Annotated in this window: 53 protein-coding genes (2 of these 53 running past the window's edge); 13 read left to right on the top strand and 40 right to left on the bottom strand. The window is 71.3% G+C overall.

The features are described from left to right. From dnaE to AB1K56_RS06500, 20 genes are all read right to left on the bottom strand, one after another. A protein-coding gene (gene dnaE, locus AB1K56_RS06595; protein ID WP_371205066.1) for a DNA polymerase III subunit alpha crosses the window boundary here: on the bottom strand, positions 1–1,541 show its 5' end (the start). It extends 1,924 nt beyond the left edge of the window; the window shows 1,541 of its 3,465 coding nt (coding positions 1–1,541); its start codon is at positions 1,539–1,541; its stop codon lies beyond the left edge, outside the window. A gap of 188 nt (positions 1,542–1,729) precedes the next feature. Then, a complete protein-coding gene (locus AB1K56_RS06590) occupies positions 1,730–2,653 on the bottom strand; it encodes an RluA family pseudouridine synthase (protein ID WP_136587731.1) in 924 nt (307 codons plus the stop codon). Between the two features lies 1 nt (position 2,654). Then, entirely contained in the window at positions 2,655–3,308 is a 654-nt protein-coding gene (gene lspA, locus AB1K56_RS06585) for a signal peptidase II (protein WP_371204997.1), read from the bottom strand. Positions 3,309–3,321: 13 nt separating this feature from the next. Continuing rightward, complete coding sequence (locus AB1K56_RS06580; protein ID WP_371204996.1) at positions 3,322–3,939, bottom strand: DivIVA domain-containing protein; 618 nt, start codon at positions 3,937–3,939, stop codon at positions 3,322–3,324. Between the two features lie 132 nt (positions 3,940–4,071). Continuing rightward, positions 4,072–4,374, bottom strand: a complete 303-nt coding sequence (locus tag AB1K56_RS06575; RefSeq protein WP_136587734.1) for a YggT family protein — start codon at positions 4,372–4,374, stop codon at positions 4,072–4,074. 6 nt (positions 4,375–4,380) lie between these two features. Continuing rightward, the gene (locus AB1K56_RS06570) at positions 4,381–4,854 is read right to left on the bottom strand and encodes a cell division protein SepF (protein WP_136587735.1); all 474 of its coding nucleotides are present in this window, start codon (positions 4,852–4,854) and stop codon (positions 4,381–4,383) included. Between the two features lie 31 nt (positions 4,855–4,885). After that, positions 4,886–5,569: a YggS family pyridoxal phosphate-dependent enzyme gene (locus AB1K56_RS06565; protein ID WP_264630543.1), complete on the bottom strand. Its 684-nt coding sequence runs from the start codon at positions 5,567–5,569 to the stop codon at positions 4,886–4,888. Between the two features lie 66 nt (positions 5,570–5,635). Continuing rightward, on the bottom strand, positions 5,636–6,823 hold the full coding sequence (gene ftsZ / locus AB1K56_RS06560) for a cell division protein FtsZ (RefSeq protein ID WP_136587737.1): 1,188 nt from the start codon (positions 6,821–6,823) through the stop codon (positions 5,636–5,638). Positions 6,824–6,974: 151 nt separating this feature from the next. Then, positions 6,975–7,964, bottom strand: coding sequence for an FtsQ-type POTRA domain-containing protein (locus tag AB1K56_RS06555; protein ID WP_371204995.1), 990 nt, complete (start codon positions 7,962–7,964; stop codon positions 6,975–6,977). A gap of 2 nt (positions 7,965–7,966) precedes the next feature. Continuing rightward, complete coding sequence (gene murC / locus AB1K56_RS06550) at positions 7,967–9,379, bottom strand: UDP-N-acetylmuramate--L-alanine ligase (RefSeq protein WP_371204994.1); 1,413 nt, start codon at positions 9,377–9,379, stop codon at positions 7,967–7,969. Between the two features lie 88 nt (positions 9,380–9,467). Further along, entirely contained in the window at positions 9,468–10,541 is a 1,074-nt protein-coding gene (locus tag AB1K56_RS06545) for a glycosyltransferase (protein WP_136587740.1), read from the bottom strand. A gap of 31 nt (positions 10,542–10,572) precedes the next feature. Continuing rightward, positions 10,573–11,826, bottom strand: a complete 1,254-nt coding sequence (gene ftsW, locus AB1K56_RS06540) for a putative lipid II flippase FtsW (protein ID WP_371204993.1) — start codon at positions 11,824–11,826, stop codon at positions 10,573–10,575. 11 nt (positions 11,827–11,837) lie between these two features. Next, a complete protein-coding gene (gene murD / locus AB1K56_RS06535; protein ID WP_371204992.1) occupies positions 11,838–13,373 on the bottom strand; it encodes a UDP-N-acetylmuramoyl-L-alanine--D-glutamate ligase in 1,536 nt (511 codons plus the stop codon). After that, the gene (gene mraY / locus AB1K56_RS06530; RefSeq protein ID WP_371204991.1) at positions 13,355–14,461 is read right to left on the bottom strand and encodes a phospho-N-acetylmuramoyl-pentapeptide-transferase; all 1,107 of its coding nucleotides are present in this window, start codon (positions 14,459–14,461) and stop codon (positions 13,355–13,357) included. Before mraY ends, murD begins: the two co-directional genes overlap by 19 nt. Next, entirely contained in the window at positions 14,458–15,870 is a 1,413-nt protein-coding gene (murF, locus tag AB1K56_RS06525) for a UDP-N-acetylmuramoyl-tripeptide--D-alanyl-D-alanine ligase (RefSeq protein ID WP_371204990.1), read from the bottom strand. The genes mraY and murF overlap by 4 nt, the downstream gene beginning before the upstream one ends. A gap of 64 nt (positions 15,871–15,934) precedes the next feature. Next, positions 15,935–17,740, bottom strand: a complete 1,806-nt coding sequence (locus AB1K56_RS06520; protein ID WP_371204989.1) for a peptidoglycan D,D-transpeptidase FtsI family protein — start codon at positions 17,738–17,740, stop codon at positions 15,935–15,937. Positions 17,741–17,745: 5 nt separating this feature from the next. Further along, the gene (locus AB1K56_RS06515) at positions 17,746–18,363 is read right to left on the bottom strand and encodes a hypothetical protein (RefSeq protein WP_371204988.1); all 618 of its coding nucleotides are present in this window, start codon (positions 18,361–18,363) and stop codon (positions 17,746–17,748) included. Then, positions 18,360–19,313: a 16S rRNA (cytosine(1402)-N(4))-methyltransferase RsmH gene (rsmH, locus tag AB1K56_RS06510; RefSeq protein ID WP_371204987.1), complete on the bottom strand. Its 954-nt coding sequence runs from the start codon at positions 19,311–19,313 to the stop codon at positions 18,360–18,362. Before rsmH ends, AB1K56_RS06515 begins: the two co-directional genes overlap by 4 nt. Positions 19,314–19,412: 99 nt before the next feature. Next, positions 19,413–19,844, bottom strand: coding sequence for a division/cell wall cluster transcriptional repressor MraZ (gene mraZ, locus AB1K56_RS06505; protein ID WP_264630642.1), 432 nt, complete (start codon positions 19,842–19,844; stop codon positions 19,413–19,415). A gap of 424 nt (positions 19,845–20,268) precedes the next feature. Beyond that, a complete protein-coding gene (locus AB1K56_RS06500) occupies positions 20,269–20,649 on the bottom strand; it encodes a DUF3040 domain-containing protein (RefSeq protein WP_371204986.1) in 381 nt (126 codons plus the stop codon). A 64-nt stretch (positions 20,650–20,713) separates the two neighbouring features. On the opposite strand from AB1K56_RS06500, the gene AB1K56_RS06495 reads away from it, so the two are divergent. After that, a complete protein-coding gene (locus AB1K56_RS06495; RefSeq protein ID WP_371204985.1) occupies positions 20,714–21,793 on the top strand; it encodes a polyprenyl synthetase family protein in 1,080 nt (359 codons plus the stop codon). Positions 21,794–21,853: 60 nt separating this feature from the next. On the opposite strand, the gene AB1K56_RS06490 is transcribed toward AB1K56_RS06495, so the two are convergent. Continuing rightward, the gene (locus AB1K56_RS06490) at positions 21,854–22,198 is read right to left on the bottom strand and encodes an Rv2175c family DNA-binding protein (RefSeq protein WP_136587749.1); all 345 of its coding nucleotides are present in this window, start codon (positions 22,196–22,198) and stop codon (positions 21,854–21,856) included. A 158-nt stretch (positions 22,199–22,356) separates the two neighbouring features. On the opposite strand from AB1K56_RS06490, the gene AB1K56_RS06485 reads away from it, so the two are divergent. Both AB1K56_RS06485 and pknB read left to right on the top strand, forming a co-directional pair. Continuing rightward, complete coding sequence (locus AB1K56_RS06485) at positions 22,357–23,382, top strand: LysM peptidoglycan-binding domain-containing protein (protein ID WP_371204984.1); 1,026 nt, start codon at positions 22,357–22,359, stop codon at positions 23,380–23,382. Positions 23,383–23,442: 60 nt separating this feature from the next. Next, the gene (gene pknB, locus AB1K56_RS06480; protein ID WP_371204983.1) at positions 23,443–25,395 is read left to right on the top strand and encodes a Stk1 family PASTA domain-containing Ser/Thr kinase; all 1,953 of its coding nucleotides are present in this window, start codon (positions 23,443–23,445) and stop codon (positions 25,393–25,395) included. Between the two features lie 208 nt (positions 25,396–25,603). On the opposite strand, the gene AB1K56_RS06475 is transcribed toward pknB, so the two are convergent. Genes AB1K56_RS06475 through AB1K56_RS06465 form a run of 3 tightly spaced genes read right to left on the bottom strand, consistent with a single transcriptional unit; the run spans position 25,604 to position 28,602 of the window. Next, positions 25,604–26,941: a class II 3-deoxy-7-phosphoheptulonate synthase gene (locus tag AB1K56_RS06475; RefSeq protein ID WP_136587752.1), complete on the bottom strand. Its 1,338-nt coding sequence runs from the start codon at positions 26,939–26,941 to the stop codon at positions 25,604–25,606. A gap of 9 nt (positions 26,942–26,950) precedes the next feature. Beyond that, positions 26,951–27,664 (bottom strand): 1-acyl-sn-glycerol-3-phosphate acyltransferase, encoded by a 714-nt coding sequence (locus tag AB1K56_RS06470; RefSeq protein ID WP_136587753.1) that lies wholly within the window; start codon positions 27,662–27,664, stop codon positions 26,951–26,953. Positions 27,665–27,666: 2 nt separating this feature from the next. Then, positions 27,667–28,602: an ROK family glucokinase gene (locus tag AB1K56_RS06465; protein WP_264630641.1), complete on the bottom strand. Its 936-nt coding sequence runs from the start codon at positions 28,600–28,602 to the stop codon at positions 27,667–27,669. A 152-nt stretch (positions 28,603–28,754) separates the two neighbouring features. On the opposite strand from AB1K56_RS06465, the gene AB1K56_RS06460 reads away from it, so the two are divergent. Beyond that, positions 28,755–30,581: a long-chain fatty acid--CoA ligase gene (locus AB1K56_RS06460; RefSeq protein WP_371204982.1), complete on the top strand. Its 1,827-nt coding sequence runs from the start codon at positions 28,755–28,757 to the stop codon at positions 30,579–30,581. Between the two features lie 423 nt (positions 30,582–31,004). Here AB1K56_RS06460 and AB1K56_RS06455 read toward each other — a convergent pair whose 3' ends face one another. Genes AB1K56_RS06455 through AB1K56_RS06445 form a run of 3 tightly spaced genes read right to left on the bottom strand, consistent with a single transcriptional unit; the run spans position 31,005 to position 37,556 of the window. Then, complete coding sequence (locus AB1K56_RS06455) at positions 31,005–31,496, bottom strand: peptide deformylase (RefSeq protein WP_371204981.1); 492 nt, start codon at positions 31,494–31,496, stop codon at positions 31,005–31,007. Continuing rightward, complete coding sequence (locus tag AB1K56_RS06450) at positions 31,493–34,102, bottom strand: MinD/ParA family protein (protein WP_371204980.1); 2,610 nt, start codon at positions 34,100–34,102, stop codon at positions 31,493–31,495. Before AB1K56_RS06450 ends, AB1K56_RS06455 begins: the two co-directional genes overlap by 4 nt. 46 nt (positions 34,103–34,148) lie before the next feature. Then, complete coding sequence (locus AB1K56_RS06445; protein WP_371204979.1) at positions 34,149–37,556, bottom strand: pyruvate carboxylase; 3,408 nt, start codon at positions 37,554–37,556, stop codon at positions 34,149–34,151. A gap of 68 nt (positions 37,557–37,624) precedes the next feature. Between AB1K56_RS06445 and AB1K56_RS06440 the strand changes: the two genes are divergently transcribed. Then, a complete protein-coding gene (locus tag AB1K56_RS06440; RefSeq protein WP_136587757.1) occupies positions 37,625–38,437 on the top strand; it encodes a ParA family protein in 813 nt (270 codons plus the stop codon). Positions 38,438–38,638: 201 nt separating this feature from the next. On the opposite strand, the gene AB1K56_RS06435 is transcribed toward AB1K56_RS06440, so the two are convergent. The 3 genes from AB1K56_RS06435 to AB1K56_RS06425 all read right to left on the bottom strand — a co-directional run bounded on the left by AB1K56_RS06435 (position 38,639) and on the right by AB1K56_RS06425 (position 40,454). Beyond that, complete coding sequence (locus AB1K56_RS06435; RefSeq protein ID WP_136587758.1) at positions 38,639–39,184, bottom strand: MerR family transcriptional regulator; 546 nt, start codon at positions 39,182–39,184, stop codon at positions 38,639–38,641. A 95-nt stretch (positions 39,185–39,279) separates the two neighbouring features. Further along, positions 39,280–39,966, bottom strand: a complete 687-nt coding sequence (locus AB1K56_RS06430) for a MerR family transcriptional regulator (RefSeq protein WP_371204978.1) — start codon at positions 39,964–39,966, stop codon at positions 39,280–39,282. After that, positions 39,966–40,454 (bottom strand): FHA domain-containing protein, encoded by a 489-nt coding sequence (locus tag AB1K56_RS06425; protein WP_371204977.1) that lies wholly within the window; start codon positions 40,452–40,454, stop codon positions 39,966–39,968. The genes AB1K56_RS06430 and AB1K56_RS06425 overlap by 1 nt, the downstream gene beginning before the upstream one ends. Positions 40,455–40,758: 304 nt before the next feature. On the opposite strand from AB1K56_RS06425, the gene AB1K56_RS06420 reads away from it, so the two are divergent. Together AB1K56_RS06420 and lpdA are read left to right on the top strand one after the other, a co-directional pair. Next, positions 40,759–41,412: a copper resistance protein CopC gene (locus AB1K56_RS06420; protein ID WP_371204976.1), complete on the top strand. Its 654-nt coding sequence runs from the start codon at positions 40,759–40,761 to the stop codon at positions 41,410–41,412. A gap of 9 nt (positions 41,413–41,421) precedes the next feature. Beyond that, on the top strand, positions 41,422–42,819 hold the full coding sequence (gene lpdA / locus AB1K56_RS06415) for a dihydrolipoyl dehydrogenase (RefSeq protein WP_136587762.1): 1,398 nt from the start codon (positions 41,422–41,424) through the stop codon (positions 42,817–42,819). 94 nt (positions 42,820–42,913) lie between these two features. On the opposite strand, the gene AB1K56_RS06410 is transcribed toward lpdA, so the two are convergent. Then, a complete protein-coding gene (locus AB1K56_RS06410) occupies positions 42,914–43,558 on the bottom strand; it encodes a CYTH domain-containing protein (RefSeq protein WP_371204975.1) in 645 nt (214 codons plus the stop codon). Then, on the bottom strand, positions 43,555–43,782 hold the full coding sequence (locus tag AB1K56_RS06405) for a response regulator (RefSeq protein WP_136587764.1): 228 nt from the start codon (positions 43,780–43,782) through the stop codon (positions 43,555–43,557). The genes AB1K56_RS06410 and AB1K56_RS06405 overlap by 4 nt, the downstream gene beginning before the upstream one ends. Before the next feature lie 123 nt (positions 43,783–43,905). Between AB1K56_RS06405 and AB1K56_RS06400 the strand changes: the two genes are divergently transcribed. Next, positions 43,906–44,661 (top strand): glutamine amidotransferase, encoded by a 756-nt coding sequence (locus AB1K56_RS06400; RefSeq protein ID WP_371204974.1) that lies wholly within the window; start codon positions 43,906–43,908, stop codon positions 44,659–44,661. A gap of 113 nt (positions 44,662–44,774) precedes the next feature. On the opposite strand, the gene AB1K56_RS06395 is transcribed toward AB1K56_RS06400, so the two are convergent. From AB1K56_RS06395 to AB1K56_RS06370, 6 genes are all read right to left on the bottom strand, one after another. After that, the gene (locus tag AB1K56_RS06395; RefSeq protein WP_371204973.1) at positions 44,775–45,506 is read right to left on the bottom strand and encodes an NAD(P)H-hydrate epimerase; all 732 of its coding nucleotides are present in this window, start codon (positions 45,504–45,506) and stop codon (positions 44,775–44,777) included. Further along, a complete protein-coding gene (locus AB1K56_RS06390) occupies positions 45,499–46,560 on the bottom strand; it encodes a YihY/virulence factor BrkB family protein (RefSeq protein ID WP_371204972.1) in 1,062 nt (353 codons plus the stop codon). The genes AB1K56_RS06395 and AB1K56_RS06390 overlap by 8 nt, the downstream gene beginning before the upstream one ends. A 79-nt stretch (positions 46,561–46,639) precedes the next feature. Beyond that, complete coding sequence (locus AB1K56_RS06385; RefSeq protein ID WP_371204971.1) at positions 46,640–47,143, bottom strand: prepilin peptidase; 504 nt, start codon at positions 47,141–47,143, stop codon at positions 46,640–46,642. 16 nt (positions 47,144–47,159) lie between these two features. Continuing rightward, the gene (locus tag AB1K56_RS06380) at positions 47,160–47,456 is read right to left on the bottom strand and encodes a DUF1905 domain-containing protein (RefSeq protein ID WP_136587768.1); all 297 of its coding nucleotides are present in this window, start codon (positions 47,454–47,456) and stop codon (positions 47,160–47,162) included. A gap of 138 nt (positions 47,457–47,594) precedes the next feature. Beyond that, positions 47,595–47,990 carry a DUF2809 domain-containing protein gene (locus tag AB1K56_RS06375; RefSeq protein WP_371204970.1) on the bottom strand — a complete coding sequence of 132 codons (396 nt, stop codon included), beginning with the start codon at positions 47,988–47,990 and terminating at the stop codon, positions 47,595–47,597. After that, on the bottom strand, positions 47,987–48,553 hold the full coding sequence (locus tag AB1K56_RS06370) for a mismatch-specific DNA-glycosylase (RefSeq protein ID WP_371204969.1): 567 nt from the start codon (positions 48,551–48,553) through the stop codon (positions 47,987–47,989). Before AB1K56_RS06370 ends, AB1K56_RS06375 begins: the two co-directional genes overlap by 4 nt. Before the next feature lie 56 nt (positions 48,554–48,609). Here AB1K56_RS06370 and AB1K56_RS06365 point away from each other — a divergent pair, with 56 nt between their 5' ends. Next, positions 48,610–49,410, top strand: coding sequence for an alpha/beta fold hydrolase (locus AB1K56_RS06365; protein WP_136587771.1), 801 nt, complete (start codon positions 48,610–48,612; stop codon positions 49,408–49,410). Between the two features lie 244 nt (positions 49,411–49,654). On the opposite strand, the gene AB1K56_RS06360 is transcribed toward AB1K56_RS06365, so the two are convergent. Together AB1K56_RS06360 and AB1K56_RS06355 are read right to left on the bottom strand one after the other, a co-directional pair. Further along, positions 49,655–51,688, bottom strand: coding sequence for an ArnT family glycosyltransferase (locus AB1K56_RS06360; protein WP_371204968.1), 2,034 nt, complete (start codon positions 51,686–51,688; stop codon positions 49,655–49,657). Between the two features lie 100 nt (positions 51,689–51,788). Next, positions 51,789–53,480, bottom strand: coding sequence for a cellulase family glycosylhydrolase (locus tag AB1K56_RS06355; protein WP_371204967.1), 1,692 nt, complete (start codon positions 53,478–53,480; stop codon positions 51,789–51,791). A 169-nt stretch (positions 53,481–53,649) separates the two neighbouring features. Here AB1K56_RS06355 and AB1K56_RS06350 point away from each other — a divergent pair, with 169 nt between their 5' ends. From AB1K56_RS06350 to AB1K56_RS06335, 4 genes are all read left to right on the top strand, one after another. Further along, positions 53,650–54,120: an Lrp/AsnC family transcriptional regulator gene (locus AB1K56_RS06350; protein WP_076674833.1), complete on the top strand. Its 471-nt coding sequence runs from the start codon at positions 53,650–53,652 to the stop codon at positions 54,118–54,120. Next, positions 54,117–55,511 carry an aspartate aminotransferase family protein gene (locus AB1K56_RS06345; RefSeq protein WP_371204966.1) on the top strand — a complete coding sequence of 465 codons (1,395 nt, stop codon included), beginning with the start codon at positions 54,117–54,119 and terminating at the stop codon, positions 55,509–55,511. Before AB1K56_RS06350 ends, AB1K56_RS06345 begins: the two co-directional genes overlap by 4 nt. A gap of 205 nt (positions 55,512–55,716) precedes the next feature. Further along, positions 55,717–57,129, top strand: coding sequence for an APC family permease (locus AB1K56_RS06340; protein ID WP_371205065.1), 1,413 nt, complete (start codon positions 55,717–55,719; stop codon positions 57,127–57,129). A 182-nt stretch (positions 57,130–57,311) separates the two neighbouring features. Further along, a protein-coding gene (locus AB1K56_RS06335) for an ArnT family glycosyltransferase (protein WP_371204965.1) crosses the window boundary here: on the top strand, positions 57,312–57,445 show its 5' portion. Its footprint extends 1,852 nt past the window's final position; only the first 134 of its 1,986 coding nucleotides appear in the window; it begins with the start codon at positions 57,312–57,314; its stop codon lies beyond the right edge, outside the window.

Here is a 57,445-nt window from a genome sequence, read left to right as displayed (position 1 = left end):
TGGCGCTTGAGGTTCTCGAGCCCCAGAGCCGTGTCGAACACGGTCTTCGCCTCGGCGTCGGTCTCGATGAGCGTGCGGAACTCGCTCGCCTCTTTGTAGCGGGGGTGCTCGGGGTTGAACATGCCGTCGAGCGGCATGTCTTTCCCCATCACCGCCGGCGGCATGGCCTTGGTGAGCTTGTCGCCCATGCTGAAGGGGAAGCCCAGCACGCGCCCGGCGTCTTTGAGCGCCTGCTTCGCCTTGATGGTGCCGTAGGTGACGATCTGCGCCACGCGCTCGTCGCCGTACTTCTCGGTGACGTACTGGATGACCTCGCCGCGGCGCCGGTCGTCGAAGTCGACGTCGAAGTCGGGCATCGAGACGCGGTCGGGGTTGAGGAACCGCTCGAAGATGAGCCCGTGCTGGAGCGGATCGAGATCGGTGATCTTCATCGCGTACGCGACCATCGAACCTGCCCCCGAGCCACGGCCGGGACCGACACGGATGCCGTTGTTCTTGGCCCAGTTGATGAAGTCGGCGACCACGAGGAAGTACCCCGGGAAGCCCATCTGCAGGATGACGTCGGTCTCGTACTCGGCCTGTTTGCGGACCGCATCGGGGATGCCGCCGGGATAGCGGTCGTGGAGGCCGTTCTCGACCTCTTTGATCATCCAGCTGCCCTCGGTCTCGCCGTCGGGGACCGGGAAGCGCGGCATGTAGTTGGCCGAGGTGTCGAAGGCGACCTCGCACCGCTCGGCGATGAGCAGGGTGTTGTCGCACGCCTCGGGATTGTCGCGGAACACCTGGCGCATCTCGGCGGCCGACTTGACGTAGTACCCGTCGCCGTCGAACTTGAAGCGCTTGGGATCGTCGAGCGTCGAACCGGACTGCACGCACAGCAGCGCCGCGTGGCTCGTCGCATCGTGCTGGTGGGTGTAGTGCAGGTCGTTCGTACCCACCAGGGGGATGTCGAGCTCTTTGGCGATCTTGAGCAGGTCGCCCATGATGCGCCGCTCGATCGAGAGGCCGTGGTCCATGATCTCGGCGAAGTAGTTGTCTTTGCCGAAGATGTCCTGGAACTCCGCCGCCGCGGCCTTCGCCGCGTCGTACTGGCCCAGGCGCAGGCGCGTCTGCACCTCGCCAGAAGGGCAGCCGGTCGTGGCGATGAGTCCCTTGCTGTACGTCTGCAGGAGCTCGCGGTCCATGCGCGGCTTGAAGTAGTAGCCCTCCATGCTCGCGCGAGACGAGAGCCGGAAGAGGTTGTGCATGCCCTCGGTGGTCTCGGAGAGCAGCGTCATGTGCGTGTACGCACCCGAACCGGAGACGTCGTCGCTCTGCTGCTCGGGCGTGCCCCATCGCACGCGGGACTTGTCGGAGCGGTGGGTGCCGGGGGTGACGTAGGCCTCGATGCCGATGATCGGCTTGATGCCGGCATCTTTCGCGGTCTTGTAGAACTCGTACGCCGCGAAGGTGTTGCCGTGGTCGGTCACGGCGATCGCGGGCATGCCCTGTTTGACGGCCTCTTGGACCATCGGGCCGATGCGCGCCGCGCCGTCGAGCATCGAGTACTCGCTGTGCACGTGAAGGTGAACGAAGGAGTCTGCTGCCACGTGTCGAGTCTACGTTCGGCCTCCGACATCGGCCGTGGATGTTCGGGGCGGACGCCCAGCCGACCGCTCCCTCCCGGGCGCGTCACCGCGAGCGGGCGCAGCGGTCGTTGCGACCGACCGCGGCGCGGGCGGCGGCCGCGTCAGATGCCGTCGCCGAGGATCTCCAGCGCCCGCGCGAGATCGGCCGGATAGGGCGAGGCGAACTCCACCCACTCCCCCGTTCCGGGATGGGTGAACGCCAGACGATGAGCGTGCAGCCACTGCCGCGTGAGCCCCAGACGCGCCGAGAGCGTCGGATCGGCCCCGTAGAGCGGATCACCGGCGCACGGGTGGCGGTGGGCCGCCATGTGCACGCGGATCTGATGCGTGCGTCCGGTCTCGAGGTGGATCTCGAGCAGAGACGCCCGGGGGAAGGCCTCGAGGGTCTCGTAATGGGTGACCGAGTCCTTGCCGTCGGGGGTGACGGCGAACTTCCACGAGTGGTGCGGGTGACGGCCGATGGGCGCGTCGATGGTCCCCGCGAGCGGATCCGGGTGCCCTTGCACGACGGCGTGGTAGATCTTCTCGACCTCGCGCTCCTTGAACGCGCTCTTGAGCAGCGTGTAGGCCCGTTCGGTCTTCGCGACGACCATGAGCCCGCTCGTCCCGGCGTCGAGGCGGTGGACCACACCGCGCCGTTCGGCCGGACCGCTCGTGGAGATGCGGAACCCCGCGGCCGCGAGGGCCCCGAGCACGGTCGGCCCCTCCCATCCGAGCGAGGGGTGCGCGGCGACGCCCGCCGGCTTGTCGACGACGACGATGTCATCGTCGTCGTAGGCGATGCCGAGGTCGGGCACGGCGACGGGCACGATCTCGGGCTCGCGCTTGGGCTCCCACTCCACGCTGAGCCACGACCCCGCGCGGAGGCGGTCGGAGCGCCCGACCGTGCGACCGTCGACGCTCACTCCCCCGGCGTCGGCGACCTCGGCGGCGAAGGTGCGGGAGAACCCCAGCATCTTCGCCAGCGCCTGGTCGATGCGCGTTCCGTCGAGCCCGTCGGGGACGGGGAGACTGCGGGACTCCATGTCAGCGGACGCCCGGCTCGCCGGAGGGTTCGACACCGTCACCGGCGTCGCCCTCGGCGCGGACTCGGGTCGAGGCCTCGGCCGATGCCCCGCCGGACGCCTGCGCCTCGGCCGCCTGCGCGTCGGCCGCCCGGGACGCGCGCGTCTCCCGTGTGCCGTCGAGACGGAGCCCGAACAGCACCAGCAGGGCGACGGAGATCATCATCGAGACGATGAAGACGTCGGCCACGTTGTAGATCGCCGGCATCATCCACGGCGTCGAGATGAAGTCGACGACGTGGCCCACCGGGAAGCCCGGCTCGCGCAGGAGACGGTCGGTGAGGTTGCCGAGCACGCCCCCCAGCAGCAGGCCCAGGACGACGGCCCACAGCCGCGAACGCACGCGGCGCACGGCGAGGAAGACGATGACGACCGCGACGACCGCCAGAGCGATCGTGAACAGCCACGTGACCCCTTCGCCGAGCGAGAACGCGGCGCCGGGGTTACGGACGAGATAGAACTGCAGGACGTCGCCGAAGACCGGGACCACGCGCTCCGGGGGGAGGGCGTCGATGGCTGCGGTCTTCGCCAACTGGTCGGCGGCCAGCACCAGCACCGCGAGGATCGCGATGACGATGCCGGCCGCCGCCGGTCGCAGAGGATTTCGACTGCGCAAAGAGTCTGTCGACTTACAGACCGATCGCCGACACGGGCGTGGAGCCCGACGACGACGCAGTGGTGTCGAGGTCGCGGAGCTGACCCTCGATGTACGAACGCAGCTGCGAGCGGTAGTCGCGCTCGAAGTTGCGCAGCTCGGTGATGCGGCCCTCGAGGGTGACGCGCTCCTTCTCGAGGCGGGCGCGCTCTTCGCGGCCCTTCTGCTCGGCCTCGGCGACGATGGATGCCGCCTGCGCCTGCGCCTCGCCGATGAGCTGGTCGCGCTGGGCCTTGCCCTCGGCGACGTGCTCGTCGTGCAGACGCTGGGCGAGCTCGATGATGCCGGCGCTCTGGGCGGCGGGCTCGGCGTCGGTCGACACCGCGGCGGGAGCCGGAGCGGGGGTCTCGACGGGAGCGGGCTCTTCGGCCTTGGGCTCTTCGGCGACGGGCGCCGCGACCGTGGCGGGAGCCGCCTCGCCGGACTCGAACGCGGCGAGCTTGGACTTCAGCTCCTCGTTCTCGGCGATGGTCTTGCGCCACTCGACGACGATCTCGTCGAGGAAGTCGTCGACCTCGTCGGGGTCGAAGCCCTCCTTGAAGCGCACGTGCTGGAACTGCTTGGTGACGACGTCATCGGGGGTCAGTGCCATGGTGTTTCCTCTTTCGAGAGCTCTGATTCGGAACTGTTGGGGGTGTCGCACCGGGGCGTACCGCTTCGGAACAGCATAGCCGCCGCCCTCCGTCAGTGTCGAAGGGCACTGTCAGGGGGCGGCGGCGGGAGGTCACGCGGCCGCGAGGGACCGCGTCACGCTCAGCAGCAGGAAGCAGACGAACATGACGATCGCGAATCCGAAATCGATCGCGATCCCCCCGATGCGCAGGGGAGGGATGATGCGGCGGACCAGCTTGATGGGCGGGTCCGTCACGGTGTAGACGATCTCAGCCAGCACGAGAGTGGCACCGCGGGGGCGCCATTCGCGGTTGAACATCGGGATGTACTCGAGCACGAGGCGCGCGAGCAGCAGCACGATGTAGATGAACAGCAGCGCGCTGAGGATGGAGCCGACCAGGCTCAGGACGGCCACGATCGCTTACTGGGCGGCGAACGGGGCAGCCTCGGGGTCGGCCTGCGCGATCGCACCGTCGCCGGACACGGCGATGTTCTCGGGCGAGAGCAGGAAGACCTTGCTCGTCACCCGCTCGATGCGGCCGTACAGCCCGAGCGAGAGTCCGCTCGCGAAGTCGATCAGGCGACGCGCGTCGGCGTCGCTCATCTGCGACAGGTTGATGATGACCGGGATTCCCTCGCGGAAGTTCTCCGCGATCGTCTGGGCGTCGCGGTACTGCTTGGGGTGCACCGTGAGGATCTCGCTCACCGGGCCGGCCGAGGGCTGACGCACCACGGCGGGACGGTGCAGCGGGGTCACCGGTGCGGCCTTCTCGACGGGAGCAGCGGCAGGTGCCGTCTGCTTGCGCGCGATGGGCTGCGGCGCCGTCTCCTCATAGGTCTCCTCCTCGTCGGCGAGGCCCAGGTACACCATCGTCTTCTTCAGGGGGTTCGACATCGCATCCTCCGTTCGCTCGTCTGGTCCGAGGCTAGTCGCGCGGGGGCCTCGGGCCCGTGATTGCGGAGCCGATCCGCAGGTGTGTCGCGCCCATCGCGATCGCTTCGGGGAAGTCGCCCGTCATGCCGGCCGAGATCCACTCGGCGTCGGCGACGACGGTGCGCACCGCGTCGGCCGACCGGCGCAGCCTCTCGAACGCGCGGGCGGGCTCCTCGTCGAGCGGGGCGACGGCCATGACCCCGCGCAGCCGCAGGGTCCGAAGCCCCGCCACATGCGTCGCCAGGGCCTCCACGCCGTCGGGCTCGACGCCGCCGCGACCGGTGTCGTCGGTGAGGTTCACCTGCAGCAGGACGTCGAGCGGCGTGTCGCCGCCGGCCGCGTCGAGGGCGTCGGCGATCCTCTCGCGATCGACCGAGTGCACGGCATCCGCCGCCGCCCGCACGGCGCGGGCCTTGTTGGTCTGCGCCTGCCCGATGAAGTGCCAGCGCAGATCGGGGATGCCGCCGAGTTCGGCCCGCTTGGCGGTGAGCTCCTGCTGGCGGTTCTCCCCCACGTCGCGCACGCCCAGGGCGTGCAGGTCGACGACCAGGGAGGCCGGGTGGAATTTCGTGACCACGATGCGCGTGATGCCGGCGGGATCGCGATGCGCGGCGCGGGCGGCATCCTGGATGCGCGCGTCGACGGCGGCGAGCCGGTCGGCGAGGGCGGTGTCCATGCTGCTCCTTCGACGACGCGAGCGGGCCCGGTGGCAACCGGACCCGCTCGCGTTCGGGGACTGTCTCTACTTCAGGAAGTCGGGGACGTCGAGGTCGTCCTCGGCGTAACCGTTGTCGTACGAGGTCTCGGGGACGCGCGCGGTGACGGGCGCGGGCTCCGGGCGGCGCTCGGGGGCGCGCTCGGTCGCGGCCTTCTGCTCCTCGGCGGCGTCGAGGTCGCGGGCGACGTCGTCGGCCGGGATGACGGGGACGACGGGGGCCGAGGCCGGGCGCTGGGCGCCGACGGCGTCGATGCGCAGCGAGGGCTCGCCGCCGTCGAAGCCCGCCGCGATGACGGTGACGCGCACCTCGTCGCCGAGGGTGTCGTCGATGACCGTTCCGAAGATGATGTTGGCCTCGGGGTGCGCGGCCTCCTTCACCAGCTGCGCGGCGTCGTTGATCTCGAAGATGCCGAGGTTCGATCCGCCCTGGATCGACAGCAGCACGCCGTGCGCACCCTCGATCGAGGCCTCGAGCAGCGGGGATTCGACGGCGAGTTCGGCCGCCTTTATGGCTCGGTCGGCACCGCGCGAGGAGCCGATGCCCATGAGGGCGGAACCCGCCCCCTGCATCACGCTCTTGACGTCGGCGAAGTCGAGGTTGATCAGACCCGGGGTGGTGATGAGGTCGGTGATGCCCTGGACACCCGCGAGGAGCACCTGATCGGCCGTGGCGAAGGCCTCGATCATGGAGATGCCGCGGTCGCTGATCTCGAGGAGGCGGTCGTTGGGGACGACGATGAGGGTGTCGACCTCTTCTTTCAGGCGCTGGACGCCGCCCTCGGCCTGGCTCTGGCGACGACGACCCTCGAACGAGAAGGGCTTGGTGACGACACCGATGGTCAGGGCGCCGATCGACTTCGCGATCTTGGCGACGACGGGGGCGCCGCCGGTGCCCGTTCCGCCGCCCTCGCCCGCGGTGACGAAGACCATGTCGGCCCCGCGCAGGGCCTCCTCGATCTCTTCGGCGTGGTCCTCGGCGGCGCGTCGGCCGACCTCGGGATCCGCACCGGCGCCCAGGCCGCGCGTGAGCTCGCGGCCCACGTCGAGCTTGACGTCGGCGTCGCTCATGAGCAGCGCCTGCGCGTCGGTGTTGATCGCGATGAACTCCACGCCGCGCAGGCCGAGCTCGATCATGCGGTTGACGGCGTTGACGCCGCCCCCGCCCACACCGACGACCTTGATCACGGCGAGGTAGTTCTGGTTGTGGCTCATGCCGGCCTCCGTTTGTCCCCGAACCCGAAACTCTAAACCTCATGTTGAGGGTTAAAGAATTGCCCGGTATGCAATTCCTTAGCTCGAAGGTAGGTGGCGGATCGGGCGGCGCACGCCCGACACGCGGCGTGTTCTGTTTTCGCCTCGGATATCAGCGGACGACGCCGGCCTCGGGCGAGGTGACGTCGTACTCCTTCGCGCGATCCGGGGGGCTCTTCTCCATCAACCGGCCCAGCACGATCGCCTTCTCGCCCGACCTGTCGGCGCTTCCCCACATCACACGCGACCCCGTCGCACCGAGCGTCAAGGTCACGTCGTCGGGGGTGGATGCCGAGACCCCGGTGACCTGCGAGCGCACCGCATCCGGGAGCGCGCGCATGACCCGCCCCGCCGCGTGGAACGCGGCAGAGTCGGTGCCGCCGGTGATCTCGAGCAGGGGCTGACCCGCGGGGGCGTCGGGCGTGGTCGACAGGGCGACGCCCGCGGCATCCACCACCGTGAACCCGGCCGGGGTCTGCAGGACGCCGATCGGCGTGCGTTCGACGATGTTCACGACGAGGTCGTGGGGCGGACGCGCCTCGAGCGTGTACGACTCGACGAGCGGGAACCGCACCAGAGCAGCTTTCACGGCGCTGTCGTCGACCATCGCCAGGGGCGTGCCGATCTGACCGCTGAGCGCCTCGCCCACCGCGGACGCGTCGAGCTGCGACGTGCCCACGACGTCGATGCGCTCCACGGCGAACAGGGGGCTGTAGGCGGCCCCCGCGGTGCCGAGGACCATCACGAGGAACGCCGCACCGACCCCGATCCACACGCGGCGTCGACGACGCTGGCGCACGGTGAACCGCTTGACCTCGGCGGACAGCGCGCGTCGGCGGGCGCGGGAGGCCCGCCAGACGTCGCGCAGGCTGGGGCCCTCGGCATCCTTCGCGGAGGCGTCGTCGCCGATCAGACGCTCGTCGACGGCGCGCTCGCCCGGCCGAACGAGCGGAAGCACCGGGGCGGTCTCGAGGTCGGCCTCGCGGACGACGGGAACGGGGCGCTCCGAGCGCACGGTCGACGGACCCGCTCCGCCGCTCGGCGCCTTCGCCGCGGCGCGCTCGGACTCCGGGGGCGGGGGCAGGGGCGAGGGCCGGCGCACGCTCAGACCGCCGGCTCCGTCGTGGCCGTGCGCGACAGGGCCTCGAGCACCTGCGGGATGATCTGGTACACGTTGCCGCACCCGAGGGTGATGACGTAATCGCCGGGGCGGGCGATCTCGGCGGTGTAGTCGGCTGCGGCCTGCCAGTCGGGCACGTAGTGCACGTGGGAGGGATCGGCGAACGCTCCGCTGACGAGCTCGCCCGTCACCCCCGGCACGGGATCCTCGCGCGCGCCGTAGACGTCGAGCATGACCGTGTGGTCGGCGTGCGACTCGAGCACCTCGGCGAACTCGCGGAACATCTCCTGCGTGCGCGAGTACGTGTGCGGCTGCTGGATCGCGATCAGGCGCCCCTCCCCCACGACCGTGCGCGCCGCCGACAGCGCGGCCGCGACCTCGGTCGGGTGGTGGGCGTAGTCGTCGTACACGCTCACGCCCTGCTCGACGCCGTGCAGCTCGAACCGCCTTACCGTGCCGCCGAAGCCCTCGACGGCGCGCGCGGCGTGGGCGAGCGAGTGGCCGAGCACGCGCAGGACGGCGACGGCGCCCGCGGCGTTGACGGCGTTGTGCGCCCCCGGCACGCGCAGCCGCACGTCGACGCTCTCGCCGCCGGCGGTCAGGGTGAAGGCGACGGGACCGTCGGTGCGGATGCCGCTGAGCCGAACGTCGGCGGACGCGTCCTCGCCGAAGGTCACGACGGTGTCGTGCGTGATGCGCTCGCGCACGGCCCGCGCACCGGCGTCGTCGGCCGAGATCACGACGGCCTCGGCCGCGGCATCCGCGAACCGGGCGAACGCGGCGTCGAACGCGTCGCGCGAACCGTAGTGGTCGAGATGGTCGGGGTCGACGTTGGTGATGAGGGCGACCGAGGTGTCGTAGAGCTCGAAGGTGCCGTCGGACTCGTCGGCCTCGATCACGACGAGGTCGTCTCCCCCCGTGCCGCTGGAGGCGCCGAGGTCGGCGATCACGCCGCCGTTGACGAACGTCGGATCGACGTCGAGGGCGCGCAGGGCCGTGACGATCATGCCCGTCGAGGTGGTCTTGCCGTGCGCGCCGGCGACCGAGACGAGCCGACGCCCGCCGATGAGCCAGTGCAGCGCCTGCGACCGGTGGATCACGTGCAGTCCGCGCTGCTTCGCGGTGACGAACTCGGGATTCTCGGGCCAGATCGCGCCCGTGTGCACGACCGTGTCGGCGTCGCCGAGGTGCGCGGCGTCGTGCCCGACGTGCACGGTGGCCCCGCGGGCGGCAAGGTCGCGCAGCGCCGCGCTGTCGGCGCGGTCGGAGCCGGACACGCGGATGCCGCGGTCGAGGAACATGCGGGCGAGCCCGGACATGCCCGATCCCCCTACGCCGATGAAGTGCGCGGAGGTGATGGTCTCGGGGATGGGGAGGCTCAGGTCGGGTCTGATCATGGCGTGAGCGAGTTTACGTCGCGGATCCTGCGCGCGAGCCCCGGCGCGCGGCATCCCGGTCCGTCCGCCGCCGCGGGGCTGTCGCGCGTCACCGCGAGAGGGCCTCGTCGATCATCGCGATGACGTTCTCGGTGCCCGTGCGGATGCCGGTGCGCGCGGCCGCGTCGCGCATCGCGGTGCGGCGCCCGTCGTCGGTGAGCAGCGGGACGATGTCCGTGCGCACGCGCTCGGGGGTGAACTCCGCGTCGGCGATGAGGAGCGCCGCCCCGGCGCGCACGGAGGCGGCCGCGTTCAGGCTCTGCTCGCCGTTGCCCACGGCGTAGGGGACGTACACGGCCGGGATGCCGAGGGCGTTGATCTCGCTCACCGTCGCCGCCCCCGAGCGCGAGACGACCAGGTCGGCCAGGGCGAAGGCGAGGTCCATGCGGTCGACGTAGCGAACCACGGCGTAGCCGGGGGCGCCGGGGTCGGGCAGGTCGGAGTTCTGCCCCGTGACGTGGAGCAACTGCCAGCCCGCGTCGAGCACGTCCTGCCACGCGCCGCCGAACGCCGTGTTCAAACGGAGCGCGCCCAGCGATCCGCCGAAGACGAGGAGGGTGGGGCGGGCGGCATCCAGGCCGAAGTGGGTCGCCGCCTCCTCGCGTCGCGCGGCGGCGTCGAGCTCGACGACCTCGCGGCGCAGCGGCATCCCGACCTCGCGCGCGCCGCGCAGGGGCGTTCCGGCGAAGGCGACCCCGACCCCGGCCGCGGTGCGGGCGCCCAGGACGTTCGCCAGTCCCGGCTTCGCGTTGGCCTCGTGCACGACGAACGGCACGCGCTCGCGTCGCGCGGCGATGTACGCGGGCGCGGCCGCGTACCCGCCGAAGCCGACGACGGCGTCGACCCCGCGCTCGCGGATGAGGCGGCGCACATCGGCGACGGCGCGCAGGAACCGAGCGGGGAAGACCGCGGCCGCCCGGTCGGGTCGGCGCGGGAACGGCACCTTCGCGATCGTCAGCAGCTCGTACCCACGCAGCGGCACGAGCCGCGCCTCGAGGCCCTCGCGGGTGCCGAGCACCAAGACCTCGGCGTCGGCGTCGCGTGCGCGCAGGCCGTCGGCGACCGCGAGCAGGGGGTTCACGTGCCCGGCGGTGCCGCCGCCGGCGAGGAGGTAAGTCGTCACCGTACGACCCTAGCCAGGTCGCGGGGCGCGATCAGCCGCGTCGCCCCGGCCGCGGCGATGCGGAACGCCGCGGCGGTCGCTGCGCGGCGGCCTCGCGCTGATCCGGCAGCGTGCGCGCGCACGAGAGCAGCACCCCGCACGCGATGAGCACCGACAGCAGCGAGGTGCCGCCCTGCGACATGAACGGCAGGGGCACGCCCAGCACGGGGAAGATGCGCAGCACGACGCCGATGTTCACCAGCGCCTGACCGACGATCCAGAGGGTGATGGCGCCGGCGACGATCCGCACGAAGCTGTCGTCGGTGCGGCGGATGATGCGGAAGGCGCCGACGGCGAAGACGGCGAAGAGCACGAGCACGACGATGCACCCGATGAGCCCGAGCTCCTCGCCGATGATGGCGAAGATGTAGTCGTTGGCCGCCGCGGGCAGCCAGTCGTACTTCTCTTTCGAGTTGCCCAGTCCCAGCCCCAGCAGACCCCCGCTCGCGAGGCCCCAGATGCCGTGCATCGATTGGTAGCACGTCGTGTAGTAGCACGAGGCGTCGTCGGGCTGGAACAGGCTCATGATGCGGGCCATGCGGTTCTCGCTGCCCACCGCCGACAGCAGCACGACCACGAGCGCGAGCACCGCGGGAACGATGAACATGCGCAGTTTGATCCCGGCGAAGAACAGCGCACCGAGCACGACGAGCACGAGGATCATCACGGTGCCGAGGTCTTTCCCGCCGAGCACGGTGCCGATGACCAGCACCGAGACGGGCACGACGGGGATGAAGACGTGCTTCCACGAGCTCAGCAGTCGGCGCTTGCGGTACAGCACCGCGCCCATCCACAGGGCGAGGGTGAGCTTGAGGAACTCGGCGGGCTGGAACTGGAACCCGGCGATCTGCACCCAGTTGCGGTTGCCGTACGAGGCGATGCCGAGGCCCGGCACGTAGACGAGCATCTGGAACATCGTCGCCAGGATGAGCGCCGGCCACGCGATCTTCTTCCAGAAGCTCATGCGCGCGCGACTCAGCACGAACATCAGGGGGATGCCGACGACCGCGAAGATGCCCTGCTTGATCACGTGGTCGAAGGGGCTCTGCCCCCCGTCGAGGGCGGAGGTGGCCGAGAGCACCATCACGAGCCCGAAGCCGGTGAGCAGCAGGGCCGCGGAGGCGACGAGGAGGAACTCGCTCGCGACCGGCCGGAAGGCGCGTCCGAGCGAGACTCTGGCGATGAGGCCGCCGCGCTCGGGCTGCTCGTCGGGCGTCTGCCGCGGAGGGGGTGCCGTCGTGGTCACGCGTGATCCCCTCAGTCGGTCGGTCGAGATGCTCCGTCGCCCTGGCCCTCGATCCACGCCCGCACCGCGTCGGCGAAGCGGTCGCCGCGGTCGGAGTAGGACGCGAACTGATCGAAGGATGCCGCTGCGGGAGCCAGGAGAACCGTGTCCCCGTCCTGAGCCGCATCCGCCGCCAGTTCGACGACCCGTGCCATGACGTCTTCAGTCTCGGCGTGGTCGACCTCGAACAGCGGAACCGCGGGGGCGTGTCGCGCGAACGCCGCGACGATGTCGGCGCGCTCCGTGCCGATCACGATGGCGGCGCGGACGCCCGCACCGCGCGCGCGCACGAGGTCGGAGAGATCGACGCCCTTGAGCAGACCCCCGACCACCCACACCGCGCCGGGGTACGCCGCGAGAGACGACGAGGCCGCGTGCGGGTTGGTCGCCTTCGAGTCGTCCACCCACGTCACGCCCGCGTGCGCGGCGACCACCTGGATGCGGTGCGGGTCGAGGCGGAACCGCTCGAGCGTGTCGAAGATGTGCGCGGGCGTCGCCCCCAGCGAGCGGGCGAGGGCGGCGGCGGCGAGGATGTTGGAGACCATGTGGGGAGCGGCGAGCCCGCGGGCCGCGAGGTCGGCGACGGTGGTCAGCTCCAGGGCGGAGGTCGCGCGCTCCTCGAGGAAGGCCCGGTCGACGAGGATGCCGTCGACGACGCCGAGGTCGCTGGGCCCCGGCACGCCGAGGTCGAAGCCGATCGCGCGGGCACCCTCGATCACCTCGGCGTCCTCGACCATCTCGCGAGTCGCCGCGTCGGCCTTGTTGTACACGCACGCGACGCGGGTGCGCGCGTAGACGCCCGCCTTCGCGTCGCGGTAGGCGTCGGCGCCGCCGTGCCACTCGAGGTGGTCGTCCGCGAGGTTGAGGCACACCGCCGCGTGCGGCGACAGGGCCTCGGGGCCGCTCTGCAGGTTGAGGTACCAGAGCTGGTGGCTGGACAGCTCGACGACGAGCGCGTCGAAGCCGCCGGGGTCGCGCACCGCGTCGAGCACGGGGGTGCCGATGTTGCCCACCGGCGCGGCCCGCAGGCCCGCGGTCACGAGCATCTCCGCGGTGAGGCGCGTGGTGGTGGTCTTGCCGTTCGTGCCGGTGATGAGCACCCAGTCGGCCGGTCGCCCGTCCGCTCGCACGACTTTGTCGCGTACGCGCCACGCCAGCTCGACGTCGCCCCAGAGGGCGATCCGCTGCTCCTGCGTCCAGCGGATGAGGGGGTGGTGAGGCGGGAAGCCCGGGGAGGCGATGACGACCTCAGGGGCGAAGGCGGAGAGCTCCGCCGGGACCGCGTCGAGCGGTCCCTCGTGCAGGCGCACGCCCAGCACCGGCAGGAGACGACCGTACTCGGCATCCGCCCGCTCGGTGACCACGAGCACCTCGGCGCCCAGCTCCGAGAGCGTGTCGGCGACCGAGAAGCCCGTCACCGACAGGCCCAGCACGGCGACGCGCAGGCCCTTCCAGTCGGCGTGCCAGCTGGTGCGGGTGGAGAGGTCGGTCATACGCGTGAGAGCCATTCGACGTAGAAGAATCCGATGCCCGAGACGGCGAGCAGTCCGGCGATGATCCACATGCGCACGACGATGGTGACCTCGGGCCACCCCCGCATCTCGAGGTGGTGGTGAAGGGGGCTCATGAGGAAGAGCCTCTTGCCCTTGGTGACCTTGAAGTACGCCCGCTGCAGAATCACCGAGCCCGACGCGATCACGTAGACGCCGGCGATGAGCACGAGCAGCAGTTCGGTGCGGGTGAAGATGGCCAGCGCCGCGATGACACCGCCGATGGCCATCGAACCGCAGTCGCCCATGAAGACCTTCGCCTTCGGCGCGTTCCACCACAGGAAGCCGACGAGGGCTCCCACGAACGAGGCCGAGACGATCGCGAGGTCGAAGGGGTCGCGCACCGCGTAGCACCCCGCCTGCACGGTGGGGTCGAGCACGTCGGCGCACATCTGCTTGTTCTGCCAGAAGGCCATGAGGCTGTACGCCCCCACGACGAAGATGCCCGAACCGGCGGCGAGGCCGTCGAGACCGTCGGCGACGTTGACGGAGTTGGATGCCGCGGTGCCGATGAGCGAGATCCACGCGAGGTACAGCAGCCAGCCGAGGATCGGCCCGAGGGCGAAGAGCGAGAGCACCTGGATGTCGCGGAAGACGGAGATGTACTCCGAGGCGGCGGTCTGCCCGAAGGCGTTGGGGAAGTTCAGCGCCACGACCGCGAAGGGCACGACGACGAGGACCTGGCCGAGGATCTTGCGCCATCCCGACAGGCCGAGGCTGTTCTGGTGACGCACCTTCATGTAGTCGTCGATGAAGCCGACCACGCCGAAGCCGAGCATGAGCCACAGCACGAGCAGTCCCGAGACGGTCGGGGGGTTGTTGCCGGCGTAGGAACCGATGAAGTACCCGACGATCGTGCCCGCGATGAAGATCGTGCCGCCCATGGTGGGCGTTCCGCGTTTGGCGCCGTGCGAGGGGTTGTGCACGTTCTCGGGCGTGCGGATGACCTGACCCCAGCCCCACTTGCGGAACCACCGCAGGAAGACCGGCGTGAGGAAGAGCGTGAAGGCGAGCGAGATCGCCGCCGACGTCAGAAGAGATCTCACGCGAACAGCTCCCCGAGTCGATCGCCGAGGTGACGCAGCCCCGCCGAGTTGGACGACTTCACCAGCACGCGGTCGCCGTCGCGCAGTTCGGTCGAGAGGTAGTCGTACGCGGCGTCGGCGTCGGCGAAGAACACCGCCTCGCCGTCCCACGAGCCCTGGGCGATCGCCTCGAGGTACATGCGGCGCGCCTCCGGGCCGATCACGACGATGCGCTGGATGCGCAGCCGCACGGCCAGCAGGCCGACCCGGTCGTGCTCCTCGTCGGCGTACTCCCCCAGCTCGCTCATCGCGCCGAGCACGGCGACCGTGCGCTCCTCGGGCCCGGTGATCTGCGCGAGGGTGCGCAGCGCGGCGGCCATCGAGTCGGGGCTGGCGTTGTAGGCGTCGTTGATGATGCGCACGCGCTCGGAGCCCATCGGCTGCATCCGCCACCGCTCGGCGATCTCGAGCGTCTCGACGCGCGCGATCGCATCGGCGGCGGACACGCCCAGAGCGGTCGCCGCGGCGATCGCCGCGAGGGCGTTCATGATGTGGTGCTCGCCCAGCACGCGCAGGGTCAGGGTGTGCGCCTCGCCGTCGACGAGCAGGTCGGCGCGGGTGCCGGATGCCGAGACCTCGACGTCGACGGCCCGCACCTCCGCCCGTTCGCCGCGGCCGAACCAGCGCACGTCCTGTCCGCGCTCGCGCGCGATCGGTTCCATCGCGGCGACCCGCGGGTCGTCGGCGTTGAGCACGGCGAGGCCGCCCTCGCGGGTGGCCTTCACCAGCTCGCTCTTCGCGTGGAACGTGGACTCGATGCCGCCGAACCCGCCCGCGTGGGCCATGCCCACCATCAGCACGACCCCGACGTCAGGGGTCACGAGGCCCGCGAGGCGCGCGATCGCACCCGGGGCGCTCGCCCCGAACTCGCTCACGAGGAACCGCGTGTCGTCGGCGACGCGCAGCATCGTCAGCGGGGCGCCGACCTCGTTGTTGAACGAGGCGCGCGGCGCGACCGTGGGTCCCTCGCCCTCGAGGATGCGCGCCAGCATGTTCTTCGTCGTCGTCTTGCCGTTCGAGCCGGTGATGCCGACGACCTTCAGCGCGCCTGCCGCCCGGACGCGGGCGACGTTGTCGCGGGCGAGGGCTGCGAGGGCCTCGATCACGTCGGGGACGACGATCTGGCTGACCTCGTCGTCGAGCTCGCGCTCCACGATCGCCAGCGCCGCTCCGCGCTCGACGGCGGTCCCGACGAACAGGTGGCCGTCGGTGGTCTCACCGGGCTTGGCGACGAAGACGCCGCCGGGCTCGATGAGGCGCGAGTCGGTGTCGACCAGACCCTCGACGGTGGTGTCGGGGGTGTCGTCGCGACGGACGACGAGGCGCCCGCCGAGCACGTCGGCGATGTGGGAGAGGCTGGTGGAGATCATTGCTGTGCGGACGCCCTTTCCGTGTCGCATTCGTTACCGAGACGAGACCGGCGTCGGCGGTGTCTCAGCCGAACTTGGGCAGTTCGGGGGTCGTGGTCCCGGACGGGATGACGCGGTAGGTCTTGAGAACCTGCGTCATCGCCTTCTGGAACGCGGGGGCGGTGGCCGCGGACGATTTTACCGTCCGCGGTTCGTCCAGGTTGACCGCGACGACGTACTGCGGGTCGTCGGCGGGGGCGAAACCGATCATCGTGGTGAAGTAGGCGTCGGGCTTGTAGGCGCCGGTGTTCTCGTCGACCTTCTCACCGGTACCGGTCTTGATCGCGAGGCGGTATCCGGGGATGGCGATCTTGTCGGCGAGCTCGCCCTGCGTGGCGACGTTCTCGAGCATCAGACCGACCTCGTGGGCGGTGTCGGGCGAGATGACCTGGGTCCCCTCGGTCGACGGGGTGTCGGTGACCGTGCCGTCTGCCGCGGTGCAGCCCTCCACGAGCGAGAGCGGGATCTTCAGTCCGCCGTTCGCGATGGTCTGGTAGGCCCCGACGAGCTGCGGCACGGTGACCGACAGCCCCTGACCGAAGGCCGTGTTGTAGAAGGTCTGGGTGTCCCAGTCGCCGACGGGGTGCAGGATGCCGGCGGACTCCCCGGGGAAGTCGATCGCGCTCAGCGAGCCCATGCCGAATTTCTGCAGGTAGTCGTAGCGGGTCTGCTTCGGGATCATCTCGGCGAACTTCGAGATGCCGACGTTCGAGGAGTCGATGAGCACACCGGTGGGCGTGTACGTGTTGGGGCCGTGCGAGAAGGCGTCCGACACGCGCGCGTCTCCGCCCAGCACCTCGCGCGATGACGCGGTGACGGTGGTCTCGGGGGTGTACGAACCGCTGTCGAGGCCGATCGCCGTGGTCAGCGCCTTGAAGGTCGATCCCGGTTCGAAGGGGCTCGAGAACGCGCGACTGCCCCGATCGTCGGCGGGCGTCGCGGTGGGGTCGTTGGGGTCGACCGAGGGGTACTCGGCCAGGGCCCGGATCTTGCCCGTCTTGGCTTCGACCACGGTGATCGTTCCGCGCAGCGATCCGGTGTTCTGCACCTGCTCGGCGATCAGCTGGCCGAGGTACCACTGCAGATCGCGGTCGATCGTGAGCTTCAGCGTGCCGCCGTCGACGGCGGGCTGGGTGACGACCTCGGTTCCGGGCAGCACGACGCCGTCGCGGCTCTGCTGGAAGACGACCTTGCCGTTGGTGGAGGCGAGGCAGGCGTTGTCGGCGTTCTCGAGACCCGCGAGCGGCTGCCCGTCGCTGCCGACGAAGCCGAGGAGGTTTCCCCCCACGGCGCCGTCCGGGTACACGCGGCCGGACTGCGGCGGGAAGCTCAGGAACGGCAGCTTCAGGTCGGCGAGGGCCCGGTACTGTTCGGTCGAGACGTTCTTGGCGATCATCGCGTAGCGCGAGTCGGGGTTGTCGGCCACCGCGTCGGTGACGATCTTCTGCACCTCCGCGGCATCCTGACCGGTGATGGCCGCGATCTGAGCCGCGAGCTCGGGCCAACCGGTCGTGGTACCCGGATCGTCGTCGTCGCCGGAGTCGACGGTGGTGATGCCCTTCGCCGCGAGCATCGGGTCGACCTGGACGTCGTAGCGGTTGACGGCGGAGGCCAGGACGACGCCGTTCTCGTCGACGATCGAACCGCGCGAGGCGTACTCGACGCGCGAGTTCTCCAGTCCCATCGCGAGGGAGTCGTCCACGTGGGTCCGCGCGTTGACGACCTGGATGTCGACGAGGCGGACGACGAACGCGATGAGCACGATCAGCACGATCGACAGTGCGACGACGGTGCGACGCCGCGGGGACCGGGAGGAGGTGGTCGTCGTCATGGCTCTCATCGTGTCGCGGGAGTCGGCAGACCGTCGCTGATCGACGGGGGTGTCGTCGATTCGGCGGTTCCGGTCGTCGCGTCCGGCGCGGGAGCCGCGGGCGCGGGCGTCGCCGCCGCCCCCGTCTCGGTGGTCGCCGCGGACGGGTCGGTCACCAGGGGGACCCCCGCGATGAGGGCGTTGCGCACGGAGCCGCGGCCCATGGCATCCACCGACGAGGTCGTGTCCGCCGGCTTGCCCGAGCCGATCACGGCCCCGTCGCTCAGGCGCAGGTAGGTGGGCGACTCGTCGATGACCATGCCGAGCGCGGCCGCGTTCGCCGCCAGGTACTGCGGCGAGCTGAGGCCCGCGCTCTCGTCGTTCAGGATCTGCTTCTGGTACGTCAGGTCGCGCTGCTGCTGCGTGAGCGCGGCGATCTCGAACGAGCTCTGGGTGGTGAGGATGCCGAGCCCCATCTGCACGAGCACGATCGTCAGCGCCCCCGCGACGGCGATGACGCCGAACAGCCGGCGCGGGGCGCGGCGACGGGCCGTCGTCGGTACGGCGGTGAGGCGACGCTCGCGCGCGGGCGTCGACCGGTCGGGGGCGGTGATCCGGGGGTCGATGGCCGGGGATGCGCTCATGCGTCCTCCTTGATCCTCTCGGCCGCGCGCAGGCGCACGGGGGTGGCACGGGGGTTGGCCGCTCGTTCGTCGTCGCTCGCCAGTTCGGCCCCGCGCACGAGCAGCCGGAAGGTCGGCGCGTGCTCGGGCAGTTCGACGGGAAGTCCGCGCGGGGCGGTGGAGGTCGAGGCCTCGGCGAACACGCGCTTGACCAGGCGGTCTTCGAGCGACTGGTACGACAGCACGACGATGCGCCCGCCGACGCCGAGCACGCCGAGGGCGGCCGGGATGGTGCGCTCGAGCACCGACAGTTCGGCGTTGACCTCGATGCGCAGCGCCTGGAACACGCGCTTGGCGGGGTGCCGCTCGCGCAGCACCGCGGCCGGGGTCGCGGCCTGCAGCACGTCGACGAGCTGACCGGAGCGCTCGAGGGGCGCCTGCTGGCGTGCCGCAATGATCGCCCGCGCGTAGCGGCCGGCGAGCTTCTCTTCGCCGTACCGCTCGAAGATCCGGCGCAGGTCGCCTTCGCCATAGGTGGCGAGCACCTCGGCGGCGGTGACCCCGGTCGTCTGATCCATGCGCATGTCGAGGGGGGCGTCCTGGGCGTAGGCGAACCCGCGGTCCGCCACGTCGAGCTGCAGCGACGAGACGCCGAGGTCGAACAGGATGCCGTCGACCGTGTCGACACCGGCGGAGGCCACGGCCTCGGCGATGCCGTCGTAGACGGTGTGCACGAGGGTGACGCGATCGCCGAAGCGCGCGAGCCGCTCCCCCGCGATGCGCAGGGCGTCGGTGTCGCGGTCGAGACCGATCAGGCGCGTGTTCGGGAAGCGCTCGAGGAAGGCCTCGGAGTGCCCGCCCATGCCGAGCGTCCCGTCGACGAAGACGGAGCCGGGCTTGTGCAGAGCGGGCCCGAGCAGCTCGGCGCAGCGCTCGAGGAGGACGGGGGTGTGGATGTCGCGGATGTCCATGATGATCGGGGCCGATCCTTCGGCTCTGATCCCCACCCGCATCGACCTGGCACCGGGGAAGTGTGACAGGGCGTGCGGCTGGGCATCACAGCCGGAGGGTCAGAACAGTCCCGGGATCACCTCCTGCTCCATCTCGGCGTACGTCTCTTCATTGCTCTCCGCGTAGGCGTTCCACGCCTCGGCGTCCCAGATCTCCGCGTGGGCTCCCACGCCGGTGACCACGAGCTCCCGGCCGAGACCGGCGTAGGAGCGCAGCGCGGGCGGAACGGTGATGCGGTTCTGGCTGTCGGGCTTCTCGGCGCTGGCCCCCGAGAGGAACATGCGCAGGAAGTCGCGGGCCTGCTTGTTGCTGAGCGGCGCCTCGCGGATCCGCTCGTGCACGCGCTCGAACTCCTCGGTGCTGAACACGTAGAGGCAGCGGTCCTGCCCCCGGGTGATCACCACTCCGGCGCCGAGGTCGTCACGGAACTTCGCGGGCAGGATGACGCGGCCCTTGTCGTCGAGCTTGGGAGTGTGCGTGCCGAGCAGCATTCGGGCGTCCACCCCCTTCGTCCGGCCTGCGAAGTTTTCCCCACTTTACTCCACCACCCTCCACTTCGCTATCGAAAACAGGGGACTTCTGGGCGGGGGCTCCCCCGTGTACTGTGCGCCCGGCAGATTCCGCACCCCCCGACCACCGCGGAATTCCGGGCCCGCCGGGCGCCGCGACCCCCGAGCGACGCCGTCGGTGGAGGAAAAGGGAGGGATGCCGCGGCGCCCGAGCGGGGCGGAGGGGCGGTGGGGCTCAGATCATCGACCGGGTCGCGGGGGCGTGTCCCGGAGAGCGGAACGCGCCAGGGTCGCAAACGCGCGGGCCCGAACGCCTCCCGGCCGGCGTCCCCGCCGGCGGGCGGCATCCGGGCACAAAAAAACACCGGCTCCGAAGAGCCGGTGTTCTGAAGAAGCCGAGTGCGGGTCAGCGCTGGTCGTTGCGGCGATCCCAGCGGTCGTTCATGCGATCCATGAAGGACGAGCCCGAGGCGCGACCGGCGCGGGGCTTGGCCGCGCGCGGCGCCGCGGGAGCGGACCCGCGCGTCGGCGTCACGGCGAAGACGACGCCGCCGACCATGAGGAGGAAGCCGAGCACACCGACCGCGATGCCGAGGACACCCGTGGTGAACCCGATCGACACACCCACCACGAGCGCGCCGAGACCGGCGAGCACGAGGATCGAGCCGAGGACGATGTTGCGGTAGCTGAGGGCGCGACTGGGAGCGGAGACGACATCGGTGTCGTTACTCATGAGATGGCGTTCCATCTCATCAAGCAGGCGCTGCTCCTGTTCGGAGAGTGGCATGCATCCCCCTCTATGGTGTGGTGCGGACGATTCTACGTGCGGCGTGGATCACTAGGCTAGGCCCGTGACGACCTCCCCGGAACCGATCGAAGCTGTTTCCCAGCGACTCGACAAGTTCCTCTCCGAACAGCTATCGTACGCCTCCGCGCTGGGTCCCGAGGCCGAAGAACTCACCCGCGCCGGAGCCTCCGCCCTCCGGGGCGGCAAGCGCCTCCGCGCGCGGTTCTGCCTCACCGGATGGCACGCCGTCGCGGGCGGTGAGACCCGCTTCGACGACGCGGCGCTGACGGTCGCGACGGCGCTCGAGGTCTTCCACGCCGCCGCTCTCGTGCACGACGATCTCGTGGACAATTCCGACACCCGGCGCGGGCAGCCGTCCGCTCACCGGACGCTGCAGAGCAGTCACCGCGACGCCGGATGGACCGGCGACTCCGACGCGTTCGGACGCTCGGGCGCGATCCTGCTCGGAGACCTGCTCGTCGCCTGGAGCGACGATCTCCTCGAGGAGGGTCTCGCCGACTCCTCCACCGCCGCCGCGACGCGACGCGCGTACGCGCAGATGCGTCGCGACGTCACGATCGGGCAGTTCCTCGACGTCGCCGAGGAGTCGGCCTACACCGTCTACCCCGACGACACGCACGCCGACCGCGCCCTGCGGGTGGCCTCCTACAAGTCGGCGCGGTACAGCATCCAGCAGCCCCTGCAGATCGGCGCGGCCCTCGCGGGAGCGGATGCCGCGCAGCTCGACGCCCTCGGGCGCTTCGGCCACGACGTGGGGATGGCGTTCCAGCTCCGCGACGACGTGCTCGGGGTGTTCGGCGACACCGCCGAGACCGGGAAGCCCGTCGGCGACGACCTGCGCGAGGGCAAGCGCACCGTGCTCGTCGCCTACGCGCGCGAGCAGCTGTCGCCGGAGGACCGGCGACGCGTCGACGAACGACTCGGCGATCCGGCGCTGGACACGGAGCAGATCGGCATCCTGCAGCGCACCATCGTCGACACCGGCGCTCTCCGACGCACGGAGGAGCTGATCGCGGACTACGCCCGCCGAGCCGACGAGGCGCTCGCGGACACTCCCCTCGGAGCCTCCGCGGTCGCCGAGCTGCGCGAGCTCGCGCGGGCCGCGACGCAGCGCACCGCCTGAGCGACCGTCCGCCCGGCCTCCCGGTCACGGGAAGCGGCGGTGCGCTGCCGCCGCGAGGGCTCAGGCCAGGGTCGCCGCGACGCGGCGCACCTCGCTCTTGCGGCCGGCGAGGAGCGCCTCGATCGGTGCGACGCCGATGGTGTCCTCGGGGGTGAGGAGCCAGTCGATCGTCTCGTCGGGGTCGAAGCCCGCGTCGTGCAGCACGATGATCGTGCCGCGCAGCGCAGGCAGCGGCCGCCCCTCGGCGAGGAAGACCGCGGGGACCTTGAACACGCCGTCGCGGCGCGAGCCCACGAGGTAGTTCTCGTCGATGAGGCGGCGCACGCGCCCGAGGGGCTCGTCGAGGAGCTCCACCAGATCGGGGATCGTCAGCCAGTCGGTCTCGTAACGGGTCGTGTCGGTCACGATGCCATGATCTCATCCGCCGGCCCGGCGTCCTCGCCGTGGCGGGGTTCCGCTCGTGTGTTCACACCCGTCACATCCGTCACATCCGCCTCATACGTTGACATCCGTCACCCCGCGTGTCACGGTGTCGGGCAGTCGGAAGAACGGAATCCCCCACCATGAGACGACTCACGCTGTCCCCCCTGCCCGCGCGCCGCTCGAGCGCCTGGCCCGCCGCCGCGGTCTGGCCGGCCGCCGTCGCCGGCACGATCGCCCTGTCGCTGACGGGCGAGAGCGCCGCGCACGCGGCTCCCCCCGCCCCCGCCCTGACGACGACTCCGCCCGTGCCGCGCACGGTCGGCGCTCCGATCGCGGTTGCGAAGGCCGTCGCGACCGCGGTGACCGCCTCGACCTACACCGTGCAGCCGGGAGACACGGTGTGGGCCATCGCCCGCGCGCGCGGCCTCGATCCCGCCGCCGTCGCCGCGGCGAACGGCCTCGGCGCCGACGCGATGATCCGCCCCGGGCAGGTGCTCGCCCTCACCGCCGCGGCCGCCGCCCCGACCGCCCCGGCCCCGGCACCCGCCCCGGCCCCCGCGACGACGACGCACGAGGTGCGACCCGGAGACACCGTCTCGGCGATCGCGCGGGCGAACGGGGTGTCGCTCGACGCGGTGCTCTCGGCCAACGGCCTCACGCGCGCGTCGATCATCTACCCCGGCGACATCCTGCGGATCCCCTCCGGCACCGACTCGGGCGCGCCCGCGCCCGCCGCCCTCCCGGCAGCCACCGCCCCCGGTCTCGATGCCGAGCAGAGCGAGAACGCGCGCCTGATCATCCGCGTCGGACGAGAACTCGGTGTCTCCGATCGCGGCATCGTGATCGCCCTCGGCACCGCGATGCAGGAATCGTGGCTGCGCAACCTCGACTGGGGGGATCGCGACTCGCTCGGGCTCTTCCAGCAGCGCCCGAGCGCCGGATGGGGCACGCCCGAGCAGATCCGCGACCCCGAACGCTCCACCCGCGTGTTCTACGGCGGAGCGGGCGACCCCAACGGAGCCGCGACCCGCGGCCTGCTCGACATCCCCGGCTGGGAGACGCTGCCCTACCCCGACGCGGCGCAGGCGGTGCAGATCTCGGCCTACCCCGACCGCTACGCGCAGTGGGAGCAGCCCGCGACCACGTGGCTCGCGGTTCTCGGTTGAAGCCCGGATGGCGGTGAGCCGTTGCCCGGGCTCACAGGGGGCCGTCCGTAGACTCGACACGTGAGCACGAGTCAGCAGGCAGACCCGCTGATCGGCCGTCTCGTCGACGGCCGGTACCGGGTGCGCGCGCGCATCGCGCGCGGCGGCATGGCGACCGTGTACGTCGCGACCGACCTGCGCCTCGAGCGTCGTGTCGCGCTCAAGGTCATGCACGGCCACCTCAGCGACGACACCGTGTTCCAGAGCCGGTTCATCCAGGAGGCCCGCTCGGCCGCCCGCCTGAGCGACCCGCACGTGGTCAACGTGTTCGACCAGGGCCAGGACGGCGAGATGGCCTATCTGGTGATGGAGTACCTCCCCGGGATCACGCTGCGCGAGCTGCTCCGCGAACACCGGCGGCTCACCGTCGACCAGACGCTGACGATCATGGATGCCATCCTCTCGGGGCTCGCCGCCGCCCACCGGGCGGGCATCGTCCACCGAGACGTCAAGCCCGAGAACGTCCTGCTCGCGGAAGACGGCCGCATCAAGATCGGCGACTTCGGCCTCGCCCGCGCGACGACCGCCAACACCGCCAGCGGCGCCCAGCTCATGGGCACCATCGCCTACCTCGCACCCGAGCTGGTCACGCGCGGCACCGCCGACGCCCGCAGCGACATCTACTCGCTCGGCATCATGCTCTACGAGATGCTCGCGGGAGAGCAGCCCTACAAGGGCGAGCAGCCGATGCAGATCGCCTACCAGCACGCCACCGACTCCGTCCCGCGCCCGAGCGCGAAGAACCCCTCCGTCCCCGAGCAGCTCGACGAGCTGGTGCTGTGGGCCACCGAGCGCGAGCCCGATGACCGGCCGGTCGACGCGGCCGCGATGCTCGAGCGCCTCCGCGCCGTCGAGAAGGATCTCGGTCTCGCCCCCCAGGTCGCCCGCGCGGTCTCGGTGGGCACGGCGGGCTCCGCCTCCCCCGCGGAGTCGCGCGAGCTCACGAAGGTCCTCCCGCAGACCGCGGCGGTGCCGTCCGCGACGGTCGACGAAACCGACAACGCCGCGCGCCTGCGCGCCCGCACCCGCCGCCGGACGGCGCGCGGCGCGTGGATCCTCGTCATCGTGCTGCTGCTGGCCGGCGGCGCCGGATTCACCGGATGGTATTTCGGGTCGGGACCGGGCTCGCTCGTGGCCGTCCCCGACGTGTCGAACCGCAGCTTCGACGAGGCGCAGGCGCTCCTCGTGCAGGAGCAGCTGCAGGCCCAGCGCCAGGACGTCACCGACCGCGACATCCCCGCGGGGACGACGGTGGGTTCCGACCCCGCACCCGGCGAACGCCTCGACAAGAACACGGTGGTGACCGTGCTGGTCTCGGTCGGACCGGCCACCCACGACATCCCGGCCTTGAGCGGGCGCTCCGCCGACGATGTCCGCGGCGTCCTGCAGGCCGCGTACGTCGGCGTCGGCGACGACCCGGAGCGGCAGTTCACCGACGCCGCCGACGGCACGGTCCTGGCCGCCTCGATCATCCCGCGCGCGGGCGGCGACGCTTTCGCCTGCACCGACGGGTGCACCGTTTACGAGGGCGATGCGGCGACGCTCGTCGTCTCCCTCGGCCCGATCCCCGACGTCACGGGAGAGTCGCAGTCGGCCGCTGAGCGCGCCCTCGACGGCGTGGGCCTGAAGACCTCCGTGTCCGAGGAGTACAGCAACAGCGTGGCATCCGGTGTCGTGATCGGCATCGGCGACCGCGACGGAGGCGGCAACTGGCGCCCCGGCGACACCGTCCCCCTGCGCGTGTCGATCGGTCCCAAGCCCGTCGAGATCCCCGGCAACATCGTCGGCATGTCGATCCGCGACGCGGTCGCGGCCCTCGACGCCCTGGGCTTCGAGGTGAACGCCGGCATCGACGACGGCACGCTGCCCCTCGGCTTCAAGTACTGGGACATCTACAAGGTCCGCGCGACCAACCCCAAGGCCGGGACGACCGCCCCGCAGGGCTCGACGATCACGCTGACGCCGACACTATAGTTCGGCCGGCGGTGACGGGAGCGCGGTCGGCGGCCCACGGAGCCGGCAGCGGCTTGCGGCACCTGTGCCCCCGCTCGCGCCCGGGGCCGCGGCATCCGCCCCGCATCCGGTGCCCGGCACCCGGCACCCGGCACCCGGCACCCGGCACCCGGAGACGACGATGCCCCCGACCGCACGGGTCGGGGGCATCTCGCAGACGGGACGCGGGTCAGCGCTTCTCGAGCTCCTCGGCCACGAGGAACGCCAGCTCCAGGCTCTGCCGGTGGTTCAGGCGCGGGTCGCACAGGCTCTCGTAGCGCGTCGCGAGGGTCGCCTCGTCGATCTGCTCCGAGCCGCCCAGGCACTCGGTGACGTCGTCACCGGTGAGCTCGACGTGGATGCCGCCGGGGTGCGTGCCCACCGAACGGTGGGCCTCGAAGAACCCGCGCACCTCGTCGACCACGTCGTCGAAACGCCGCGTCTTGTACCCCGTGGGCGTGGTGATGCCGTTGCCGTGCATCGGGTCGGTGACCCACAGCGGGGTGGCGCCGGAGTCGCGCACGGCCTCGAGCAGCGGCGGCAGGGCGTCGCGGATCTTGCCCGCGCCCATGCGCGTGATGAACGTCAGTCGGCCGGGCTCGCGCTCGGGGTCGAGCTTGTCGATGAGGGCGAGAGCCGTCTCGGGCGTCGTGGTGGGGCCGAGCTTGACGCCGATCGGGTTGCGGATCTTCGAGAAGTAGTCGACGTGCGCGCCGTCGAGCTCGCGCGTGCGCTCGCCGATCCACTGGAAGTGCGACGAGGTGTTGTACGGCAGGCCCGTGCGCGAGTCGATGCGGGTCATGGGGCGTTCGTAGTCCATGAGCAGGCCCTCATGGCCGGTGTAGAACTCGACGCGCGTCAGCTCGTCGAAGTCGGCGCCGGCGGCCTCCATGAACTTGATCGCCCGGTCGATCTCGGTCGCCATGCTCTCGTAGGCCTGGTTCGCGGGGGTCGAGGCGAAGCCCTTGTTCCAGCTGTGCACCTCGCGCAGGTCGGCGAAGCCGCCCTGCGTGAAGGCCCGGATGAGGTTCAGGGTCGACGCGGCCGTGTGGTAGCCCTTGAGCAGGCGCGCGGGATCGGCCTTGCGGGACTCCTCGGTGAAGTCGTAGCCGTTGACGATGTCGCCACGGTAGGCGGGCAGCGTCACGTCGCCGCGCGTCTCGGTGTCGCTCGAGCGCGGCTTGGCGAACTGCCCCGCCATGCGGCCCATCTTCACCACCGGCATCGACGCGCCGTAGGTGAGGACGACGGCCATCTGGAGCACGGTCTTGATGCGGTTGCGGATCTGCTCGGCGGTCGCACCGGCGAACGTCTCGGCGCAGTCACCGCCCTGGAGCAGGAACGCCTGGCCGGCGGCGGCACGAGCGAGACGATCGCGCAGGATGTCGACCTCGCCGGCGAAGACCAGCGGCGGGAGGGTCGCCAGCTCTGCGGATGCCGCGGCCACCGCGCCCTCGTCATACCACTGCGGCTGCTGCTTGATGGGCAGGGAACGCCAGTGGTCGAGGTCGTGGAGCTGCTGATTCACCCCTGAAGTCTAGTGGCGCGACGACGGCGCCTTCGCCGCCTGCGCGGTGGCCAGACGGTCCTTCACGGTGGAGGCGTAGACGTCCTCGTAGCGCTGCTCGCCGAGGCGCTGCAGAGCGACCATGATCTCGTCGGTGACCGAGCGCAGAACGTACCGATCGCCCTCCATGCCCTCGAACCGCGAGAAGTCCAGCGGCTCGCCGATGACGATGCCCACCCGACCCACGCGCGGAAGGCGCTGGCCGATCGGCATCACGGCGCCGGTGTCGACCATCACGACGGGGACGACCGGAACACGGGCCTCGAGCGCCATGCGGGCGATGCCGGTGCGCCCGCGGTACAGGGTGCCGTCGGGGCTGCGGGTGCCCTCGGGGTAGATCCCGAGCAGTTCACCGCGACCGAGCACGCCCAGCCCCGTGTTCAGCGACGCCTCCGAGGCCTTGCCCCCCGAACGGTCGATCGGCAGCTGCCCGGTCGCCTGGAAGAACATCCGGGTGGCCCAGCCCTTGAGACCCTTGCCGGTGAAGTAGTCGCTCTTGGCGAGGAACGCCATGCGGCGATCGATCATGAGCGGAAGGAAGATCGAGTCCGAGAACGAGAGGTGGTTGCTGGCGAGGATCGCCGCCCCCTCCGCGGGGATGTTGCGCCGGCCCACCATCCACGGGCGGAACACGGCCTTGATGACCGGTCCGATGACCACGTATTTCATGAGCCAGTAGAACATCGTCAGCGCTCCTTCCCGGCGAGGTCGGCGACCCCGATGAGACCGGCGTCGTTGCCCAGGCGCGCGATCGCGAATTCCGCGACCGGACGTTCACCGTACCCCGGCAGCGAGGTCTCGTACGCGAGCTTCACCGGCTCGAGCAGATCGGCGCCCAGTTGCGCCACTCCCCCGCCGATCACGAAGACCTCGGGGTCGAGCACGGCCTGGAACCCGCCGCACGCCTCTCCGAGAGCAGTCGCGACGCGGCGCAGGGCCTCGATCGCGCCGGGGTCGCCGGCGAGCACGAGCCGCGACACCGCGGGCCCGGGGATGGCGCCCTTCTCGGCGCGCACCGCCGCCAGCGCCGCGCCGATGCCGCCCTCGTCGGCGATCGTGTTCGCCTCGCGCTGCAGCGCGCGTCCCGAGGCGTACTGCTCGAGGCATCCGTTCTGACCGCACCCGCAGGGGTGGCCGCCGCGCACGAAGCGCATGTGCCCGAGCTCGGCGCCGATGCCGTGACCCCCGCGGAACAGCTCGCCGTCGGTGACGACGGCGCCGCCGACGCCGGTGCCCATCGTCAGCATGACCATGTCGCGCACGCCCCGGCCGGCACCGAAGCGGTACTCGCCCCACCCGGCGGCGTTCGCGTCGTTCTCGATCGTGACGGGGGCGTCGAGGCGCTGCTCGAGGCGCGCGCGAAGCGGCTCGTCGCGCCAGTCGATGTTGGGCGCGTAGATCACCGTGCTGCGGTCGCGGCTGATGAAGCCGGCCGCGGCGACGCCGATGGCGTGCACCTCGTGCGCGCGGCGCAGGTGATCGGCCATGTCGACCACCGCATCCACCAGGGCCGCGGGATCGATGGGGGTGTCGACCCGGAGCTTCTCGATGATGGTGCCGTCGTCGTCGACGACGCCGCCCGCGATCTTCGTTCCCCCGATGTCGATGCCGACGTTGCGCACCGTGCTCCCTTCCGGGCCGACCGAGAGGGTGGCCCGGAGAAGTCTAGCCATGCCGCGCGGCGCGCGAACGACGGGCGGCTCCGAGGCCACGGGAGCCGTGCCGATAGACTGATGGACCGCTCGACGTTCTTTCCGGTGCCAAAGGAGTTACCGTGATCCAGTTCGACCTCCCCCCTGTCGTCCCCGCCGACCCCGACGCCAACGCGTCCGACCTCCTCGCCGACCGCGTGCGCGCGACGCCCGACCGGCCGCTGTTCGCCGTCCCCGAGGCAGGCGGGTGGCGCGACGTGTCGGCCGCCGAGTTCGAGCGTCAGGTGATCGCCCTCGCCAAGGGCTTCGTCGCCGCCGGCATCCAACCGGGCGAGAAGGTGGGCTTCATCGCCCGCACCACCTACGACTGGACCCTGGTCGACTTCGCGCTCTTCTACGCGGGCGCCGTGATGGTACCCGTGTACGAGACGAGCTCGCCCTCGCAGATCTCGTGGATCCTGTCGGACTCGGGCGCCATCGCCGTCGTCCTCGAATCCGCCGAGCACGGCGCGCGCCTCGACGAGGTGCGCAGCGACCTCCCCCTCGTCCGCGACGTGTGGGCGATGCACTCCGGCGCCCTCGACGCGCTCGTCGCGAACGGGACGCACATCACCGACGAAGAGATCGAGCGCCGCCGCCGCCTGGCGAAGGCCGGCGATGTCGCGACCCTCATCTACACCTCCGGGTCGACGGGCCGCCCCAAGGGCTGCGTGCTCGTGCACAGCAACTTCGTCGAGCTCGCGCGCAACTCCGCCAAGGCCCTGCACGAGGTGGTCGAGACGCCCGGAGCCTCGACGCTGCTGTTCATCACCACCGCGCACGTGTTCGCCCGGTTCATCTCGCTGCTGAACGTGCACGCCGGCGTCAAGACCGGCCACCAGCCCGACACCAAGCAGCTGCTGCCCGCCCTCGGCACCTTCCGCCCCACCTTCCTGCTCGCGGTGCCCCGCGTGTTCGAGAAGGTCTACAACTCGGCCGAGCAGAAGGCCGAGGCGGGGGGCAAGGGCAAGATCTTCCGCGCCGCCGCCGACGCCGCGATCGAGCACTCGCAGCGCCTGCAGGAGGGCAAGAAGATCCCCCTCGGCCTGAAGCTGAAGTTCGCCCTGTTCGACAAGCTCGTCTACTCGAAGCTGCGCGAGGCGATGGGCGGTCGGGTCGTCTACGCCGTGTCGGGTTCGGCCCCGCTCGGCCCGCGGCTGGGTCACTTCTTCCGCAGCCTGGGCGTCGTCATCCTCGAGGGCTACGGGCTGACCGAGACGACGGCGCCGGCCACGGTCAACCTCGCCACGAAGTCGAAGATCGGCACGGTCGGGCCGGTGCTCCCCGGCGTCGGCGTGCGACTGGCCGACGACGGCGAGATCCAGGTGCGCGGCATCAACGTCTTCCGCGAGTACTGGCAGAACCCCGAGGCCACGGCCGAGGCCTTCGACGGCGAGTGGTTCAAGACGGGCGACATCGGCGCCTTCGACAGCGACGGCTTCCTCGCGATCACCGGTCGCAAGAAGGAGATCATCGTCACCGCGGGCGGCAAGAACGTCGCCCCGGCTGCCCTCGAGGACCCCATCCGCGCCAACCCGATCGTCGGACAGGTGGTCGTCGTCGGCGACCACAAGCCGTTCATCGCGGCCCTGGTCACCCTCGACCCCGAGATGCTGCCGACGTGGCTGGCCAACAACGGCCTGCCCGCCGACATGACGCTCGAGCAGGCGAGCACGAACGAGAAGGTGCGCGCCGAGGTGCAGGGGGCGATCGACCGCGCCAACACGCGCGTCTCGCGCGCGGAGTCGATCCGCAAGTTCACGATCCTCGCGACCGAGTGGACCGAGGCGAGCGGCTACCTCACGCCCAAGATGAGCATCAAGCGCAACGTCATCGTGAAGGACTTCGCCGACGCGATCGAGGACATCTACGCCGTCCCGGTGAACACCACCAACGTGTCGCTCCCCTGAGCCGCCGCACGAAACGGCCCGGTTCCCCGCTCGCGGTGGCCGGGCCGTTTCGTCTGCACGCGCACCCGCCGACCGGCGGCGTCGCGGGGTCGTGGCGCGCACACGTCGACGCCCGCGCACAACCTCAGCGATTCGCACACCCACAGCCCGAAACCCCGCCGCGTGACGGAGGTTATGCAGATCACGGAGCTTGCGCACACGCCGACGCCCCGCCGGGTACGCCCGCGCACAACCTCAGCGATCGCACACCCTCAGCCCGAAACCCCGCCCCACGACGGAGGTTGCGCAGATCACGGAGCTTGCGCACACGCCGACGCCCCGCTCGGCGCGCGAGAACCCGCGCACGCGAGCCGTCCGCTCACCCGCGCGGGCGCACGCCCTCCGCGCGACGCGCGACGGAGGCGCCGGCTCGCGCGACGAGGGTCAGAACCAGTCGCTCTCGCGCACCTGGCGCATCGCCTCGCGGCGGGTCTCGGCGGGCAGCCGCGACAGGTACAGCATCCCGTCGAGGTGGTCCGTCTCATGCTGCAGCGCCTGGGCGAGGAGCCCCTCGCCCTCGAGCACGACCTCGCGGCCATCGAGGTCGATGCCCACGACCTTGGCCCACGGGTACCGGATCGCGTCGTGCCACAGGCCGGGGACGGACAAGCAGCCCTCCCCCACCGCCTCGGGCTCGCCGCGGGTCTCGACCAACACGGGGTTGAGCACGTACCCGATGTTGCCGTCGATGTTGTAGCTGAAGGCCCGCAGCCCGACGCCGATCTGCGGGGCGGCGACGCCCGCCCGCCCGGGCAGCTCGACGGTGTCAAGCAGGTCGCGGACGAGAGCACGGATGCCGTCGTCGATCGTCTCGATGGGGGCGCTCTTCGCGCGCAGGACAGGGTCGCCGAACAGGCGGATCGGACGCACGCTCATGCGGCGGCCACCGGCGTGCGCAGGCCCTCGACGACCGCGGCTGCGAGCTCGCGCGCCGCCTGCCGCGTGCTGGGCTGCAGGTCGCGGAACGTGATGGCGCTGCCCGCCGCGATGCGCGCGTCGTACGGCATGCGGATGACGGTGCGCACGCGCGAACGGAAGTGCGCCTCCAACTCGCTCTCGCGCACGAGCGGCGTTCCCGGCCGGGAGTTGTTGAGCACCACGACGGCGTCGCGGACGCGGGCCGCGTACCCGTTCGTCTCCAACCACGTGAGGGTCTCGGACGCGAGTCGCGCCTCGTCGACGGACAGTCCCGCCACGATCACCAGGGTGTCGGCGAGCTCGAGAGTGGCACCCATGACCGAGTGGACGATCCCGGTCCCGGTGTCGGTGAGCACGATCGAGTAGTAGTGCGCGGCGACGTCGGCGACCTGGCGGTAGTCGTCGTCGCTGAAGGCCTCGGACACTCGCGGATCGGCATCGGATGCCAGCACGTCGAGGCGGGTGGCATCCCGCGCGACGATCGAGGACACGTCGTTGTAGCCGGCCATCTCGTCGTGCGCGCGCACGAGGTCGCGCACCGTGCGCCCGTTGGGTCGGCCGACGCGGTCGGCGAGCGTGCCGCGGTCGGGGTTCGCGTCGACGGCGATGATGCGATCATCGCGCGCGTCGGCGAGGGCCATGCCCAGCAGCGACGTGACGGTGGTCTTGCCGACGCCGCCCTTGCGCGAGAGCACGGGGACGAAGCGCGCGCCTCCGCTCAGCGGGGCGGCGATGCGGCGATCGAGCTCTTTGCGCTCGCGAGCGCGGCGACCGTCGCCGAGGTTGATGCGGTGACGCGACACCGAGTAGACGAGCTGCTGGAACAGCCCCTCGGGCTCGGGACGGGCGATCTGACGCGGATCGAGCAGGCGATCCGCGGTGAGCAGGTCGGAGCTCTCGCGGGTGTCGTCGATCTGCCCGATGCGCTTCGAGGTGAGCGTCACCTCGGGCGCGGGCGTGCGCACGCGCTCCTTGGCGTGGGCGCGGTCGACGCGCGCGGCCTCCTCGGTCGCGCGAGCGGCATCCTCGGCCTGGTGCGCGCGGCGGCGGGTCAGGGGGACGGTGCCGATGACGCCGGTCGCGGCGCGCTCGGCCCGTGTGGTGGGCACGCTCCCGGTCGCCGTCGCGGCGGGCTGCGCCGGGGGCGACACGACGGGAACGTCCCCGGCGGTGTCCGTCGCGGGGCGGGCGTCGTCGGCGGAGGATGCCGCGGGCTCGGCCACCCGCGCGGTGAGCACCATCTCGTCGACGGGCGCGGGCGCGTCGGCCGCGTCCGCTCCCGCAGGCTCGGGGTCGTGCGCGGGGGCGGTGGCACGATGCGGGGCGGGCGCGTCGTCGGCGTCGATGGCCGCCACGGCGACCGCGTCGTCGGCGGGCGCGTCGTCCGCGTGCTGGTCATCGGCGTGCTGGTCCGAGGTCGCGGGCGGAACGGCTCCGGCCGTCTCCGCGGGCACCCACGGGGCGTGCGTGAGCGGCTCGGCGGAGGCAGAAGACCCCTCGTCGTCGAGCGGAGCGTCGTCGAGCGGAGCGTCGTCGAGCGGAGCGGCGGCGTCCGCTTCGAACAGCTCGACGTCGTCCACGATCTCCGCGTCGTGCAGATCCTCGGCGACATGGTCGTCGGCCCGGTCGTCGTCGGAGACGTCGCTGTCTGCGACGTCATCCCCCGCCTCCGGGGCGTCGACGACGGAGACGTCGACCGCGGAGGCGGTGACCTCGGGAGCGTCGTCGTCGGCGGCGTGATCATCCGCCGCCCCTTCCCACTGGGAAGCGTCGTGCTCGGCCGAACCATGCCCCTCGGGAGCATCGTCCGCGGACACATGGCCCGTCGCCGCGCCCTCCTCAGCGCGAGCACCCTCCGAGGAAGCCTCCTCCGCGGAGGCACCTTCCGCCGGAGCGTCTTCGACGGGAGCGTGAGGCTCGTCATCGGCGCGCACGTCGATCACGGACTGCGGCTCGTCGTCCGATGCGGGCACGGGAGCGTCGTGCGCGTCCGGGTCTTCGCCTCGAGCGGAGTCGACCTCGTCGCTCTCGGCGTCGTCGTGCTCCGGCGCGGGCGTCTCGGCATCCGCATCCGTCTCGAGGTCCACGTCGGTCTCGGCGTCCGCGGCTCCGGCCTCCGCGACACCCGCGTCGGCGTCGTCGGTCTCGGCGCCGTCGGTCTCGGTGTCGTCGAGGACGTCGGCGTCGTGCACCTCGTGGTCGTCGTGGATGTCGGCGGACGGCGCCTCGGGGTGGGGTTCGAGGATGATCTCGTCGGTGTCGAGCACGTCGACCTCGCCGGCCTCGATCTCGTCGGCCTCGATCTCGGCCGCCTTGACCTCGGCCGGGTCACGGTGCGGGTACGGAGCGTCGAGGGCGGCGATGTCGGCGTCGTCGAAGGGGATCTCGTCCTCGATCACGTCGTCGTCGAGGTCGTCGTCGTCGGCCACCGGCAGGTCGACACTGACCTGCGCGATGTGTCCACCGAGGATGGTGATGCTGGCCGTGTCGAGGTTCCCGCTCTCGTCGAGCACGCCGTGCTCGGCGTTCTCGTCGGGGTTCGCGTCGGTGCGGTCGGGGGTCACTGCAGTCTCCAAACGGGAAGAGGGCGCGAAAGCGCCCCCTCCCAGGCTACTGCGCGGGGCGGATCACGAGCAAAAGATCTCCGGCCTCGACCTGCTGCGTGGCCCCGATCGCGACCCGCTCGATCACTCCCTCGACCGGCGTGGTGATGGCGGCCTCCATCTTCATCGCTTCGATCGAGGCCACCGCCTGTCCCGCCTTCACCCGGTCGCCCGGAGCGGCCTTCATGGTCACCACGCCCGAGAAGGGGGCGGCGACCTGACCCGGCTTGGAGGTGTCGGCCTTCTCGGCCTGGCGCGCCTCGACGTCGATCGAGCGGTCGCGGACGAAGACCGGACGCAGCTGACCGTTCAGCGTCGTCATCACCGTGCGCATGCCCTTGTCGTCGGCGTCGCCCACCGCCTCGAGACCCACGAACAGTTGCACGCCGCGCTCGATCTCGACGGTGTGCTCTCCTCCCGGGCGCAGACCGTAGAGGTAGTCGGCCGTGTCGAGCACGCTGAGGTCGCCGAACCGCTCGCGCGTCTCGAGGAACGTGCGCGTCGGAGCGGGGAACAGCAGGTGGTTCAGGCGAGCGCGACGCTCGGCGGACTCGCCCGCCAGCGCTGCGGCGTCCTCCGCGGACAGCGGGGTCACGCCGGCCTTGGCATCGCGCCCCGCGAGCACCTTCGACCGGAACGGCTCGGGCCAGCCGCCCGGCAGATCGCCCAGCTCTCCGGCCATGAACGACACGACCGAGTCCGGCACGTCGTACTTCTCGGGGTTGCGCTCGAAGTCCGCCGGATCGGCCTTGACCGCCGCGAGATGCAGGGCCAGATCGCCGACGACCTTCGACGAGGGGGTCACCTTCGGCACGCGTCCGAGGATGCGGTCCGCGGCGGCGTACATGTCCTCGATGAGCTCGAAGTCGTCGGCCAGCCCCAGGGCGATCGCCTGCTGACGCAGGTTGGACAGCTGTCCGCCCGGGATCTCGTGACGGTAGACGCGACCGGTGGGTCCGGCGAGACCCGACTCGAACGGCCGGTACAGGTGTCGCACCGCCTCCCAGTACGGCTCGAGGTCGCTCACGGCCGCGAGGTCGAGTCCCGTGTCGCGCTCGGTGTGGGCGAGGGCGGCGACCAGCGCCGACAGCGACGGCTGGCTCGTCGTGCCCGCCATGGGTGCGGCGGCCGCGTCGACGGCATCCGCCCCCGCCGCCGACGCGGCGAGCAGCGTGGCGAGCTGTCCGCCCGCGGTGTCGTGGGTGTGCACGTGGACCGGGAGGTCGAAGCGCTCGCGCAGCGCCGTGACGAGCTTCGCCGCGGCGGCCGGACGCAGCAGGCCCGCCATGTCCTTGATGGCGAGGATGTGCGCCCCGGCGTCGACGATCTGCTCCGCGAGGCGCAGGTAGTAGTCCAGCGTGTACAGCTGCTCGGACGGATCGAGCAGGTCCCCGGTGTAGCAGACGGCCACCTCGGCGACCGAGGTTCCGGTCGCGAGCACCGCGTCGATAGCGGGCCGCATCTGCGAGACGTCGCTGAGCGCGTCGAAGATCCGGAAGATGTCGACCCCGGATGCCGCCGCCTCGGCGACGAAGGCATCGGTGACCTCCGTCGGGTAGGGTGTGTAGCCCACCGTGTTGCGGCCGCGCAGCAGCATCTGGATCGCGATGTTCGGAAGGGCCTGACGCAGGGCGTCGAGGCGCTCCCAGGGGTCTTCGCCGAGGAAGCGCAGCGCGACGTCGTACGTCGCCCCTCCCCAGGCCTCGACCGAGAGCAGGCCGGGCGTCAACCGCGCGACGGAGGGGGCGACGCGAACGAGATCACGCGTGCGCACGCGCGTGGCGAGGAGCGACTGGTGCGCGTCGCGGAACGTCGTCTCGGTGACGGCGAGGGCGGTCTGCGCGCGCAGGGCCGCCGCGAAGCCGGCCGGGCCGAGCTGCTGCAGGCGCTGGCGCGAACCATCGGGGGCCGCCTCGGCCAGGTCGAGCTTCGGCAGCTTCGCGCCCGGGTCGATCGAGAGCGGGTTCTCGCCGTGGGGGCGGTTGACCGTGGTGTCGACGAGCCACGAGAGGATCTTCGTGCCGCGGTCCTTCGACTCGCGGCCCTTCAGCAGCTCGGGGCGCTCGTCGATGAACGACGTGCTGAGGTCGCCGGCGAGGAACGCGGGGTCGTCGAGCACGGCCTGCAGGAAGGGGATGTTCGTCGAGACGCCGCGGATGCGGAACTCCGCGAGGGCGCGACGGGCGCGCGCCACGGCGGCCGGGAAGTCACGGCCCCGGCACGACAGCTTCGACAGCATCGAGTCGAAGTGCGGGCTCACCTGCGAGCCCGCGGCGGTCGTGCCGCCGTCGAGGCGGATGCCCGCGCCACCCGGCGAGCGGTACGTGGTGATCTTGCCGGTGTCGGGGCGGAAGCCCTGCGTGGGGTCCTCGGTCGTGATGCGGCACTGCAGGGCGGCGCCGCGCAGGTGGATGTCGTCCTGCTGCAGGTGCAGGTCGGCGAGGGTCTGTCCCGCGGCGATGCGCATCTGCGACTGCACGAGGTCGACGTCGGTGACCTCCTCGGTCACGGTGTGCTCGACCTGGATGCGGGGGTTCATCTCGATGAAGACGACCTCGCCCGCGCGCGGGCCCGCCGTCTCGAGGAGGAACTCCACGGTGCCGGCGTTCTGGTAGCCGATGGAGCGGGCGAAGGCGACCGCGTAGCGGTGCAGGTCCTGTCGCACCGCGTCGTCGAGGTTCGGCGCGGGCGCGATCTCGATGACCTTCTGGTGCCGGCGCTGCACCGAGCAGTCGCGCTCGAAGAGGTGGACGGTCTCGCCCGTGGCATCCGCGAGGATCTGCACCTCGACGTGACGCGGACGCTGCACGGCCTGCTCGAGGAACATCCGCGGGTCGCCGAAGGCGCTCTGCGCTTCGCGCATGGCCTCGGCCAGGGCCGGGGCGAGCTCGCCCTTCGACTCGACGCGGCGCATTCCCCGCCCGCCACCACCGGCGACGGCCTTGGCGAACACGGGGAACCCGATCTCGTCGGCCTGCGCGAGCAGTTCGTCGATGTCGTCGGATGCCGGCGTGGAGCGCAGGACCGGCACACCGGCCGAGATCGCGTGCTCCTTCGCGGTGACCTTGTTGCCCGCCATCGACAGCACCTCGGCGGGCGGACCGATGAAGGTGATGCCGTGGGCCGCGGCCTTCTCGGGGAGCTCCGGGTTCTCGGAGAGGAAGCCGTAGCCCGGGTAGATGGCATCCGCACCGCACTCGCGCGCGACGCGAATGATCTCGTCGACGTCGAGGTAGGCGCGCACGGGGTGACCGCGTTCGCCGATCTGATAGGCCTCGTCGGCCTTCAGCCGATGCAGGGACGCCCGATCCTCGTACGGATAGACCGCGACGGTGCGCGCTCCGACCTCGTAGGCGGCGCGGAACGCACGGATGGCGATCTCACCACGATTGGCGACCAGGATTTTCGAGAACATGCGCACCTCACGTCAAGCTGGCGGGGCTGAATGTGCTCACAGCCTAGGGGACGGTAACGTGGACTCTCGTGCACGTACTCTCCGTCAGCTCTCTCAAAGGCGGGGTCGGCAAGACGACCGTGACACTCGGGCTGGCTTCGGCCGCCTTCGCACGTGGCGTTCGCACTCTCGTCGTCGACCTCGACCCCCAGTCCGACGTGTCGACCGGGATGGACATCCAGGTCGCCGGTCGGCTCAACATCGCCGATGTCCTGGCGAACCCGAAAGAGAAGGTCGTCCGCCAGGCGATCACCTCGAGCGGGTGGGCGAAGGTGCATCCGGGCACCATCGACGTGCTCATCGGCAGCCCGTCGGCCATCAACTTCGACGGTCCGCACCCGAGCGTGCGCGACGTCTGGAAGCTCGAAGAGGCCCTCGCGACCATCGAGAGCGAGTACGACCTCGTGCTCATCGACTGCGCCCCCTCGCTCAACGCCCTCACGCGCACCGCGTGGGCCGCGAGCGACCGCGTGGTCGTCGTGACCGAGCCGGGACTGTTCTCCGTCGCCGCCGCCGATCGCGCTCTCCGCGCGATCGAGGAGATCCGCCGCGGCCTCTCCCCCCGTCTGCAGCCGCTCGGCGTCGTGGTCAACCGCGTGCGCCCGCAGTCGATCGAGCACCAGTTCCGCATCAAGGAGCTGCGCGACATGTTCGGCCCCCTCGTGCTCAACCCCCAGCTGCCCGAGCGCACCTCGCTCCAGCAGGCGCAGGGCGCCGCGAAACCGCTGCACGTGTGGCCCGGAGACTCGGCGCAGGAGCTGGCGGCCGACTTCGACGCCCTGCTCGACCGGATCGTCCGCACCGGCCGCATCCCCGTCGAGAACGAGGCCCCGCAGGCCTGACCCCGCGCTCGCGACGACGCCGTCCCGCTGCCTCGCAGCCGGGGCGGCGTCTCTCGTTCTTCGTGGGTAGGCACCTCGCGCGTGACTCGCCACGATCTGTCGCTTCCAGCGGCCACGGAGCGACGAATCCTGGCGACTCGCTCGGGGGAAAGCAGAATCCCGGATGCCATGGCATCCGGGATCCGAAGAGAGTGAGGCCCTTTACGCGGTGCGGGCGGCGCGACGCGCGGCCAGCTCGTCGACCGCGTCGGGGGTCGCTTTCTCGAAGTCGACCAGCGTGGACTCGACCTCGCGCAGGACCTTGCCCACCGCGATGCCGAAGACGCCCTGGCCGCGGCTGACGAGATCGATGACCTCGTCGTTCGAGGTGCAGAGGTAGACGGAGGCTCCGTCGCTCATGAGCGTGGTGCCCGCGAGGTCGCGAATGCCCGCGGCGCGGAGCTGGTCGACTGCGGTGCGGATCTGCTGGAGCGAGATGCCGGTGTCGAGGAGGCGCTTCACGAGCTTGAGCACGAGGATGTCGCGGAAGCCGTAGAGACGCTGCGACCCCGAGCCGCTCGCCCCGCGGACCGTCGGGACGACGAGCTCGGTACGGGCCCAGTAGTCGAGCTGACGGTACGTGATGCCGGCGGCGCGCGCCGCGACGGCGCCGCGGTAGCCCGTGTCGTCGTCCATCTCGGGCAGACCGTCGGTGAAGAGGAGGTCGGTGGCGAACCGGGGTTCGCCGACTGCGTCGCCAGCGTTCATGCTCGCGCCCTCCTTTTCTGCTCGTTTCCTCCACGCTAGATCAGCGAGGGTCCCCCGGCAATGACATCCGCTCCGAGGGCCGCGGCGTGTCGCGGTCAGGACAGCATTCGCTCGATCGCGTCGCGCACGAACAGTGAACGCACCTCGTCGAGACGGCTCGCCAGCTCGGGCGCCAGCTCGCTCGCCCGCGCGCGCGAGGCCGCGTCGGGGCGACGCAGGAGCGCCGACAGGGCGGACTCGACGAGCGCGACCTCGCGCTCCGCGCTCTGGCGGAGGCCCCGCACGTGGCGCGGTTCGATGCCGTGCCGGTCGAGGGCGACGAGGGTGCGGAGCAGGGTGACCGTCTGCTCGGAGTAGGTCTCCGCGCCCGCGATCACGCCGGTACTCACCGCGTCGTTGAGCAGCTGCGGGCCGGCGCCGGCCGCCGCGAGCAGCTCGTCGCGGCGGTAGCGGCGCGGAGCGGTCGTCATCGACGGGATCGACGTGGGCGGAGCGGGGTTGCGCCCGGCGTCGAGGTCTTCGAGGTAGTCCCGGATGACGACGAGGGGGAGGTAGTGGTCGCGCTGAAGGGTCAGGGCGAGGCGGAGGCGCTCGAGATCCGCGGGCGAGAACTTGCGATAACCCGACTCCGTGCGGGTCGGGGAAACGATCCCCTGCACCTCGAGGAACCGCAGCTTGCTCGAGGTCAGCGCCGGGAAGTCGGGGGTCAGACGCGCGAGCACCTGTCCGATGCTGAGCAGCCCCGCAGCCGTCTGACGACCACGGGAGGGGGCTGCCGCCATCAGTGCTCTGCCGCGGGCAGGTCGACCGGCGAACCGAAGAAGTTGAGGCGGAACTTTCCGATGCGCACCTCGGTGCCGTTGACGAGGGCGGAGCGATCGACCCGCTCGCCGTTGACGTAGCTGCCGTTGAGCGAGCGCTGGTCGACGATCTCGAACGCTGTTCCGGTGCGGATGATCTCGGCGTGACGCCGCGACACCGTCACGTCGTCGAAGAAGAGGTCGGCCTCGGGGTGACGACCGACGGTGGTGATGTCGGTGTCGAGCAGGTAGCGGGCACCCGTCGTGGGGCCGGAGCGCACGATGAGCAGAGCGGCTCCCGAGGGGAGGGCGTCGATCGCCTCGAGCTCCGCCTCGGTGAGGTCGGCTCCGAAGGGGACGAACGACAGGTCGGCGTCGTGGGTCTGGGTCGTGTCGTGCGAGCGGTCGTGGGCGGCGGCGTCGGCCGCGCGTCTGATCTCGTCTCGATCGAATCGGCTGGTCTCGTCCACGGCTTCTCCTTCATATTCACCATAACCGATCGGTCCAGAACGAACGGAGGCCGACCGCGCGCGGGCCATGGTGATGCGTGATGTGTCTGATTTCGTCGACACCGGACACCGCGGTTCGGGGCGCGGGACGGCCGACGAGACACTCGAACCTATCGACCCGGGGTCCGTCGTGTCGAGTCCGGTGACGCGAGAAGGCGCGGGTGAAACGCGCGCACGGGCCGCGGAGCGCGATCCGACGGGCGCGCGGGCCGCCTCGAACGCCCACCCGAGGCCCCCTGTCAGCGCCGCTGGTTAGGGTCGGAGCATGACGTCCCTCCTGGCGCCGCGCCGGCGCACCCTCCCCGCCGCCCTGGCCGCCGCGCTCCTGGCCGCCGTCGTCCTCCTCGTGCCCGCGGCCCCGGCCTCGGCCCACGACGAACTGGTCGCGACCGACCCGACCGCCGATGCGGTCCTCGAGGCGCTCCCCTCGCAGATCACCCTCACCTTCAGCGCCGAGGTGCTCACCGACCCGGGCGCCACCGTCATCGAGGTCACGGACGCGACCGGGGCGTCGCTGACGAACGGCGCCCCCGAGCCGTCCGGCACCGAGGTCACCCAGGCGCTGGCGGGGCCGGCATCCGGTGCCGTCACCGTGAAGTGGCGCGTGGTCTCCAGCGACGGGCACCCCATCGACGGCTCCTTCGCCTTCACCGTTCCCGAGGCGGCCCCGACGCCGACCTCCTCGCCGTCGACGACGTCATCGGCAGCGGCATCCCCCTCCGCGTCCGCCTCCGCGCCGGCGGCGCCCGTCGAGACGGCCGCGCCCTCCCCCGCCCCCGCCGAGGAGGCGTCGAACGCCTCCCCGCTGCCGTGGATCCTGCTGGCGGTCGCCCTCGTGATCGTGGCCGGGGTTCTCGTCTACGTGTTCGCCTCGCGCGGACGCCGGAACACCGCCGGTGGCGGCACCACCGGGCGATAGGCTGGAACCATGCCTCATTACGATCTGGTCATTCTTGGTGCGGGTCCCGGCGGGTACGTCGCCGCCGTCCGCGGCGCACAGCTCGGACTGTCGGTCGCGATCGTCGAAGAGAAGTACTGGGGCGGTGTCTGCCTCAACGTCGGCTGCATCCCCTCCAAGGCCCTCCTGCGCAACGCCGACCTCGCGCACACCTTCCACGCCAAGGCCGACCTGTTCGGCATCTCCGGCGAGGTCTCCTTCGACTTCGGCAAGGCCTTCGACCGCTCCCGCAGCGTCGCCGCCGGGCACGTCAAGGGCATCCACTACCTGATGAAGAAGAACAAGGTCACCGAGTACGAGGGCCGCGGATACTTCGCCGACGACCACACCATCGAGGTGACCAAGACCGACGGCTCCAAGGAGCAGGTCACCTTCGACAACGTCATCATCGCCACCGGCTCCACCGTGCGCCTGCTCCCCGGGGTCACCCTCAGCGAGAACGTCGTCACCTACGAAGAGCAGATCCTCACCCGCGAACTGCCCTCCTCGATCGTCATCGTCGGCGCCGGCGCCATCGGCATGGAATTCGCGTACGTCATGACCAACTACGGCGTGAAGGTCACGATCATCGAATTCCTCGACCGGGCCCTGCCCAACGAGGACGCCGAGGTGTCCAAGGAGATCCAGAAGCAGTACAAGGGCTACGGCGTCGACATCCTCACCTCCACCAAGGTCGACTCCGTCACCGACCACGGCGACAAGGTCACCGTCGCCTACACCGCCAAGGACGGGCAGACCGGCTCGATCGACGCCGACCGCGTGCTCATGTCGATCGGCTTCGCCCCCAAGGTCGACGGCTTCGGTCTCGAGAACACCGGCGTGAAGCTCACCGAGCGCGGCGCGATCGACATCGACGACCACATGCGCACCAACGTCCCCCACATCTACGCCATCGGCGACGTCACCGCGAAGCTGCAGCTCGCCCACGTCGCCGAAGCGCAGGGCGTCGTCGCCGCCGAGACCATCGGAAACGCCGAGACCCAGACCCTCGGCGACTACCGCAACATGCCGCGCGCCACCTTCTGCAACCCGCAGGTCGCCTCCTTCGGCCTCACCGAGCAGCAGGCCCGCGACGCCGGCCACGACATCAAGGTCGCGAAGTTCCCCTTCTCGGCCAACGGCAAGGCCAACGGCCTCGGCGAGCCCGTCGGCTTCGTCAAGCTCGTCGCCGACGCCGAAACCCTCGAACTCATCGGCGGCCACCTCATCGGCCCCGACGTCTCCGAACTCCTGCCCGAGCTCACCCTCGCGCAGAAGTGGGACCTCACCGCGCTCGAGGCCGCTCGCAACGTGCACACCCACCCGACGCTGTCGGAGGGTCTGCAGGAGGCGTTCCACGGCCTCGCGGGGCACATGATCAACCTCTGATCCCCGCACGACGCACAAGGCCCGCCCGGTTCGACCGGGCGGGCCTTATGCGTGTCGGCGGAGCCAGCGACCTGCGGAGTCAGCGACCTGCGGGTCAGCGACCGAGGGTCCGGGCCAGTTTCGATCCGGACGCCGCGGGGCGGCCTCCCGCGGCGAACACGGCGGCGTCGACAGCGGCGAAGAAGGCCGTGCGGCCGGCCTCGTCCTGCGGGGCGGCCGGCCCGAGCTCGACCTCCCACTCGCGCCATGACGATTCCTCATCGCGCCGCTCGTCACGCGCGCGCACGCGATCGTCGACGAATTCCGCCACCTCGCGCCCCTCGGCATCCTGGAGGGAGTACGCGGTGCGGTGATTGCGCACGCGGGCGAGAGCGGTGAAGGGCGGCCGGGCGATCGACGCGACGGCATCCTGAACGGCGGCGGGGACCACCGGGTCGGCGTCGGGGTCGACGTCGTCCTCGAGAGGCCACTGCGTCTCGGTGCGTCCCCCGCCCTCGGCGGGTCCCTTCACGTGCCACCCGGCGTCGGGGCCGCCCAGGCGCCGCCGCACCGCCACGCCCGCGCGGGCCAGCTCGGCCGTGGGGGTGTCGAGGTAACGGGCGTCGAGGTCACGCGGTTCGGGCTCGCCGATCCGCGTCACTCCCGGGAGGGCCGACCAGTCGGGCAGTGGCGTGTCGTCGTCGACGTCGTACTTCGCCTCGACCTCGACGCTCGACGACCCGCTCGGGCCTGCGCTCAATCGTCGCGTCCGTCGGCGTCGGGATTGATGTCTTCGGTCTCTTCGGCGAACGCGAAGACGGCCTGGGTGGGGCCGTCGGCGTCTCCGGTGTTCGTGGGCTCGCCCTCGCGGCGGTAGACCAGCTGACCCTCGCTGTAGGGCATGATCAGCGTGTCGTCGGACTCGTTCTCGAGCGGGATCACCTGCCCGTCGAGCGGGCCTCCGGTCAGTCGTGCAATAGCCATGCCGCCAGCGTAGACCGCGTCCCCGACACCGCCCGGTGACTTGACACCGCGCGGCGCCTCGCGCCGATCCCCCGCGGCCGCGCCGACTGCCGGGCCGGGGATCCGCCCGCCTAGACTCGCGGGGTGAGTTCGACGGACCTGCCCGGTGACCGCCCCTTCGTGCTGCTCGCGACGCGGGCCGAAGACGGTCCCGCCGACGAGGAGTACGCGCTCTTCCTGCGCTACACCGGTCTGCCGCCCGAGCGGCTGAGGCGCGTGCGCCTCGAGCGCGAGCCGATGCCGGCCATCGACCTCGACGCGGTGTCGGGCGTGCTCGTGGGCGGGAGCCCGTTCAACGCCTCCGATCCGCTCGAGCGGAAGTCCGCCGTGCAGCGACGCGTCGAGGCCGAGATGGCGCAGCTCGTCGCCGAGGTGGTCGAGCGCGATGCGCCCTTCCTCGGCGCGTGCTACGGCGTCGGCACCCTCGGCACCCACCTGGGCGCTCCGATCGACGGCACCTACGCCGAGCCGATCAGCGTCGTCGAGGTCTCGCTGACGGACGCGGGACGCGACGACCCGCTCACCGCGGGGATGCCCGCGACCTTCTCCGCCTTCGTGGGGCACAAAGAGGCGATCAGCGCGCTGCCGCCCTCGGCCACCCTGTTGGCGTCGTCGCCCACGTGCCCCGTGCAGATGTTCCGCCTCGGTCGCAACGTCTACGCGACCCAGTTCCACCCCGAGCTCGACGTCGACGGGATCGTCACCCGCATCCACGCCTACGCCGGCTACGGCTACTTCGGCGCCGACGAACTCGACCTGACGCTGGCCGCCGTGCGTCGCGCTCCGGTGACGGCGCCCTCCCGCCTGCTGCGCACGTTCGTCGAGCGCTACGCGCGCTGAACCGCGTCGACCGCCGTACCCGGACGGCAGGCGGGTCACCGGCGCGCCGACACGCGCACCCCGGAAACCGCACCCCGGGACCCGCGCCGCGCACCCCGGCACGGCCCGCGGCCTCAGTGCTCCGTGAGCGCCCCGGGCGAGGGCATCCGCACGACCCCGATCGCGGCGGTCACCGCCGGATGGGCGAGCCGCAGGTACGGCTCCAGGCCGAGGTCGACGAGATGCACGCGCCCCGCGAGGGCGGGCCCGCGACCGCGCACGAGGCCGGCCTTGAGCGCGCCGAACGTGACGGTGACGTCGGCGGGGAGCACCGCGGCATCCGCTGATCCGTCGTCGGGGTCGAGACCGCTGGGCACGTCGACCGCCACGACCCGCGGGAGCGAGGGGCGGGCCCGCAGGCACTCGACCACGGCGCGCGCGCTGCCGCGCAGCCGCCGATCCGCCAGGCGACCGATGCCCAGGATGCCGTCGAGTACGAGCGCGTAATCGTCGATCGCTCCGCAGACCTCCGAGGTCTGCCGCACGGTCGCCCCCGCGGCGACGGCGGCGTCGAGAGCGGCGCGGTGCACGCGGTCGCGGACGAGCACGATGTCGACCCTGTCGCCCCCGGCCGCCGCGAGCTCGGCGGCCGCGTAGAGCGCGTCTGCACCGTTGTCTCCGGCCCCGGCGAGCACCAGCATCGGGCCCGGTGCGTCACGGCGCTCCGCGGCCACGACCTCGGCGAGGGCGTGCGCGGCCCAGCGCATGAGCGGTCGCCCCTCGGCAAGGAGGGGCGCTTCGGCCGCACGGACGGCGTCGGCGGTGTACGCCGAGACGCGCGCGGGGCGGGGCGCGGTGTCAGACACGGGAGTCCGCCTCGGCCTGGTCCTCACGCTGCGCGGCGGCGGGGTCGTTCGCGGCGAGGGTCTCGCGCTCCTTGCGCTCCGCCGCTCGCGCCGCCTCGAGCTCCCCGGTCGCGGCGCGCACGGCCTTCTCGGCCCGGCGGACGCGGAACTGGATCATCGTGGAGGCGCCGTACTTGGCGCGGACGCGGTCGTGGTCCTCCTCGGTGGCGACGGTGATCCACGCCCCCGAGATGAGGATGACCTGGCTCGAGAGGTTGAGCCACAGCAGGAGGGCGATGAGGGAGGCGAAGGTGGTCAGGAGGGGGTTGTTGCCGGCTCCGCCGACGAAGAGCCCCGACAACTGCTGCAGCACGACCAGGCCGATGCCGCCGAGCAGGGCGCCGCGCACGAGCGTGCGGCGTCGGGTCTTGACTCCCGACAGCGCGGCGAAAGCCACGGCCACCGCGGCGGTGTCGAGCGCCAGCACGACGACCGTCGACAGCAGCCACGTCAGCACCGCCGTGACCCACGAGTCGGCCGAGATGCCGAGGAGTTCGCGCACGAAGGTGAGACCGGCGGTCGCGAGGAAGGTCACGACTGCGGCCCCCACGAGGGCCACGCCGATCCCCGCGGCGACGGCGAGGTTGCGCAGGATGACGAGCACGGGGAGCGTGTCGTCGGTGGTGACCCCCGCGATCTGGCGCAGCGCGGAGCGCAGCGAACCGATCGCACCGATCGCCGCGCCGATGAGACCGATGGTTCCGATGACGCCGGCGACGGTGAACTCCCGGGGCGCGCTGATCGCGCTGACGTCGAGGAGGCCGTCGGATCCGACGAGACCGGGGACAACGTTGTTGACCGAGCGCTCGAGGGCGGCGAAGGCGTCGGGATTGCCCGAGAGCCAGACCGCGGCGAACGAGAAGCCGATGAGAACCGCGGCGAACAGGCTGAACAGCGTGCGGTAGGTGACGCTGTCGGCGAGCATGGGGCCGCGTGCCCCCGAGTAGACGAGGAAGGCGCGCACGAGGCGGAGCGACAGGGCCCACGCGGTGACGCGACGGATGAGGTCGGCCATGGGGTCAGGGTATCCGGGCGGGCGGGCGAGGCCCGGCGGGGTTGATCGCCCGCGCGTCGCGCGACAGGGCGGGCGTCTCCTAACCGGCCCGCGCCAGGATCTGCGCCCAGGCGCCCCCGAGCAGGAACGGACCGAGCGGCAGATCGACTCCGCGGCCCCCCGCGGCCAGCACACCCACCGCGGCGACCCCCGCGGCCAGGAAGCCGACGCCCATCCCGGATGCCACGGCCTCGAAGCCCCACCAGCCGAGGTGCGCTCCGACGAGACCGGCGAGTTTGACGTCTCCGCCCCCGAAGGCCCCGAGGCGGGCGAGGTGGAGGAGCAGGCACGCCGCGAACGCCCCCGCCGCCCCGAGGGCGACCTCCGTCGCGCGTTCCGGTCGACCGGTCGCCGCCGCGGCGAGCGACAGCAGCACGACCCCCGACACGGTCGCGGGAAGGACCACGGCGTCAGGCAGCCGGTGCTGGCGCACGTCGATCACCGCGAGAACGACGCTCACCACGGCGAACAGGGCGTACGCCGCCGCGGCCTGCGGCTCCCCGGGCCGCGACCCGGCCGTCAGCACGGCAGCGACGGCATGCACCCCCACCGTCGCGGCCTCACGCGTCCAGGACGACGAGCTCGACGACGACCGTCGCGCCCGGATCGATGCCCTCCGCGTCGCGGACGGCGCGCTTGAGAGGGAGGACGTACACCCCACCGGCCTGGGGGAAGATCGAGGTGCGGAAGGCCGTCGCCCCGATGACGGCGTCGACGCGGACTCCGCCGAAGCCGCGGCGGAAGGTCTGCGTCTCACGGATGTCGTCGCTGAGCACGGGCGGCAGGGCGACGAAGTACCAGTCGCTGTCGCTGCGGGCCTCCCACCGGAACACGACGCCCTCGAACTGCACGATCACGCGGATCCTCCCCTTCTCGCCGAACCGTCACGCTACCCCCGAGCGCGCGAGCGGCGCGGCATCCGTCCCCGGGGAGGAGCCGTGCGCCACGGGGGGGTGCTCCCGCCCGGCGCCGCGTCGGTGGAGGCGCGCCCGCCGTCACCGCGGCGCGGCGCGTTCCGCTCGCCGCCGGGTCCCCACCGCGTGATCGATCCCCATCGCGCTCGCCACCGCGAGCACGTACACGACGAGATCGCGCGCGTCGAAGCCCGAGCCGAGCACGAGGGCGGCGATCGGCATCCGTTCCGCGAGGGCGAGCGGGATCCCGGTGAGCTGCAGCAGCTCCACGCCGATGCACCACAGCGCGGCGCCGGCGGCCGGCACCGGCCGCGGCGCGCGCGGGAGCAGCAGCACGAGTCCGCTGTACGCCGCGACGGCGTAGAGCGCGTCGCCGCTCACGTCGGACGCCACCGACGACGGCAGCAACCGGTGCACGGCGAGGCCCGCGGCGATCACTGCGGCGAGGGCGACGAGGGCCGCGATCCGCCGCGTCATCGGATCAGCCCGGCGGCGCGCGCGGGGGCCGCGTACGCGGCGGCGAGGGTCGCGACCGTGTCGTGCGCGTTCAGGCCGCTCGGGTTCGGCAGGACCCACGTCTCGCACCCCGCGATCGCCTCGCTCTGCCTCCCCGCGACGGCTTTCGGCCGATCGAACCCCTGACGGTAGGCGGTCAGGCCCACCACGGCGACCACGCGAGGGTTCCACGCGGCGACGCGGCGCGCGAGGGCCGAGGCGCCGGCGCGCAGCTCGTCGCGGGACAGCTCGTCGGCACGGGCCGTGGCGCGCGCGACGAGATTGCTCACCCCGATGCCCGCGTCGAACACCAGGCGCCGATCGGCCTCCCCGAGCGGCGCCGAGTAGGCCGGGGCGTGCGGCAGGATCCCCGCCTCCACGAGGGCCGGCCAGAAGCGGTTGCCCGGTCGAGCGAACGGGGTCCCCGTCGCGGCGGTCCACAGCCCGGGGTTGATGCCGACGAACAACAGGCGCACCCCGGGTTCCACGAGATCGGGCACCGTGGCATCCCGGAAGGACTCGAGTTCGGCGCGCGTGAAACCCATGAGACCACTATGACCACTTCCCGGGGCGGCCCCGGAATTCTGCCAGGATCGGAGGAATGGATGCCGTGCCCGCCCTCACCGAGGTCCCTCCCGCGCAGTTCGTCATCGTCGGCGACAACGTGCGCCTCGCCACGTACTCGTGGGGCGATCCCGAGGCCGATCCGGTGCTGTGCGTGCACGGGTTCGGATCGAGCACGCGCGACAACTGGGTCAACACCGGGTGGGTGCGCGACCTGCTGCGCGCCGGCTTCCGCGTGATCGCCGTCGACCAGCGCGGACACGGGGCGAGCGAGAAGCCCCACGACGCCGCGTCGTACACGATGCCGACCCTCGTGTCCGACCTCGTCGCCGTGCTCGACACCTACCTCGTCGACCAGGTGCGTTACCTCGGCTACTCGCTCGGCGGACGCGTGGGCTGGCAGCTCGCCGTCGACGCGCCCGAGCACGTCGAGCGCGCCGTGCTCGGCGGCATCCCCGACGGTCGTCCCCTCGCGCGGTTGAAGGTCGAGCAGGCGCGGGCGTTCCTCGATCACGGCGAGCCCGTTCAGGATGCCACCACCCAGCGCTACGTCTCGCTCGCCGAGCGCGTCCCGGGCAACGACCTGCGCGCCCTCGTCGCGATCGCCGAGGGGATGCGGCTCGGCGAGACCGATCCCGACCCCGAGACTCCCCCGCAGCAGCCCGTGCTGATCGCGACCGGGACCGAGGACCCGATCCACGACCAGTCGGCGCACCTGGCGGGGCTGCTCCCGCGCGGGGAGTTCGCCGACATCCCCGGCCGCCACCACGTGAACGCCCCCGGGGCGCGCGCGTTCCGCGAGGCCGGGCTCGAATTCCTCGGCCGCGGTCGCGGCTGACGCGCACACCCGCGCTCCCCGGCGCATCTTCCCCGCCGAGTGTCCGGGGCGCCCGGGCGGTCGCACGCTCCCCCGCGCTTCCCCGCGCTCCGGGTGTCATGGACACTCGACGCCGCGCGCGTGAGCGCACGCGGGCGCCGAGACGCGCGCGTGGGTGCACGCGGGGACCGGGACGGGCACGCGGGCGCACGCGAGTGCCGGACGGGCGCGCGAGCGGGCGAGCCCGGGAGTGCGCGCCGGGACCTCAGCCGCAGGCGTAGACCGTCGAGGGGACGCTGGTGTCGATCGCGCAGTTCTGCCCGACCCACTCGCGGATCTGCGCCGACGTGGTCGAGGTCGAGCTCGACGTACCCGACGCCCCGAAACCGCCGCCGCCGCGCTCCTGCCCCTCGATGACGTAGCGCACCTCTCCCGCCTTCACGAGCGCGATGAACGCGTCGAGGGCGGGCACGGCATCCGTTCCGTTGAATCCGCCGATGGGCAGGAACGACCCTCCGTCGCTCGCGACGATGAGGGATGCCGCGGACTGCGCCCCGAAGGTCGCGGCGAGGTAGGTCGATCCCGCGGCGTTCTGTTCGAGCCAGGCGATCAGCGCGGTGTCGGCGGTCGAGGCTCCGGCACCGAAGCCCGCACCGGTCCCTCCGCCGCGGCTCGCGCCACCGTCGCCGGCCGCGCGCCCGGCCCCGTCGCGCACCGACGACCCGCCGGGCCTCGAGCCCGACCCGAAGCCGCCCTGCGCGCTACCGCCCAGCGCCGACCCGCCCTGCGCGCTGCCGCCCGCCGCCGCACCCCCGCCCGGGAACGCGCCCGAGCCCGCGGCCCCGCGGCCCGCTCCCGGCATCCCTCCCCCGCCGAAACCGCCGCCCGACATCTCCGAGACGCCTCCCGCGACGGGGTTGATCGAATTGGGGTGCGCGACGGTCACCGCCGACCACACGGCCGGGGTCAACAGCAGCCCGACCAGGACGAACACCGTGGTCACGACCCCCGAACCGCGGCGGAGCAGAAGCAGGGCGATCGCCACGGCGGCCGCCACGGCCTGCACGATCGCGACCGGCACGCTGTAACCGCCCGAGGCGAGTCCGATGCCGAGCGCGGTCGCCCCGGCCACGCCCACGATCGCCACCTGCGGCCAGGCTCGGCCCGCGCGGTGGGCGGCGGCCAGCGCCGTCGCCACGACGAGACCGAGGGGAACGGCCAGCGCCGCGGTGTAGAACTGGTGCATTCCGGCCACGGCCGAGAACATCGCGGCGAACGTCGCGGTCCACACCGTCAGCAGCACCGTCGCGGGGCGGGGGAACCGCAGCATCCACAGCACCGCGATCCCCACGACAGCGGCGGGGATGAGCCACGCCACCTGCCCGGCGAGCTGCGCGTTGAACAACCGCAGCACGCCCGGGTCGCCCGAGAACGGCGGCGTGAACGACTCGTACGCGGTGCTGTCGCTCGTGGCGCTGAAGCGGCCCAGGCCGTTGTAGCCGAAGACCATCTCCCACGGGTCGTTCGACAGCGTGCTGCCGATGTACGGGCGACTGCCGGCGGGAATCAGCGAGACGATCACGACCCACCACAGCGACGCCGCGAGGCTCACGACCCCGGCCGCGACGAGATGCCCGAGCCGCCGGGCCCACGACTGCCGGGTGACGAGGTACGCCGCCGCGAGCGCGGGCCAGACCGCCCACGCCTCGAGCATGTAGAACTGGAACGACACCCCCACCAGGGCTCCGGCGCCCACCAGCCAGCCGAGGCTGCGCTGCTGGATCGCCCTCACCGCGGCGTAGGCGCTGAGCGAGAGACCGAGCACGAAGAAGGTCTCCGGCTGGTTCGAGCGGGCGACCGCGACGAGGATCGGGGTCACCGCGACGATCGCCCCGGCGAACAGTCCCGCGCGCACACCGGCGAGTCGTCTCGCGGTCACGGCCGTGATGAGGGCGGCCCCGACCGCGGCGAGAGCGTTCGGCAGGATCACCGCCCAGGCCGAGTATCCGAAGGCGCGGACGAACAGGGCCGGGACCCAGAACGACCCCGGGATCTTGTCGAGGGTCACGGTGCCGGCGGGGTCCACGGCGCCGAAGAAGAAGTTCGACCACGACCTGCTCATCGACAGCGCGATCGAGGCGTAGTACTCGCTCGGCGCGCCCGCCCACACCTGCCACCCCGTCAGGACCAGCGCCGACAGGCCGATCGCGAGGAGGCCGAGGGTCCACGCACCGGGACGTCGACGCGCGGTCCGGGAGGAGACGGCGGGGGTCGAGGCGGGCATCAGTACGGCAGTCACCCGCGCAGCGTACGCAGCGCTCCCCTCGACGAACCCTCACGCCGCTTATGCGTGAGCGATGGAATTCGCGCCCCGGCGGGCGTCGGAAGACGTCGGAGGCTCAGGATGCCGAGACGGAGAGACGCGGGGTCGTCGGCGCGCGCGTGGCCGCGGCCTGCAGACCCACCCGCACGTTCTGCCCGGGGGCGAGGGAGGCCGCCCACTCGGTTCCCGTGCACGTCACGGTGGTCCCGCTCAGGGCGCAGGACATCCCCCACGCGTTCGTGACCGCGGTGGTGCCCGGGGCCTCGAACGACACCGACCACGCCTTCACGGCCGCGCCGGCCGTCAGCGAGAGCTCGGCCACGTAACCCTCTCCCCAGGCGTTCTGGGGCACCCAGGTCGCCGAGAGGCTCGCGGGCGTCGAGGGCTTCGGAGAGGTCGACGCGGTGGGCTTGGGCGAGGCCGACGGACTTGCGCTCGGCTTGGGCGAGGTGCTCGGTTTCGACGACGACGAGGGTTTCGGCGTCGACGAGGGGCTCGCGGTCGGCTTCGGCGACGTGCTCGGCTTGGGCGACGTGCTCGGCTTCGGCGAGGCCGAAGGGCTGGCGGTCGGCTTCGGCGTGGGCACCGCGACCGGGGCGAGGATCGGTCGCAGCGCCGCGAGCTTGGCCTTCTGCAGCGTCCTCCAGTCGTCGGTGACGAGTCCGCCGGTGTCGCCGCTGTTCGGGTTGAACGACCAGTAGGCGTAACTGATCTTCGTCTTGGCCAGGTAGGCGACGAGCGTCGTCATCCAGGCCTTGTCGCTGTCGGTCTCGAGCTTCGTCCCGAACTCGCCCAGGAGCACCGGGGCGATGTTCTTGCGCACGAGGTATCCCCAGTTGGCATCCCAGACCGACTCGAGGTTCGCGGGGTAATTCGGCGCGGAGAACCACGACTGCTGGTGCACCGTCGCCGGGTAGTCGTGCGGGGAGTAGACCACGCGGTTCTTCACCTTCAGGACGACGGGTGCCGCGCCGACATCGCGCAGACCGCCGCCCCACCACGTGCTCGAACCGTCGTTCTGACGCTCGACGCCCTCGACGATGATCAGCAGCTTCGGGTTGACCGCCAGCACCGCGTCACCGGCCCGCGTCGCGGCCGCGCGCCAGTCGCGCGCCGGGTCGCCGCAGTTCCAGCAGGCGGGCCCGTGGGGCTCGTTGTGCAGGTCGACGCCGATGACGGCGGGCTCGTTCTTGTAGCGCTGGGCGAGCATCTTCCAGTCGTCGATCCACCGCTTCTCGCTGTAGGCGCCCGTGTACCAGAGCTCGCTCTGCGCGGCGGAGTCGGGGCGGTGACGATCGAGGATCACCGTCAGGCCGTAGCCCTTCGCGCGGGCGATCACGGTGTCCATGAGCCGGAGCGGGCTGAGACCGACGAGATCGGCGTTGACGGAGGTGTTGATCGAGTTCGTCGAGGACGCGGCGAGGCACTCGTTCGAGAAGGGCAGACGGATGGTCGTGAAGCCCATGCCGGCGATGGACCGCAGCCCCTCGTCGAGCGAGATCGACCAGAGTCCGTGCGGGGCGCAGTTGGAGGTCTCCATGCCGAACCAGGCGACGGCCTTGATCGTGTACGGCGTGCCCGCCGAGGTGACGATGCTCGATCCGCGGGTGGAGAGCCAGCCGGGCAGGGCGGTGGCGGCGGTCGCGTTCGGCGCGGCGACGGCTCCGGTGACGGCCCCCGTCACGGCGAGCGCGGCGACGGCGGCCGCGGCGGTCAGACGCCGGACGGTGCGGCGCGCAGACGACCACCGTTCGAGCCACCCCGACATCCGCACCTCCGCGGTCATCGTAGCGGCGCGAGGGACCCGTGCGTGCGCGTTCCGCGGGCCGAAGAGGCGCGGCATCCCCCGGTGACGACGGTTTCCGCGCTGTTACGCCTCCGTAAATGTCGAGATCATCATTGATATAGCCGTATGGGCGCTGATACCGTCGCCCATCATGAGTCCCACGGCCGAACGCAGTCCCGCCCTCGATCGCGTCTCCAAGGCGATCGTCGAGCAGCTGCAGGAAGACGGCCGTCGCTCCTACGCCGAGATCGGCAAAGCCGTCGGTCTCAGCGAGACCGCGACGCGCCAGCGGGTGCAGAAGCTGCAGGATGCCGGCATCCTGCAGATCGTCGCGGTCACCGATCCGCTGCAATTGGGCTTCGCCCGGCAGGCGATGATCGGCGTGCGCGTCTCCGGCGACACCCGCGTCGTCGCCGCGCAGATGACCGAACTGCCGGGCGTGATCTACGTGGTCTCGACGGCGGGCTCGTTCGACCTGCTCGTGGAGGTCGTCTGCGAGAGCGACGACGACCTCATCGACCTGCTCAACGACCGCATCCGGTCTCTTCCCGACGTCGTCTCGACCGAGACGTTCGTCTATCTCAAGCTCCACCGTCAGCTCTACAACTGGGGAACGCGATGACCCTCATCGAAACGAATCAGCACGCCGACCTGCAGACGAAAGCCCGCGATCACCTCTGGATGCACTTCTCCCGCCAGTCGACGATGACCGAGGGCCCCGGAGTGCCCATCATCGTCAAGGGCGAGGGCCACCACATCTTCGACGCGACCGGCAAGCGCTACATCGACGGGCTCGCGGGACTGTTCGTCGTCAACGCCGGCCACGGTCGACGTCGCATCGCCCAGGCGGCGGCCAAGCAGGCCGAGGAGCTCGCGTTCTTCCCGCTGTGGTCGTACGCCCACCCCGCGGCGATCGAGCTGGCCGACCGGTTGGCGCACCTCGCCCCCGGCGACCTCAACCACGTCTTCTTCTCCACCGGCGGCGGTGAAGCCGTCGAGACGGCGTTCAAGCTCGCCAAGCAGTACTGGAAGACGCAGGGCAAGCCCACCAAGCACAAGGTCATCTCGCGGGCGATCGCCTACCACGGCACCACGCAAGGCGCCCTCGCCATCACCGGCCTACCGGTGATGAAGCACATGTTCGAACCCGTCACCCCCGGCGGCTTCCGCGTGCCGAACACCAATTACTACCGGGCCGAGGAGAGCGGCTTCGGGGGCGGCACCCCCGAGGAGTTCGGGCTGTGGGCCGCCGACCGCATCGAGCAGATGATCCAGTTCGAGGGTCCCGAGACGGTGGCCGCGGTGTTCCTCGAGCCCGTGCAGAACGCGGGCGGCTGCTTCCCCGCTCCCGCCGGGTACTTCCAGCGCGTGCGGGAGATCTGCGACAAGTACGACGTGCTCCTCGTCTCCGACGAGGTGATCTGCGCGTTCGGCCGCCTGGGCTACTACTTCGGCGCCGAGGCGTACGACTACCAGCCCGACATGATCACCTTCGCCAAGGCCGTGACCAGCGGGTACTCGCCGCTGGGCGGAACGATCGTCAGCGACCGGGTGTACGAACCGTTCGCGCACGGCGATGCGTCGTTCCCGCACGGCTACACCTTCGGCGGGCACCCCGTGTCATCCGCTGTCGCGATGGAGAACCTCGACGTGTTCGAAGAGGAGGGGCTGCTGCAGAACGTCCGCACGAACTCCCCGGTCTTCCGCTCGACCCTGGAGAAGCTGCTCGACCTCCCGATCGTCGGCGACGTGCGCGGTGACGGCTACTTCTTCGGCATCGAGCTCGTCAAGGACAAGGTCACGAAGGAGACCTTCGACGACGACGAGTCGGAGCGCCTGCTGCGCGGATTCCTGTCGAAGGCGCTCTTCGACGCCGGTCTCTACTGCCGCGCCGACGACCGCGGCGACCCCGTCATTCAGCTCGCGCCGCCCCTGACCATCGGACCGTCCGAGTTCACGGAGATCGAGCAGATCCTGCGCGCGACACTTACCGAGGCCTGGACGCGCCTGTGACGCCCGGGATGCCGACCCCACGACGGTCGGCATCCCTCCCCCCTCTCTTCGGCCGACCCGTCGAAGCCCACCCTCCGGCACCACCCCGCCGACCGTTCCGCTCCCACCCCGAGCGGTGCTCCGCACGCTGTACCCCGACATCAGCCCCACGGACGCGACACCCGATCGCGCACCGCACCCTCTAGGAGGAGCCACGAACGACAACATCGGTGCCGCCACGGCACCCGCGAACCCGGGCGCGAAGCTCGCCCGCACCCTCGGTCTCTGGTCGATCGTCGGCCTCGGCCTGGGGTACATGACCCCGACCGTCGTGTTCGACACCTTCGGCCTCGTCGCCGAGAAGACGAACAACGTCGTCCCGGCCGCCTACGCGGTGGCCCTCATCGTGCTCGTCTTCACCGCCGTCAGCTACGGCAAGATGGTCCGCGTCATCCCCAGCGCCGGCTCCGCCTACACGTATGCGCGCGAGGCGATCCACCCGGGCGTCGGTTTCGTGGTCGGCTGGACGGCGCTGATCGACTACATGCTCCTGCCGATGGTGAACGCGCTCATCATCCGCAGCTACATGGAGGCGCTCTTCCCCGACATCCCCGGCTGGATCTGGGTCGTCGTGTTCACCGTCGGTGTGACGGGCGTGATCTATCTCACGATGCGGGGAACCTCGAACGTCAACATGATCTTGCTGGTGTTCTCGATCCTCGTCATGACGGTGTTCGTCGTCATGGTCGTCGTGCAGCTGGTCGGCGGAGCGGGAGCCGGCACCGCCGTGTCGCTCGCCCCGTTCGCCCACAGCGACGTGCAGTTCGGGGCGGTCCTGGCCGGTGCCACCGTGGTGTGCTTCTCGTTCATCGGCTTCGACGCGGTGTCGATGTACTCCGAAGAGGCGAAGACCCCGAAGATCATGCCGCGGGCCATCGTGCTGACCCTCATCGTCGGCGGTCTCATCTTCCTCATCGCCTCGTACGTCACGCAGCTGCGCTTCCCCGACTCCACCGCTTTCCCGCAGGAGGCGATCGAAGACAGCACGCTGCCCGAGATCGGTGTGCAGGTCGGCGGTCCTGTGCTGCAGGCCGTGCTCACCGCCGCGGGCTTCGCGGCGACCCTGGCCTCGTGGCTCGCGTCGCACGCCTCGGTCTCGCGCATGCTCATGGTGATGGGACGCAACAACGTCCTGCCGCGGCGGATCTTTGGCTTCATCAACCCGAAGACCCACACCCCGACGCTGTCGATCATCATCGTCGGTGCCGTCAGCCTGCTGGCGATCGAGTTCACGCTCGAGCAGATCGCGGCCTACATCAACTACGGCGCGCTGGTGGCCTTCTCGTTCGTGAACATCTCGGTCATCGCGTGGTTCGCGATCCGCCGGGGTCTGCACAAGACGCCGGGCGACATCGTCCGCTACATCGTGATGCCCGGCGTCGGTCTGCTGCTGACGGCGCTGCTGTGGGTGAACCTCGACATGCACGCCCTCATCGGCGGTCTGATCTGGACGACGATCGGCGTGATCTACCTGGTCGTGCTCACGCGCGGATTCCGCCGCCCGATCGCCTCGTTCGACGAGAACCAGCCCGTCACCGGGGTGAACAAGGTCGCTCCGGGTCCGCGCTCGGAGATCTGAGCGCACGCCCCCACCGCAGCACCCGAGGCCGCGGCATCCCGACACGGATGCCGCGGCCTCGATGCATCCGCCGACGGACGGCATCCGCCCGACGGCGTCGGACGCGCCCGCCGATCGCCGTCACAGCGAGCTGATAGCCGGCGCATACGCCGCTCCGTTGCCCCGGGAGCACTCTTCTCGACGTGACCTCTCCCGTCGGCCTCGCGCGCTGGTGGCGCGAACCCTGGTGGGCCCGCGTATCGCTGTCGCTCATCGTCGTCGCGTTCGTCGTGCTCACCTGCTGGAACCTCGCCCGCGGCGGCGACTTCTCCTTCTA

Source organism: Microbacterium sp. BWR-S6Y, from assembly GCF_041379845.1.
In the GTDB taxonomy this organism is placed as follows: Bacteria; Actinomycetota; Actinomycetes; order Actinomycetales; family Microbacteriaceae; genus Microbacterium; species Microbacterium hydrothermale.
The sequence above is the reverse complement of the archived record's forward strand: the minus strand, read 5'-3'. Positions and strand labels throughout refer to the sequence as shown.

Bases quoted from the DNA above. Each gene is read 5' to 3' on its own strand.
- AB1K56_RS06355 (WP_371204967.1), bottom strand. From the start codon at position 53,480: ATGTCGGGGTGGCTCGAACGGTGGTCGTCTGCGCGCCGCACCGTCCGG.
- AB1K56_RS06590 (WP_136587731.1), bottom strand. From the start codon at position 2,653: ATGGAGTCCCGCAGTCTCCCCGTCCCCGACGGGCTCGACGGAACGCGC.
- AB1K56_RS06390 (WP_371204972.1), bottom strand. From the start codon at position 46,560: ATGGCCGACCTCATCCGTCGCGTCACCGCGTGGGCCCTGTCGCTCCGC.
- AB1K56_RS06455 (WP_371204981.1), bottom strand. From the start codon at position 31,496: ATGAGCGTGCGTCCGATCCGCCTGTTCGGCGACCCTGTCCTGCGCGCG.
- AB1K56_RS06345 (WP_371204966.1), top strand. From the start codon at position 54,117: ATGACCCTCATCGAAACGAATCAGCACGCCGACCTGCAGACGAAAGCC.
- AB1K56_RS06370 (WP_371204969.1), bottom strand. From the start codon at position 48,553: ATGGGTTTCACGCGCGCCGAACTCGAGTCCTTCCGGGATGCCACGGTG.
- AB1K56_RS06445 (WP_371204979.1), bottom strand. From the start codon at position 37,556: ATGTTCTCGAAAATCCTGGTCGCCAATCGTGGTGAGATCGCCATCCGT.
- ftsZ (WP_136587737.1), bottom strand. From the start codon at position 6,823: ATGAGCCACAACCAGAACTACCTCGCCGTGATCAAGGTCGTCGGTGTG.
- mraZ (WP_264630642.1), bottom strand. From the start codon at position 19,844: ATGCTGCTCGGCACGCACACTCCCAAGCTCGACGACAAGGGCCGCGTC.
- AB1K56_RS06485 (WP_371204984.1), top strand. From the start codon at position 22,357: ATGAGACGACTCACGCTGTCCCCCCTGCCCGCGCGCCGCTCGAGCGCC.
- AB1K56_RS06365 (WP_136587771.1), top strand. From the start codon at position 48,610: ATGGATGCCGTGCCCGCCCTCACCGAGGTCCCTCCCGCGCAGTTCGTC.
- AB1K56_RS06515 (WP_371204988.1), bottom strand. From the start codon at position 18,363: ATGAGCGCATCCCCGGCCATCGACCCCCGGATCACCGCCCCCGACCGG.
- AB1K56_RS06405 (WP_136587764.1), bottom strand. From the start codon at position 43,782: ATGGCTATTGCACGACTGACCGGAGGCCCGCTCGACGGGCAGGTGATC.
- murC (WP_371204994.1), bottom strand. From the start codon at position 9,379: ATGATCAGACCCGACCTGAGCCTCCCCATCCCCGAGACCATCACCTCC.
- AB1K56_RS06570 (WP_136587735.1), bottom strand. From the start codon at position 4,854: ATGTCGAACCCCCTGAAGAAGACGATGGTGTACCTGGGCCTCGCCGAC.
- AB1K56_RS06430 (WP_371204978.1), bottom strand. From the start codon at position 39,966: ATGGCGGCAGCCCCCTCCCGTGGTCGTCAGACGGCTGCGGGGCTGCTC.
- murF (WP_371204990.1), bottom strand. From the start codon at position 15,870: ATGATCTCCACCAGCCTCTCCCACATCGCCGACGTGCTCGGCGGGCGC.
- AB1K56_RS06350 (WP_076674833.1), top strand. From the start codon at position 53,650: ATGAGTCCCACGGCCGAACGCAGTCCCGCCCTCGATCGCGTCTCCAAG.
- lpdA (WP_136587762.1), top strand. From the start codon at position 41,422: ATGCCTCATTACGATCTGGTCATTCTTGGTGCGGGTCCCGGCGGGTAC.
- AB1K56_RS06375 (WP_371204970.1), bottom strand. From the start codon at position 47,990: ATGACGCGGCGGATCGCGGCCCTCGTCGCCCTCGCCGCAGTGATCGCC.
- AB1K56_RS06565 (WP_264630543.1), bottom strand. From the start codon at position 5,569: ATGGACACCGCCCTCGCCGACCGGCTCGCCGCCGTCGACGCGCGCATC.
- AB1K56_RS06580 (WP_371204996.1), bottom strand. From the start codon at position 3,939: ATGGCACTGACCCCCGATGACGTCGTCACCAAGCAGTTCCAGCACGTG.
- AB1K56_RS06420 (WP_371204976.1), top strand. From the start codon at position 40,759: ATGACGTCCCTCCTGGCGCCGCGCCGGCGCACCCTCCCCGCCGCCCTG.
- AB1K56_RS06435 (WP_136587758.1), bottom strand. From the start codon at position 39,184: ATGAACGCTGGCGACGCAGTCGGCGAACCCCGGTTCGCCACCGACCTC.
- AB1K56_RS06520 (WP_371204989.1), bottom strand. From the start codon at position 17,740: ATGACGACGACCACCTCCTCCCGGTCCCCGCGGCGTCGCACCGTCGTC.
- rsmH (WP_371204987.1), bottom strand. From the start codon at position 19,313: ATGGACATCCGCGACATCCACACCCCCGTCCTCCTCGAGCGCTGCGCC.
- murD (WP_371204992.1), bottom strand. From the start codon at position 13,373: ATGGCTCTCACGCGTATGACCGACCTCTCCACCCGCACCAGCTGGCAC.
- AB1K56_RS06500 (WP_371204986.1), bottom strand. From the start codon at position 20,649: ATGCCACTCTCCGAACAGGAGCAGCGCCTGCTTGATGAGATGGAACGC.
- AB1K56_RS06470 (WP_136587753.1), bottom strand. From the start codon at position 27,664: ATGTTCTACTGGCTCATGAAATACGTGGTCATCGGACCGGTCATCAAG.